The 54003-nt window shown below is 62.8% G+C and carries 61 protein-coding genes and 1 other RNA gene (1 of these 62 only partly in view); 23 read left to right on the top strand and 39 right to left on the bottom strand.

The genetic code is table 11. The annotated features are described in order from the left end of the window. Window positions 1–34: 34 nt before the first annotated feature. The 5 genes from tolB to ybgC all read right to left on the bottom strand — a co-directional run bounded on the left by tolB (window position 35) and on the right by ybgC (window position 4594). Window positions 35–1345, bottom strand: a complete 1311-nt coding sequence (gene tolB / locus A9K65_RS06640; protein ID WP_013529148.1) for a Tol-Pal system beta propeller repeat protein TolB — start codon at window positions 1343–1345, stop codon at window positions 35–37. A 40-nt stretch (window positions 1346–1385) separates the two neighbouring features. Next, window positions 1386–2543, bottom strand: coding sequence for a TonB family protein (locus A9K65_RS06635; RefSeq protein WP_013529147.1), 1158 nt, complete (start codon window positions 2541–2543; stop codon window positions 1386–1388). 7 nt (window positions 2544–2550) lie between these two features. Continuing rightward, window positions 2551–3003 carry a protein TolR gene (tolR, locus tag A9K65_RS06630; protein ID WP_023811855.1) on the bottom strand — a complete coding sequence of 151 codons (453 nt, stop codon included), beginning with the start codon at window positions 3001–3003 and terminating at the stop codon, window positions 2551–2553. Window positions 3004–3013: 10 nt separating this feature from the next. After that, window positions 3014–3724, bottom strand: a complete 711-nt coding sequence (tolQ, locus tag A9K65_RS06625; protein ID WP_013529145.1) for a protein TolQ — start codon at window positions 3722–3724, stop codon at window positions 3014–3016. Between the two features lie 399 nt (window positions 3725–4123). Continuing rightward, window positions 4124–4594 (bottom strand): tol-pal system-associated acyl-CoA thioesterase, encoded by a 471-nt coding sequence (gene ybgC, locus A9K65_RS06620; protein WP_013529144.1) that lies wholly within the window; start codon window positions 4592–4594, stop codon window positions 4124–4126. Window positions 4595–4651: 57 nt separating this feature from the next. Between ybgC and A9K65_RS06615 the strand changes: the two genes are divergently transcribed. Beyond that, entirely contained in the window at window positions 4652–5902 is a 1251-nt protein-coding gene (locus tag A9K65_RS06615) for a cellulase family glycosylhydrolase (RefSeq protein ID WP_064995910.1), read from the top strand. Between the two features lie 12 nt (window positions 5903–5914). Here A9K65_RS06615 and A9K65_RS06610 read toward each other — a convergent pair whose 3' ends face one another. The 8 genes from A9K65_RS06610 to A9K65_RS06575 form a co-directional block, all read right to left on the bottom strand. Then, window positions 5915–6811: a metallophosphoesterase gene (locus A9K65_RS06610; protein ID WP_027162521.1), complete on the bottom strand. Its 897-nt coding sequence runs from the start codon at window positions 6809–6811 to the stop codon at window positions 5915–5917. Window positions 6812–6970: 159 nt separating this feature from the next. Beyond that, window positions 6971–8008: a Holliday junction branch migration DNA helicase RuvB gene (gene ruvB, locus A9K65_RS06605; RefSeq protein ID WP_013529141.1), complete on the bottom strand. Its 1038-nt coding sequence runs from the start codon at window positions 8006–8008 to the stop codon at window positions 6971–6973. A gap of 43 nt (window positions 8009–8051) precedes the next feature. Beyond that, the gene (gene ruvA / locus A9K65_RS06600) at window positions 8052–8672 is read right to left on the bottom strand and encodes a Holliday junction branch migration protein RuvA (protein WP_064995911.1); all 621 of its coding nucleotides are present in this window, start codon (window positions 8670–8672) and stop codon (window positions 8052–8054) included. 15 nt (window positions 8673–8687) lie between these two features. Further along, window positions 8688–9101 (bottom strand): type II toxin-antitoxin system VapC family toxin, encoded by a 414-nt coding sequence (locus A9K65_RS06595; protein ID WP_013529139.1) that lies wholly within the window; start codon window positions 9099–9101, stop codon window positions 8688–8690. Window positions 9102–9103: 2 nt separating this feature from the next. After that, the gene (locus A9K65_RS06590; protein WP_064995912.1) at window positions 9104–9355 is read right to left on the bottom strand and encodes an AbrB/MazE/SpoVT family DNA-binding domain-containing protein; all 252 of its coding nucleotides are present in this window, start codon (window positions 9353–9355) and stop codon (window positions 9104–9106) included. A 61-nt stretch (window positions 9356–9416) separates the two neighbouring features. After that, complete coding sequence (ruvC, locus tag A9K65_RS06585; RefSeq protein ID WP_024502921.1) at window positions 9417–9926, bottom strand: crossover junction endodeoxyribonuclease RuvC; 510 nt, start codon at window positions 9924–9926, stop codon at window positions 9417–9419. A gap of 75 nt (window positions 9927–10001) precedes the next feature. Beyond that, complete coding sequence (locus tag A9K65_RS06580) at window positions 10002–10535, bottom strand: DUF1465 family protein (RefSeq protein WP_013529136.1); 534 nt, start codon at window positions 10533–10535, stop codon at window positions 10002–10004. Between the two features lie 450 nt (window positions 10536–10985). Next, window positions 10986–11366: a hypothetical protein gene (locus tag A9K65_RS06575; RefSeq protein WP_013529135.1), complete on the bottom strand. Its 381-nt coding sequence runs from the start codon at window positions 11364–11366 to the stop codon at window positions 10986–10988. Between the two features lie 332 nt (window positions 11367–11698). Between A9K65_RS06575 and A9K65_RS06570 the strand changes: the two genes are divergently transcribed. Continuing rightward, window positions 11699–12250 (top strand): DUF2269 family protein, encoded by a 552-nt coding sequence (locus A9K65_RS06570; RefSeq protein ID WP_064995913.1) that lies wholly within the window; start codon window positions 11699–11701, stop codon window positions 12248–12250. A 34-nt stretch (window positions 12251–12284) separates the two neighbouring features. On the opposite strand, the gene A9K65_RS06565 is transcribed toward A9K65_RS06570, so the two are convergent. The 3 genes from A9K65_RS06565 to A9K65_RS06555 form a co-directional block, all read right to left on the bottom strand. Beyond that, window positions 12285–13055 (bottom strand): sulfite exporter TauE/SafE family protein, encoded by a 771-nt coding sequence (locus A9K65_RS06565; RefSeq protein ID WP_064995914.1) that lies wholly within the window; start codon window positions 13053–13055, stop codon window positions 12285–12287. Window positions 13056–13173: 118 nt separating this feature from the next. Continuing rightward, complete coding sequence (locus A9K65_RS06560) at window positions 13174–13902, bottom strand: class I SAM-dependent methyltransferase (RefSeq protein ID WP_064995915.1); 729 nt, start codon at window positions 13900–13902, stop codon at window positions 13174–13176. A 65-nt stretch (window positions 13903–13967) separates the two neighbouring features. After that, window positions 13968–14447 (bottom strand): Lrp/AsnC family transcriptional regulator, encoded by a 480-nt coding sequence (locus A9K65_RS06555; protein ID WP_013529131.1) that lies wholly within the window; start codon window positions 14445–14447, stop codon window positions 13968–13970. A 135-nt stretch (window positions 14448–14582) separates the two neighbouring features. Between A9K65_RS06555 and A9K65_RS06550 the strand changes: the two genes are divergently transcribed. The 9 genes from A9K65_RS06550 to A9K65_RS06510 all read left to right on the top strand — a co-directional run bounded on the left by A9K65_RS06550 (window position 14583) and on the right by A9K65_RS06510 (window position 22596). Further along, complete coding sequence (locus A9K65_RS06550) at window positions 14583–15500, top strand: DMT family transporter (RefSeq protein WP_027162529.1); 918 nt, start codon at window positions 14583–14585, stop codon at window positions 15498–15500. 134 nt (window positions 15501–15634) lie between these two features. Continuing rightward, entirely contained in the window at window positions 15635–16282 is a 648-nt protein-coding gene (locus tag A9K65_RS06545) for a thiamine phosphate synthase (RefSeq protein WP_064995916.1), read from the top strand. A 1-nt stretch (window position 16283) separates the two neighbouring features. Then, window positions 16284–17324, top strand: coding sequence for a tetratricopeptide repeat protein (locus tag A9K65_RS06540; protein WP_013529128.1), 1041 nt, complete (start codon window positions 16284–16286; stop codon window positions 17322–17324). A 173-nt stretch (window positions 17325–17497) separates the two neighbouring features. Continuing rightward, window positions 17498–18064 carry an elongation factor P gene (efp, locus tag A9K65_RS06535; protein WP_013529127.1) on the top strand — a complete coding sequence of 189 codons (567 nt, stop codon included), beginning with the start codon at window positions 17498–17500 and terminating at the stop codon, window positions 18062–18064. A gap of 85 nt (window positions 18065–18149) precedes the next feature. Continuing rightward, a complete protein-coding gene (locus tag A9K65_RS06530) occupies window positions 18150–18950 on the top strand; it encodes an inositol monophosphatase family protein (protein WP_013529126.1) in 801 nt (266 codons plus the stop codon). 122 nt (window positions 18951–19072) lie between these two features. Next, on the top strand, window positions 19073–19759 hold the full coding sequence (locus A9K65_RS06525; protein ID WP_027162532.1) for a hemolysin III family protein: 687 nt from the start codon (window positions 19073–19075) through the stop codon (window positions 19757–19759). Window positions 19760–19863: 104 nt separating this feature from the next. Further along, window positions 19864–20889, top strand: coding sequence for a MotA/TolQ/ExbB proton channel family protein (locus A9K65_RS06520; protein WP_013529124.1), 1026 nt, complete (start codon window positions 19864–19866; stop codon window positions 20887–20889). A 1-nt stretch (window position 20890) separates the two neighbouring features. Continuing rightward, a complete protein-coding gene (locus tag A9K65_RS06515; protein ID WP_013529123.1) occupies window positions 20891–21922 on the top strand; it encodes a peptidoglycan -binding protein in 1032 nt (343 codons plus the stop codon). Window positions 21923–22161: 239 nt separating this feature from the next. Next, window positions 22162–22596 carry a hypothetical protein gene (locus A9K65_RS06510; protein ID WP_013529122.1) on the top strand — a complete coding sequence of 145 codons (435 nt, stop codon included), beginning with the start codon at window positions 22162–22164 and terminating at the stop codon, window positions 22594–22596. A 75-nt stretch (window positions 22597–22671) separates the two neighbouring features. On the opposite strand, the gene A9K65_RS06505 is transcribed toward A9K65_RS06510, so the two are convergent. Beyond that, entirely contained in the window at window positions 22672–23025 is a 354-nt protein-coding gene (locus tag A9K65_RS06505; protein ID WP_063169204.1) for a DUF1304 domain-containing protein, read from the bottom strand. A 140-nt stretch (window positions 23026–23165) separates the two neighbouring features. Between A9K65_RS06505 and A9K65_RS06500 the strand changes: the two genes are divergently transcribed. Beyond that, a complete protein-coding gene (locus A9K65_RS06500; RefSeq protein ID WP_064995917.1) occupies window positions 23166–24653 on the top strand; it encodes a carboxypeptidase M32 in 1488 nt (495 codons plus the stop codon). Window positions 24654–24680: 27 nt separating this feature from the next. Here A9K65_RS06500 and A9K65_RS06495 read toward each other — a convergent pair whose 3' ends face one another. Continuing rightward, complete coding sequence (locus tag A9K65_RS06495) at window positions 24681–26480, bottom strand: ABC transporter transmembrane domain-containing protein (protein ID WP_013529119.1); 1800 nt, start codon at window positions 26478–26480, stop codon at window positions 24681–24683. Between the two features lie 206 nt (window positions 26481–26686). Here A9K65_RS06495 and rpmE point away from each other — a divergent pair, with 206 nt between their 5' ends. Further along, window positions 26687–26908: a 50S ribosomal protein L31 gene (gene rpmE, locus A9K65_RS06490; RefSeq protein WP_013529118.1), complete on the top strand. Its 222-nt coding sequence runs from the start codon at window positions 26687–26689 to the stop codon at window positions 26906–26908. 128 nt (window positions 26909–27036) lie between these two features. Here rpmE and A9K65_RS06485 read toward each other — a convergent pair whose 3' ends face one another. Then, a complete protein-coding gene (locus A9K65_RS06485) occupies window positions 27037–27678 on the bottom strand; it encodes a TetR/AcrR family transcriptional regulator (protein WP_024502910.1) in 642 nt (213 codons plus the stop codon). A 126-nt stretch (window positions 27679–27804) separates the two neighbouring features. On the opposite strand from A9K65_RS06485, the gene A9K65_RS06480 reads away from it, so the two are divergent. Both A9K65_RS06480 and A9K65_RS06475 read left to right on the top strand, forming a co-directional pair. Then, the gene (locus A9K65_RS06480; RefSeq protein ID WP_024502909.1) at window positions 27805–28284 is read left to right on the top strand and encodes an anthrone oxygenase family protein; all 480 of its coding nucleotides are present in this window, start codon (window positions 27805–27807) and stop codon (window positions 28282–28284) included. A gap of 21 nt (window positions 28285–28305) precedes the next feature. Then, window positions 28306–28455, top strand: coding sequence for a hypothetical protein (locus A9K65_RS06475; RefSeq protein ID WP_084016367.1), 150 nt, complete (start codon window positions 28306–28308; stop codon window positions 28453–28455). Between the two features lie 18 nt (window positions 28456–28473). Here A9K65_RS06475 and A9K65_RS06470 read toward each other — a convergent pair whose 3' ends face one another. The 3 genes from A9K65_RS06470 to A9K65_RS06460 form a co-directional block, all read right to left on the bottom strand. After that, window positions 28474–28770 carry a SelT/SelW/SelH family protein gene (locus A9K65_RS06470; RefSeq protein WP_127218697.1) on the bottom strand — a complete coding sequence of 99 codons (297 nt, stop codon included), beginning with the start codon at window positions 28768–28770 and terminating at the stop codon, window positions 28474–28476. A gap of 17 nt (window positions 28771–28787) precedes the next feature. After that, complete coding sequence (locus A9K65_RS06465) at window positions 28788–29537, bottom strand: YebC/PmpR family DNA-binding transcriptional regulator (protein ID WP_013529113.1); 750 nt, start codon at window positions 29535–29537, stop codon at window positions 28788–28790. A gap of 213 nt (window positions 29538–29750) precedes the next feature. Beyond that, complete coding sequence (locus tag A9K65_RS06460) at window positions 29751–30074, bottom strand: helix-turn-helix domain-containing protein (RefSeq protein WP_064995918.1); 324 nt, start codon at window positions 30072–30074, stop codon at window positions 29751–29753. A 52-nt stretch (window positions 30075–30126) separates the two neighbouring features. On the opposite strand from A9K65_RS06460, the gene A9K65_RS06455 reads away from it, so the two are divergent. Then, entirely contained in the window at window positions 30127–30609 is a 483-nt protein-coding gene (locus A9K65_RS06455) for an SRPBCC domain-containing protein (protein ID WP_064995919.1), read from the top strand. 16 nt (window positions 30610–30625) lie between these two features. Further along, on the top strand, window positions 30626–31093 hold the full coding sequence (locus A9K65_RS06450) for an SRPBCC family protein (protein ID WP_064995920.1): 468 nt from the start codon (window positions 30626–30628) through the stop codon (window positions 31091–31093). A 166-nt stretch (window positions 31094–31259) separates the two neighbouring features. Here A9K65_RS06450 and A9K65_RS06445 read toward each other — a convergent pair whose 3' ends face one another. The 4 genes from A9K65_RS06445 to ssrS form a co-directional block, all read right to left on the bottom strand. After that, window positions 31260–32021 carry a TerC family protein gene (locus A9K65_RS06445; RefSeq protein ID WP_013529109.1) on the bottom strand — a complete coding sequence of 254 codons (762 nt, stop codon included), beginning with the start codon at window positions 32019–32021 and terminating at the stop codon, window positions 31260–31262. 74 nt (window positions 32022–32095) lie between these two features. Continuing rightward, entirely contained in the window at window positions 32096–32920 is an 825-nt protein-coding gene (locus tag A9K65_RS06440) for a YmdB family metallophosphoesterase (protein WP_024502904.1), read from the bottom strand. Window positions 32921–32990: 70 nt separating this feature from the next. Then, complete coding sequence (locus A9K65_RS06435; protein WP_024502903.1) at window positions 32991–33578, bottom strand: 5-formyltetrahydrofolate cyclo-ligase; 588 nt, start codon at window positions 33576–33578, stop codon at window positions 32991–32993. A 96-nt stretch (window positions 33579–33674) separates the two neighbouring features. Beyond that, window positions 33675–33830: non-coding RNA, 6S RNA (gene ssrS / locus A9K65_RS06430), on the bottom strand. 148 nt (window positions 33831–33978) lie between these two features. Between ssrS and A9K65_RS06425 the strand changes: the two genes are divergently transcribed. Next, window positions 33979–34818, top strand: coding sequence for a MoxR family ATPase (locus tag A9K65_RS06425; protein WP_063173258.1), 840 nt, complete (start codon window positions 33979–33981; stop codon window positions 34816–34818). A gap of 15 nt (window positions 34819–34833) precedes the next feature. Here the strand turns inward: A9K65_RS06425 and A9K65_RS06420 are convergent, their stop codons facing one another. Then, window positions 34834–36402: an MFS transporter gene (locus A9K65_RS06420; protein ID WP_084016369.1), complete on the bottom strand. Its 1569-nt coding sequence runs from the start codon at window positions 36400–36402 to the stop codon at window positions 34834–34836. A 136-nt stretch (window positions 36403–36538) separates the two neighbouring features. Here A9K65_RS06420 and A9K65_RS06415 point away from each other — a divergent pair, with 136 nt between their 5' ends. From A9K65_RS06415 to msrB, 5 genes are all read left to right on the top strand, one after another. Then, entirely contained in the window at window positions 36539–37402 is an 864-nt protein-coding gene (locus A9K65_RS06415) for a LysR family transcriptional regulator (protein WP_084016371.1), read from the top strand. 65 nt (window positions 37403–37467) lie between these two features. Next, window positions 37468–37914, top strand: a complete 447-nt coding sequence (locus A9K65_RS06410; RefSeq protein ID WP_013529104.1) for a GNAT family N-acetyltransferase — start codon at window positions 37468–37470, stop codon at window positions 37912–37914. A 6-nt stretch (window positions 37915–37920) separates the two neighbouring features. Next, a complete protein-coding gene (locus A9K65_RS06405; protein WP_064995923.1) occupies window positions 37921–39111 on the top strand; it encodes a VWA domain-containing protein in 1191 nt (396 codons plus the stop codon). Window positions 39112–39130: 19 nt separating this feature from the next. Beyond that, entirely contained in the window at window positions 39131–39928 is a 798-nt protein-coding gene (locus A9K65_RS06400; protein ID WP_064995924.1) for an MBL fold metallo-hydrolase, read from the top strand. A 197-nt stretch (window positions 39929–40125) separates the two neighbouring features. Continuing rightward, on the top strand, window positions 40126–40530 hold the full coding sequence (msrB, locus tag A9K65_RS06395; protein WP_064995925.1) for a peptide-methionine (R)-S-oxide reductase MsrB: 405 nt from the start codon (window positions 40126–40128) through the stop codon (window positions 40528–40530). A gap of 100 nt (window positions 40531–40630) precedes the next feature. On the opposite strand, the gene A9K65_RS06390 is transcribed toward msrB, so the two are convergent. The 12 genes from A9K65_RS06390 to A9K65_RS06335 form a co-directional block, all read right to left on the bottom strand. Beyond that, complete coding sequence (locus tag A9K65_RS06390) at window positions 40631–40942, bottom strand: hypothetical protein (protein WP_027162547.1); 312 nt, start codon at window positions 40940–40942, stop codon at window positions 40631–40633. A gap of 7 nt (window positions 40943–40949) precedes the next feature. Further along, the gene (locus tag A9K65_RS06385) at window positions 40950–41390 is read right to left on the bottom strand and encodes a hypothetical protein (protein ID WP_064995926.1); all 441 of its coding nucleotides are present in this window, start codon (window positions 41388–41390) and stop codon (window positions 40950–40952) included. 201 nt (window positions 41391–41591) lie between these two features. After that, a complete protein-coding gene (locus A9K65_RS06380) occupies window positions 41592–41852 on the bottom strand; it encodes a DUF2312 domain-containing protein (protein ID WP_013529099.1) in 261 nt (86 codons plus the stop codon). Between the two features lie 160 nt (window positions 41853–42012). Beyond that, on the bottom strand, window positions 42013–45471 hold the full coding sequence (pyc, locus tag A9K65_RS06375) for a pyruvate carboxylase (protein WP_064995927.1): 3459 nt from the start codon (window positions 45469–45471) through the stop codon (window positions 42013–42015). Between the two features lie 291 nt (window positions 45472–45762). Further along, window positions 45763–46881: a branched-chain amino acid ABC transporter substrate-binding protein gene (locus tag A9K65_RS06370; RefSeq protein ID WP_013529097.1), complete on the bottom strand. Its 1119-nt coding sequence runs from the start codon at window positions 46879–46881 to the stop codon at window positions 45763–45765. 137 nt (window positions 46882–47018) lie between these two features. Beyond that, complete coding sequence (locus A9K65_RS06365; RefSeq protein WP_013529096.1) at window positions 47019–47366, bottom strand: DUF6867 family protein; 348 nt, start codon at window positions 47364–47366, stop codon at window positions 47019–47021. Window positions 47367–47476: 110 nt separating this feature from the next. Beyond that, window positions 47477–48205 (bottom strand): ABC transporter ATP-binding protein, encoded by a 729-nt coding sequence (locus tag A9K65_RS06360; protein WP_013529095.1) that lies wholly within the window; start codon window positions 48203–48205, stop codon window positions 47477–47479. Continuing rightward, on the bottom strand, window positions 48205–49761 hold the full coding sequence (locus A9K65_RS06355; RefSeq protein ID WP_064995928.1) for an ATP-binding cassette domain-containing protein: 1557 nt from the start codon (window positions 49759–49761) through the stop codon (window positions 48205–48207). Before A9K65_RS06355 ends, A9K65_RS06360 begins: the two co-directional genes overlap by 1 nt. Then, the gene (gene livM, locus A9K65_RS06350) at window positions 49761–51356 is read right to left on the bottom strand and encodes a high-affinity branched-chain amino acid ABC transporter permease LivM (RefSeq protein ID WP_013529093.1); all 1596 of its coding nucleotides are present in this window, start codon (window positions 51354–51356) and stop codon (window positions 49761–49763) included. Before livM ends, A9K65_RS06355 begins: the two co-directional genes overlap by 1 nt. Before the next feature lie 4 nt (window positions 51357–51360). Next, a complete protein-coding gene (locus tag A9K65_RS06345; RefSeq protein ID WP_013529092.1) occupies window positions 51361–52263 on the bottom strand; it encodes a branched-chain amino acid ABC transporter permease in 903 nt (300 codons plus the stop codon). Window positions 52264–52597: 334 nt separating this feature from the next. Beyond that, window positions 52598–53599, bottom strand: a complete 1002-nt coding sequence (locus A9K65_RS06340) for a 4-hydroxyproline epimerase (protein ID WP_064995929.1) — start codon at window positions 53597–53599, stop codon at window positions 52598–52600. A gap of 32 nt (window positions 53600–53631) precedes the next feature. After that, window positions 53632–54003, bottom strand: the 3' end of a protein-coding gene (locus A9K65_RS06335; RefSeq protein WP_084016357.1) for an FAD-binding oxidoreductase. The gene runs 861 nt beyond the window's last position; the window shows 372 of its 1233 coding nt (coding positions 862–1233); its start codon lies beyond the right edge, outside the window — the gene reads right to left on this strand; it ends in the stop codon at window positions 53632–53634.

The following is a 54003-nucleotide window of genomic DNA, read 5'->3' as shown; positions in this document are numbered from 1 at the left end:
AGTTCTTCAATTCCCCAGTTCCTCAGTTCGTCTCTTACTCCAGCAGCGGCGACCAGGCAGGGTCCGAAGCGAAGTTCGCCGTCGGGATCGATTGCTCGTTGCGTCCGGTCAGATCGACCGAAACCAGTTTGGGGCCACCGGCGGAATCGCGGAAGAACATCAGCACGCGGCCATTCGGCGCCCAGGTCGGTCCCTCCTGCTGGAAGCCGGAGGAGAGGATGCGCTCACCCGATCCATCGGTCTTCATGACCCCGATCTGGAATTCGCCGCCGGTCTGCTTGGTGAAGGCAATCAGGTCGCCGCGCGGCGACCATACCGGTGTCGAATAGACGCCGTCGCCGAAGGAGATACGGGTCTGGCCCGAACCGTCGGCGCCCATCACGTAGATCTGTGCGCGGCCGCCACGGTCGGAGGTGAACACCACCTTGCTGCCGTCGGGCGAATAGGACGGCGAGGTGTCGATGGCGGTCGAGTTGGTCAGCCGCGTCGTCGAGCGGCTGCGCAGGTCCATGGCGAAGATGTTGGAATTGCCGTCGTCGCGCAGCAGGCTCATGATCACCTTCTGGCCGTCGGGCGAAAAGCGCGGCGCAAAGGTCATGCCGGGGAAATTGCCGACCAGTTCGCGCTGGCCGGTCTCGATCTGCAGCAGATAGACCCGCGGCTGGCCGCTTTCATAAGACATGTAGGTGATTTCCTGCCGGTTCGGCGAGAAACGCGGCGTCAGCACGATCGACCTGCCGTCCGAGAGATAGCGCACATTGGCGCCGTCCTGGTCCATGATCGCGAGGCGCTTCTTGCGCGCATTCTTGGCGCCGGATTCGTCGATGAAGACGACGCGGGTGTCGAAATAGCCTTTTTCGCCGGTCAGCCGCTCATAGATGGCGTCGGCGATGATATGGGCGACACGCCGCTGATTGGCATCGTTGGCGAAGAACTGCTCGCCAGCCATCTGCTGGCCGGCAAAGGTATCCCACAACCGGTACTGGGCGCGGATGCGGCCGTCGGCTTCCTTGCTGACGCTGCCCGTGACCAGCGCCTGCGCGTTGATCACCTTCCAGTCGTCGAAGCGCGGTGCTGCATCGGGGTTGGTGATTTTCTCGATAAAGGCGCTCTTGTCGATCGGAGCGAACAGACCCGAACGCTTCAAATCGGCGGTGACGATCTGCGAAATCTGCGCCCCAAGCGCGTCGCCGCCCTGGAAATCCGTGATGGCGATCGGCAGCGGCTCGACGTTGCCCTTGTTGACGTTGAGCTCGACGAGCGCCAGCGCCGGCAACGTGCCTGCCGCGGTCATGCCCATCGCCATTGCTGCGACCATCAGGAGCGGCTTGAGGATTGATTTCATGTCTTCTCGCTTCTCGTACTGATTTTCGGATGACAGGGCCTTAGAGGCCGAGCATCTCCCTTGGATCGAAGGTGACGCGGACGTCGGCCCAGATGTCCTGCTTGCCGGCGGGAACTTGCAGGCCGGTGACATCGCATTTTTGCACCGCACGAACGGCACTTTCGTCGAACTGGCGATTTCCGCTCGACTTTTCGACCGCCGGGCGCCCGTCCAGCTTACCGGATGCATCCAGGTTGAACCGCACCACGACGAGGAAGTTCTCGGAACCTTCAAGGCCGACAGGAAGGGTCCAGCAGCCGCCGAGCTGGCTTTCCAGGGCACCCATTTCGGACCTGGAAAGCTTCTGACCTTGGTCCTTGTCGCCGCCGAGCGACGCCTGCTGGGTCGAGCGCTTGGCGCCGCCGCCGGATGGTTTCTGCTTGTCGAGGAGCGCGGAGATCTCGTCGGCGTTGAATTGCTTGTCATCGGATTTCGGCTTCGACGACGCTTCCTTGACCGGCTTGTCGGCGTCCTTGCGCTCCGGCGCCTTGGCGCTTTCGGCCTGCGCCGGCTGCGGCTTCGGCCGCGCTTCCGGCGCGGGAGCGGAATCCGGCAGCTGCGTCGCCTCGGCGGGCGGCTCCTGCGCTATGGCTTCAGCGACGGCGTCGGGCTTGACCTCGGGCGTCGGATCGATGGCAGCGGTCTTGTCCTGCGGCGGCGGGGTCGGCGCCGGCTTGGCCGGTGTCGGCTTGGGATCGGCCTGCTTGACCGGCTCGGGCTTGACCTCTTCCTTGGGCGTCGGCGCCGGCGCCACTTCCGTTGCCGGGGTGGGCTTGGGCTTCTCCTGCGGCTTCGGCACGTCCTCGGGCTTCGGCTTTTCGATCGGGGTCGGTGCGGGCGGCGGAGCCGAGGTCATGTCGACGGGCTTCGGCTTGGCTTCCGGCGTTATCGGCTTGTCGGTGTCGACGCTGTTCTCGCCGACCTTCTGCGCATCCGGAACGATGTCCGGGCGCTGCGTCGGCACAGGCGCCGGCTTTTCATGCATCACGGCCTTCTTGTCGCCCTGCAACGTCTGCGCAATGGCTTCCATCGGCACGATATCGACCGCGACCGACTCGACGTCGGACGACGGAAGTGCCGCCGGCGCCGTCAGCGTGAACAGGCCGAAGGTCAGCGCCGCCGTATGCAAGATCACCGATGTGGTGAGGCCGGTCTTCATCGCGCGTCTACTGGTCCTGTTCCTGCAGTGAAACCAGGCCGATGTTCTTGTAGCCGGCGGCCGAAATGCGGGCCATCACCTTCATCGCCGTACCATAGTCGGTGGACTTGTCGCCGCGGATGAAGATGCGCTCCTCATAGCCGGTCTTGGAAATTGCCTGCAGCTTGGCTACCAGTTCCTCGATCGGGATTTCGGTTTCCTGCAGGTAAATCTGGCCGGCGGCGTTGATCGAGACGGTGATCGGCTGCGTGTCGGCATTCATCGCCTTAGCCTGCGTATCCGGCAGGTCGATCGGCACGCCGACCGTCAGCATTGGCGCCGCGACCATGAAGATGATCAGCAGCACCAGCATCACGTCGACCATCGGCGTGACGTTGATCTCGGACATCAGTGCATGGTGACGGCCGCGCCGCCTGTGGCCGCGCCCGCCGCGTCCTCCCATGCCCATGGACATACCCATCTGCTACTCCTCAGGCCTTGGGGGCCACTTTTTCATCGATTTGGCGCGAGAGTATGGCGGAGAACTCGTCGGAGAACCCTTCCATGCGCACGGCTATCTTGCTCGCATCGGACGACAGCTTGTTGTAGGCGATGACGGCGGGAATGGCGGCGAGCAGGCCGATGGCCGTCGCCAACAGCGCTTCGGCGATGCCCGGCGCAACCACGGCGAGACTGGTATTCTTGGAGCCGGCGATCGCCTGAAACGACGTCATGATGCCGATGACGGTGCCGAACAGGCCGATGAAGGGTGCCGCCGAGCCCGTGGTGGCAAGGAAGCCGAGGCGCCCTTCCAGCTTTTCCATCTCGCGGGTCAGCGCCAGGTCCATCGCCTTGTCGATGCGGGTTTGCAGGCCGAGCGGCGACTTGGCGCCCTTCTCGAAACTCTTCTTCCACTCGCGCATGGCCGCCACGAAAATGGCGCCCATGCCGGTGGTCTTGCGATCGGCGAGCGTGCGGTAAAGCTCCTCCAGCGACTGCCCCGACCAGAACACCTGCTCGAACCGGTTGAGCGCCAGCCGCATGCGGGCATAGGAAACCAGCTTGTCGACGATGATCGCCCAGGTCCAGACCGAGGCGCAGAGCAGGCCGATCATGACCAACTTGACCACCCAGCTGGCCGAAACGAACAGCGACCAAACCGACAATTGCGCGCCCGGATCGGCGAGTGCGATATTTTCCATCGTTACGTCCTTAAGATTTTCCGGGCGAAGCTGGCGGCTGGCCCCTGGCATCCCTTGTGGTCGGTTCGCACGAAGCTACCGGAACAACCCCAAACTGTGCCGTTGTCGGCCTTTTCAGGGCAAATATTGGTGAAAGGAAGGCGTTCGATAACGCCAATCTTCACCAATCTCTTCATGAACCGTTATGGTTAAGGATGGGTTAGTATATAAGGCGCGGCGCATTGCCACGCCCGCACAGTTGTAACGCCATCATCCAAGCGCGAAGTCAGGATGGGTTGAGATTCAGGTCAGGCCGAGCCGAAAGCGGTGGTTTCCGAGAACCGGAGCGGAGGGTACTTGAAGTACCCGAGCACCGGAAGCGCAGGGAATCACCGTTTGCAGGCCGGCATCACCTGAATATCATCCCATCCGGGGCATGAATGCCGCCACCCATTCCTTGGGAAAGCGCCTTGGGCGGCCATTCTCGCCGATGATCGCCGCCTCGACCTTGGCCTCGACCAGCACCTCGTCGCCGCGCTTGAGCTGTTGCGCCATGAAGATGCGCGCGCCGGAAATCTCCTCGGTGCGGGTGTCGACGGTCAGGATGTCGTCGATGCGGGCCGGGCCGCGAAAGTCGATCTCCATGCGACGCACCACCCAGACTATTCTTTCGCCATGCTTGCCGTCGGCAAGCTCTGTGTGATGCACGCCGGTGAGCCTGAGATAGTCGGAGCGGCCGCGTTCGAAGAATTCGAGATAGCGTGCATGGTAGACGACGCCGGAGAAATCGGTGTCGGCATAGTAGACTCGCGCCATCAGCCGGTGGCCGAACGCCGTCAGCGCACCGGAAAGCCCGGCCAGCAGCGTCGCCGATTCACCATGATCGCCCATTGCGCTTCCTTTTTTAGTCCCAGCGAGGCACCTGTTTCCCGCGTGACACAGCATCGGATGGCACTGTTGACGGCGATGATCAAGACTTTGATGGCGGCGCTGTTCGTGTTGGTGGCTTTGGCGCTGCCTGGCCAGACCGCGACATTCTCGATGAAGCGCGGCCTCAATCTCGACCAGTGGGTCACCTGGCCCGGCGAGGACCAGTGGGGCCACGCCAAGGCCATCCTGCCCTATCCGGAGTGGCGGAAATTCCTTGGGGAGGACGACCTCAAGGCGTTGAAGGATGCCGGCTTCGATTTCCTGCGCATGCCGGTCGATCCATCGCCCTTTCTGTCCGACCAGACCGGGGCCTTGCGTGACGATCTCTATGCCAGCGTGCTGGACTCGGTGCGCATGATCAACCGCGCCGGGCTGAAGGTGGTCGTCGACATGCACCTGATCCCGGCCGGCGGCAGCCGCAAGATCGGAATGGCTGAAGTGATGGGCGACCCGCGGACCTTCGACGCCTATGTCGAGATGGTCCGCAAGATGGCCCGCACGCTGGCCAGCGAAGATCCCGCCCAGGTCGCCTTCGAGCCCATGAACGAACCGATCGTGGACTGCGACAGCGACGGCACGAGCCTGTGGCCGGACCGCCAGCGCAAACTGTTCGCGGCGGCGCGATCCTCGGCTACGAAACTGACCCTGGTGCTGACCGGCGCCTGCTATTCCGCCGCGAGTTCGTTGGAAAAGATCGACCCGAAGACGATTCCGGACGACAACGTCATCTGGACCTTCCATTCCTACGATCCGTTTCTGCTCACCCATCAGGGCGCAACCTGGGCCGGAGACTTCATTCCTTACGTGACCGGCCTGCCCTATCCGCTGAGTGCGGTGCCCAAGGCACAGCTCGACGTGACGCTCGACACCATCCGCGCCAGGATCAAGGCCGAGGCGCCATGGACGCGGCAAAGCGGCCTGCTTGCCTATCTTGACGAACAGGTCGCCAGCATGGACAGCCCCGACAGACTGCTCGGCTTGGTGGATGCGCCGTTCGAAAAGGTCGAGGCGTGGGCGAGGGCCAACGGCGTCAAGCCTGGAAACATCACGCTGGGCGAGTTCGGCATGATCCGTCAGGAATACGGCAATTCCTATGTGATGCCCGCCGGGTATCGGGCCGCCTATGTCAGGGACATGATCGCGCGTGCCGAAGCACATGGCTTCTCATGGTCGGTGTGGAGCTATGGCGGCGCCTTCGGCATCGTCGATGCCTTCAACGGCGACAAGGCCGAGCCGGATGTGATGGACGCGATCAAATCGCTTCACTGAGGCGATCTGGATTTAGCCAAGGTCGATCGACAGGATTTCCGGCCGCATCCCGAAACGCACCGGCAATATGCTGAAACCGAGCCCGCCGGAGACGATCAGATTGCGATCGTTCTCGACGACGTGGCCATAGGCGTAGCGGTTGCCGAAACGCGATGGCACGACCGGCGAATAGCCGAACAGCCGAATTTGTCCGCCGTGGGTGTGGCCGGACAGGGTCAGCGAGACGCGCCACGGCACTTTCGGAAAAATATCCGGCTCGTGCGCAAGCAGGATGATGGGCGAGGTGTCGCTGACCTTGGCCAGCGTGCCGTCGAGATCGTCCAGCCCCGTGAAGCCGGCGCGGTCCCTGGTCGGCAGCAGAGCGAGCTGGTCGGCGAGCCCGGCAATCCAGACACCATGCCCATCCTTTTCCAGGCGCACGACATCGTTCTCCAGCACCGGAATGCCGACTTTCTCCAGGGCCTTGCGCGCTACGGTCGGGCCGGCCCCGGCGCGCTGCGCGAAGCCATCTGCCCACCAGTCATGGTTGCCGAGAATCGAGAGCACGCCGAGCGGTGCCTTGAGGTCCGAGAGGGCGGAGGCCCATTGCGACGGCGTCACCGGGCCGGTCACCAAGGGCATACCGGCGATATAATCGCCGAGCAGGACGATCACGTCCGGCTGCAGGGCATTCGCGTCTTCGACAAGTGAGGCGATCCGCTCCGGCGTCATCCATGGCCGGCAGGCATGGATATCGGCAAGCGCGACGATGCGCAGCTTCAGGCCATCAGGCCAATGCGGCGGCGTTAGCGCATAGCGTTTCACATGCGTCAGCAGCATCGGCTCTATGCCGGCCGCATAGGCGCTGAACGCGGCAACCGACAGAACCGACCCGCCTATGAAGCGCAGGAATCCGCGTCTGGTGATCATTGCGTGGCTCCGGCAAACCATCGGAGCGAGATTGCCCCGGGATGGCACCGCCACCAGAGCCGACGAATGCGCCGGCAAACCGGCGAAGCCGAGGATATTTTGCGCAGGCCGCTCACAGATCCTTTGTCGGCCCGGAACCTGCGCCTGATCGCCCGGCCGCTATTCTTCCTGGAACAGGTTGATCTGCTGCTGCGCCAGATCCTTCGGCGCGTCGAGGCCGAGATGGCGCCAGGCATTGGCCGTCAGCATGCGGCCGCGCGGCGTGCGCTGGATGAAACCCTGCTGGATCAGATAAGGCTCGATAATGTCCTCGATGGCATCGCGCGGCTCTGACAGGCCGGCGGCGATCGTCTCGATGCCGACCGGCCCGCCGCCGAAATTGCGCGCGATCATGCTGAGGTACCGGCGGTCGAGCGCGTCGAGGCCGAGCGCGTCGACTTCCAGCCGGGTCAACGCTTCGTCGGCGATCTTGCGGTCGACATGGCCATCGCCGGCCACCGAGGCGAAATCGCGCACACGGCGCAACAACCGGCCGGCGATGCGTGGCGTGCCCCGCGCGCGCCGCGCGATCTCCAGCGCGCCGTCGTTGCCGAGCGGCATTTGCAGGATACGCGCGCCACGCCGCACGATCTGCTCCAGCTCCTCGACCGTGTAGAAATTGAGCCGTACCGGAATGCCGAAACGGTCGCGCAACGGATTGGTGAGCAGGCCAAGCCGCGTGGTGGCGGCGACGAGGGTGAAGCGGGCGAGGTCGATCTTGACCGAGCGCGCCGCCGGGCCTTCGCCGATGATCAGGTCGAGCTGAAAATCCTCCATCGCCGGATAAAGGATCTCCTCCACCGCCGGGCTCAGCCGATGGATCTCGTCGATGAACAGCACGTCGCCTTCCTCGAGATTGGTCAGCAGCGCGGCAAGATCGCCGGCCTTGGCGATGACCGGACCCGAGGTCGAGCGGAAATTGACGCCGAGCTCGCGCGCCATGATCTGCGCCAGCGTCGTCTTGCCGAGACCAGGCGGCCCGACGAACAGCACATGGTCGAGCGCCTCGCTGCGGCTCTTGGCGGCCTCGATGAACACTTTGAGATTGGCCCGCGCCGCCGCCTGGCCGACGAAATCGTCGAGCGTCTGCGGCCGCAAGGTCTGCTCGGCATCCTCGCCGCGTTTTTCCGGTGCAATCAAGCGGGGCGACAGGCTCATGCCGCCTTCCTTGCACACGGCAAGGGGCTGAACAAGCGGCGGCTCACCGCGCAAGTTCCTTCAGCCCGAAGCGAATCAGCTTCGGCGCATCGGCATCCTCGCCCGCCGTCTTCAGCGCCGCCGCCACCGCATTGGCGGCCGTGTCGCGCGAATAGCCGAGATTGACCAGCGCCGAGACCGCGTCGGTGATCGGCGCGGATGCCACGCCGTCGCCGAGCTCCTGTTTCAGGCCGATGGTGCCCGAAGCGGTTCCGGCATGGGCCGGCGCCTTGTTCTTCAGTTCGGTGACGATGCGCTCGGCCACCTTCTTGCCGACGCCGGGTGCGCGAGAAACCATGGCGATGTCGCGCAGCGCAATCGCATTGGCGAGGTCGGCCGGCGCCAGCGTCGACAGGATGGCCAGCGCCACCTTGGCGCCGACGCCGGGAACATTGTTCATCAGCAGCCGGAACCACTCGCGTTCCAGCACTGACTGGAAGCCGTAGAGCCGCAGCATGTCCTCGCGGACATAGGTCTCGATGAACAGCACCACCGCTTCGCCGGGCGAAGGCAGCGCCGCCAGCGTGCGCGCTGAGCAATAGGCGACGTAGCCGACGCCATGGATATCGACGAGGCAATGATCCTCGTCGATCTCGTCCAGCGTGCCCTTGAGCTTGCCGATCATTGGACGCAATTCCCGTTAGGGATGAGTATCGGGCGTGATGAGCTCGACATCTGGAAAGTACTTTCTGAAACCTGCGGGATCGCGAGTAAGAATGGGATAGCCTCGGATGGCAGCGTGAGCCCCAATCAAGAAGTCGGGCATCACCTTCTCTCGAGGTCCGCCCAACCGCCGATAGACCGAGAACGCTCTCGACGCAGCAAAGGCCGCCTCGAACGGGAGACTTTCGCGCCGGAACTCGTCTTCAGGCAAGGCATCATCGACATCGTCTATCGCCTCATAGCGCATCGAAAACTCGGCGTAGATAATCTGATTGATGACCAGGCTGCCTTGCTCGAGGGCAGACACCATTTTGGACCACGACCACTTTGACCAGACGGGATCGCGAACGGCGATATCGACAAGCACGTTGGTGTCGACAAGCGTCGCCAAGATTAGCGATCCCGGGTCAAAGCCATGACGGCATCGGCATTCATTGTCTGATCGCCGCTGCCCTCAAGCCGATCGAGCGCAGCAAGAAAACGATCGAGTCTTTCGCGGTCGGCCAACCGCCGCTTGTCATGCTTCGGCGTGATCGTGATCTTGCCGCCCTCGATGCCGAAGATGACTTCGCTGTTGGCGCCAATCCCAAATGTCTCCCGCAGATCCCGTGGGATTGTCACTTGACCTTTGCTCGTCACACGCATGAAACACCCCTTTCTTACAAGTAAGGATTATTCCAACCCGACGAACAAGTCAAGAACATCGCTAACCAGCGAGCGCCATCCGGTAAGCCACGCTTTGCCGGTGATGCGCGTGGCAGATGGCGATGGCGAGCGCGTCGGCGGCATGCTCGGTATCGAAAATGGCTTTCGGCAACAGCACCTTCACCATCATGTGGATCTGCTTCTTGTCGCCATGCCCGACGCCGATCACCGCTTTCTTGACTGCGTTGGGGGCATATTCGGCAACGACGAGGCCGGCACGCGCCGGCACCAGCATGGCGATGCCGCGTGCCTGGCCGAGCTTCAGCGTTGCCACCGCGTCCTTGTTGACGAAGGTCTGTTCGACCGCCGCTTCGTGCGGCATGGCGGCATGCAGGACTTCGGCAAGCCCGTCATGCAGCTGGCACAGCCGCGTTGCCAGCGCGGCCTTATCGTCTGATTTCACAGTGCCGGAAGCAATGAAGCGCAGCGAATTGCCGAGGCTTTCGACGATGCCCCAGCCGGTGCGCCGAAGCCCGGGATCGATACCGATGATGCGAATCGCTTCCGCCATTTGCCGAGTTTACCTCCGGCGGACAGCGATGCCAGCGAAATGTGAACAAACCGGAAACAGACGGCGGACCGCGGTCTAACCCCGAGCGAAAGCCGTGTTGAGCAGGCTGATCTGGTCGGAAACCGGGTTGGGGCGGCGAGCCATCGGTTGCATGTCGACCATGGCGCCGGAGCCATAGATCTCGTCGTCCATGCGGCGCACCAACGCTTGCAGGCGCAGCGAGCGGGTGACGAGGTCGAGGAAATCCTCGGGCAGTTCGGCCCAACCGGCGGCTTCGTCATGGGCGGAAGCGGTGTCGAGGCGCACCTTGGACTTTTCCGATGCCACCTGGTCACGGGTCATCTCGCCGGAATTGGCGGCGCGCTGCAAAAGCAGCCAGGAGGCAACCTGCATCAGCCTGGTGGTCAGCCGCATCGATTCGGCCGCGTAGAGCGTGGCGGCCAGCCGCGACAGCTTCTTCGCCTCGGCCCGGCCCTTGCCGTCGAGATATTCGGCGGCCTGTTCGACCAGACCCATGCCTTCCTGGTAAAGCGGCTTGAAGGATTGCGAGAAAACCCGGCGTTCCGCCAGCTTGACGGTTTTCGCACTGCCCTTCGAAGGCTCGTTCATTGATACGCCCCTGCACTTGCAACCGGCCGATTCGGCTCCCTGCCGATACACCCGGAACCCTATCTGACTGAAGCTTGAAAATGCGCTTCGTCACCGGTGAAGGCAAGCACATGTTTAACAGAAGGTTAACGGCACCCCTGTCGGGCGGCCCCGCTGGGGTGCGGACAAAAAAAGAGAAATCGAGACAAAAAAAGAGCCGCGGATAAGGCGGCTCTCAGGAGTTTAACAGGGAGGCGTCAAACAAAGTGGCTCCAACCACTCGGTAAGAATCCAGATCACTGGATGAACATAGTAAACACCTGTAAAGCTTAATGAAGCCTTAACGGTGCAGATGTTTTTTGACCGAACGCCGCCATACTGTGCCGTAACAGCACAGCATCTCCCGCGTCAGGCTCGGCTCAAGCGGTCTTCCAGACCGCCGGCACAACCTCACCTTCCCTTAGGCTCGGCTCAAGCGGTCTTCCAGACCGCCGGCAAGGCGATGAAGGCGAACAGCAGCATGGCTGCGTAGAAGCCCATCGAGGAGGCCGCCACCAGCGGTTCGATTGCGGCATTGCCGGCAAGCAGGAAATAGAGGCCGATCAGCAGGCCGATGCCGCTGACCGCCGTCAGCCAGAAATGAACTGTGGCGAGCGTCTTCTGCCCGATTGCCGGAAACAAATGGTAGAAGAAGGCGAAGACCGCCGACATCAGCCATCCGGCCACCATCGTGTGGGCGTGGGTCGGCATCTGGCCGTGATCCTGGCTGATCGCCATGTACAGGCCGAGCGCCATGCCGCACAGCGAATAGATGATGGCCAGCGTGAAGAAATTCCGTGCTATCCCTTGCATAATGGTCCCCCGAATTGCCTTTTCCCGCTTGCGGGAATGGGTTGATCGTCAGGCGATTGTTGTCGCCATCGGGCTCCCGGCATTGGCGCACTAATATCGGCAGCGTATCCAGACGATGTCGCGCCAACCCCCTCCCGACGATTCGTACATTAGCAGAAAATCAGATAATGCGTTCACAATCTGCGACCTCGCGCGTTGGCCGTAAGCTGAAACAGAGCCGGATTTTTCGCGACATCGTTCCGAAACAGGCGCCACGCTAAACGCCCGCTCCTCTGACGGCCGGCGCAAATCGGCGCCGCCGCAAACCTGACCGGACACTGCAGGAGCAACCCATGGACTGGTACTCGATCGTCAAATTCCTCCACGTCACTACCGCCATTCTGTGGGTCGGCGGCGGCTTCGTACTGTTCCTGCTGGGCATGCTTGCCGAGCGCGCGGGCAACATCGAGGAAAAGCTGCAGGCAATGCGCGCCAGCGGTCAGCTGGGCGGCAGGTTCTTTGCGCCGATGTCGATGCTGACGCTGATCTTCGGCCTCATCATGTGCTGGTTCTGGGTCGGCTTCTCCGATTTGTGGGTACTCATCGGCCTGGCGGGATACGCCACGACCTTTTCGATCGGCATGTTCATCTTCAAGCCGACCGGGGAGCGCATGGGCGCAATGATCGCCAAGGAGGGCGTCACGCCAGAGGTTCTTGCCATCGGCCAGCGCATGATGAGCGCGGCACGTTTCGACTATGCGGTGATGCTGGTGATCATTGCGGACATGGTGCTCAAACCGACCGTGCATGACATCGGCATCCTTGCCGGCATGGTGCTGGTCGTTATGTTCGGCGCGACACTGGCTTTTGGCGGCAACCGTCGTCTGGTGCCAAGCGCCGCCTGACCCCTAATGACGGGGCGGCTGCGCGGCGGCCTTTCTACATCAGGCCGACAATGCCATCCCACAGCAGCTTCAGCGCCACGACCGCGACGGTTGCGTAGGTAAAGGGATAGAAGGTTTCCGGCCGCATGCGGCGCACCAGCCACGCTCCGGCGATGGTCGACAGCGGCGCCAGCGGCATCAGCACCGCCGATGCCGTCAGATTGGCGGTGTCGAACTGGCCGAGCGCGAAATAGGGCACCAGCTTCAGCGCGTTGGTGGCGGCAAAGAAGATCGCTGCGGTGCCCGACAGAACTTTCGGATCGAGACGGATCGGCAAGGCATAGACCTGGAAGGGCGGACCGCCGACATGGGCAACGAAGCTGGTGAAGCCGGCGACCGTGCCCCAGATGGCGGCGGCCACGCGGTTGGGCGCGGCCGCGTGATCGGCGCCGTGGCGGAACTGCAGATAGAGCCAGCGCAGGACGAAGATGATGGCGACGGCGCCAACGATCAGCCGCACCGCCTCTTCGGTCACCAGTGCCGCCGTCAGCCAGCCAAGGCCGATGCCGATGACGGCGCCCGGCATCATGTCGACCAGCATCTTGCGGTCGTAAACGCCCCACCACGTCCACACCGAGACGATGTCCATCAGGCACAGGATCGGCAGCAGGATGGCCGCCGCCTGCACCGGCGGCATGGTCAGCGCCATCAGCGGCACGCCGACGAAACCGACGGCACCGCCAAAGCCGCCCTTCGACAGGCCGACCAGAATGACCGCCGGAATGGCGGCCGCATAGAACCACGGATCGAGAAGCAGGCCTGACATGGGAGGGGACTGGTCCGGAGGGAAAGCGTGTCGACGCTTGAATAGCCCAGAATGTCGGGCGGAGCGACAGCAAATATGAGCGTGGCGGCCGCACATGCGGGCCGACGCAGGCCTGTGCCTACCGACGCGCCGAGACCAGCAGGAACATCGGCCGCTCGAGCTCTTCCGCCAGTTCGGGTTTGGCCGCAATCTGCTCTGATGTCGGACTGAACTCCTCGACATGCGCGATGGTGAAGCCGGCCTGCAGGAGAGCGTTGAGCGTGGTGCCGATCGTGCGGTGATGTTTCACCACGCCCTTGGCCAGCCAGTCCGTGCTGCGCGGTCCTTCCACCAGATACTGGTCGACAGGCCACGTCTTTCGGCCTTCGCTATCGATCACCCAGCCGGGTTTGGTCGGCGCCATGAAGATCGGATGTTCCGTCGAAAAGACGAAATGCCCGCCAGGCGCCAGGGCCCGATGCACGGTCCCGAACAGACGCGACACATCCTCGACATAGTGCAAGGCGAGCGAACTGTAGACGAGATCGAAGCTGGCTTCCGGCAGGCTGAGCCGATCGAGATCGGCCGTCTCATAGCTTATCCCTGCATCCGGGCCGGCGGCCCTTGCTCGGGCAAGCATCTTCTCCGACAGGTCCAGGCCAAGCACCTGCGCCGCCCCATGCTCGCGTGCCCATCGGCAGAACCAGCCGAAGCCGCAGCCGAGATCGACGACCCTCAAGCCGCCGACATCGGGCAGCATCGCGCGCATCGCCGGCCACTCGGCGGCACCCTCCAGCCCTTCGACCGAACGGCCGAGTTGGCTGTAGCCTGCGAAGAAATCCTCACGGTCGTATATGTTCTGCGCCATGACAGTCTCGGTCTCATTTGGTCGGCACACTAACCAAGCGGCCACCGGCTTTCCACCCGGCTCGATCAGGAGGCATGCAAGACCTTTGCCCTATCCCGAGAAGCAGCCGCGTCGAGCGGTGGCGGCCGCCGCCGGATCGGCTGCGCCTTGATGATGGCGGTGCTTGTCTCCGCCTTGTCGGCGATACGGTCGAGAATCCCGTCGAGATCGCCGATCGAGCGTACGAACAGCCGGGCGACGAAGCAGTCATCGCCCGTTACCTTGTCGCATTCGCCGAATTCGGGGATGTCCTCGATCAGCTTCTGAACGATGTGCAGCTTGCCCGGCAGAGGCCGGATGCGCACGATCGCCTGCAGGGTATAGCCGAGCGCCAGCGGATCGATCTCGACGGTGAACGCCCGGATGACGCCGCGCTCCTCGAGTCGTCGCAGCCGCTCCGAAACGCTTGGCGACGACAGCCCGACCTGGGCGGCCAGCTCCTTCAGCGAGGTCCGTGCATCCTTGACCAGGATTTCAAGGAGATTTCGGTCGAGATCGTCCAGCATCTTTTTCCTTTTCCCGACAGCTTGGAGCTTTCTCCTAATATAATTAGGCCAATAGGCCATACACCCTTTCCAATCTGATGGAAAGCTTCGCGACCGCATGAGATTATGGCGGCTCAACCGATACGGAGGTTTGTTGTGAACGAGACAGTACGCGGCACGGTCGAAATGTCCGCCGCAATGGCCATCCTGGGAACGATCGGATGGTTCGTCGTCCTGTCCGGCCAGCCGATCATGGATGTGGTGTTTTGGCGTTGCGCTTTCGGCGCGCTGACGCTGCTCATCATCTGCGCCGGGCTGGGGTTGCTGCGCAACAGGCTGTCGCTGCGCATCATCGGCATCGCCGCGCTCGGCGGCGTCGCCATCGTCGTCAACTGGCTTTTGCTGTTCAGCGCTTTCTCGCGCGCGTCGATCTCGATCGCCACCGCCGTCTACAACACGCAGCCCTTCATGCTGGTCGGCTTCGGCGCGCTCTTCTTCGCCGAGCGGCTGAGCCTGACCAAGCTGACCTGGCTGACCATCGCCTTCGCCGGCATGGTGCTGATCGTGCAGTCGGCTCCCGATGCCGGCCCCAATGCCGGCATGGCCGGCACGGATTATTTCACCGGCATCGTCATGGCATTGGGCGCGGCCTTCTTCTGGGCCGTCGCCGCCATCGTCACCAAGAAGCTCAAGGGCACGCCACCGCATCTGATTGCGCTGATCCAGGTCTGCGTCGGCGTCGTCATGCTGGCGCCGTTCGCCAATCTATCCCGGCTTCCAGCCGATGCCTGGAGCTGGACCATGCTGGCGACGCTCGGCATCGTCCACACCGGCCTGATGTACATACTGATGTACGGCGCCATCCAGAAGCTGCCGACGCATCTGCAGGGATCGCTGTCGTTCATCTATCCCGTCGTCGCCATCCTGGTCGACGTCGTCGCCTTCGGCCATCGGCTGCATCTGAGCCAGGTCGTCGGCGCTACCGCCATCCTGATCGCCGCCGCCGGCATGAATCTCGGCTGGACGCTGTGGAAGGGCAAACCGCCCGTCGCGAGCCCGCACCCGATCAAGTGAAGCGGCCCGCCGGCTGCCCGGCGGATCAAACATCGCGATCCCGGCTGCCCGCCTGTTCAAGGCGGGCACTTTGCTCTATGCCGCAATCCAACCATCTTCGCCCGGCATAGGCGAAACGCGGGACCCGAAGAACCATGAATGAAGCAACGCCCCCCAATCGCTGTCGCATCGTGCTGATCGCGCCGCCCGGCGTGCCGGCGGCCCGTATTGTCACGGCATTCGATGGTGGCGATGTCGCTTCGCTGATCCTGCCCGAGAACGGCATGGATGAAGCCTCCTTCCAGGCTTTCGCCGAACGGATCGTGCCGGCAGCGCAAGCCGCCGGCGTTGCTGTCATCATCGCCGGCGACACCCGCATAGCCGGCCGCGTCCAGGCCGACGGCATCCATGTCGAAGTCTCCAAGGCCGAACTCGCCGAGACGATCGAGCATTTCCAGGCAAAGATGATGGTCGGCACCGGTGGCGCCAAGACGCGTGGCGACGCGCTCGAGCTTGGCGAGACGCGGCCAGACTACATTTTCTTCGGCCGCTTCGGCTACGACAACAAGCCCGAACCGCACCCGCGCAACCTGTCGCTCGGCGCATGGTGGGCGGACATGATCCAGATCCCTTGCATCGTCATGGCCGGATCCGACATCGCCTCGGTCGAAGCCGTGGGCGCCACCGGCGCTGAATTCGTGGCGCTGTCGAGCGCCGTGTTCGCCGACGGCACCGACCCCAGGACAGCGGTCGCCACCGCCAACGCGCTGCTCGACGAGACTGCGCCGCGTTTCGAGGACTGAAATGTCATCGGCGACGCTTCCCCTCCAGGCTCTGCTTGCGGTGCTGATGGTCCAGGCGGCGGCCGCGGAGACCATCCCCTTGCCGCAGCCCAAGCCGGAAATCGGCGTCCACACCGATAAGCCGATCGACAAGCCGTTGCCGCAGCCCGCCACCACGGCCGAGCCTGCGCCGCTGCCGTCGGCCGACGCCGTCAATCCCGACCGCTTCGGCGCAAAACCCGCCGACGCGGCCTATGGCGCCTTCCAGCGCGGCCTCTACAAGACAGCTTACAATCTGGCATTGGTCCGGGCGCAAAACGGCGACCCGGCGGCGCAGACCCTGGTGGCCGAGATCCTGTCGCGAGGTCTCGGTGTACCGGTCAATTCGGCGCAGGCGGCGAAATGGTACGCCTTGGCCGCCGAACAGGGTGTGCCGGAATCGCAGTTCCAGTATGCGCTGATGCTGCTCGACGGCCGCTATGTCAAAAAGGATGGAAAAGAGGCCTACGCCCTGATGCAGGCCGCAGCCGAAGCCGGCAACCGGCTGGCGCAATTCAATTTCGCGCAGATGCTGGTCCAGCAGGACCCCGGCGACGCCGGTATGGCCAAGGCGGTCTCCTACTATGAACGCGCCGCTGCGACCGGCCTCGCGGACGCGCAATATGCAATGTCGCAGATCTACGCCAACGGTGTCGGCGGCAAGCCACGCGACGATGCCCAGGCAAGGCGCCTGCTGGCGCAGGCCGCAAGGCAGAACTACGACACCGCGCAAATCGATCTCGCCGCCTGGATGATCGAAGGCCGCGGCGGCGCGCGCGACCTGAAATCCGCCTTCGGCTGGATGAAGCAGGCGGCGGAGGGCGGCAATGTTGCCGCCCAGAACCGCCTGGCCAAGCTCTATATGCAAGGCATCGGCACCGATCCGGACCTGGTCCTTGCCGGTGCCTGGTACATCATTGCCCGCCGCGCCGGCCTCATCGATCCGCAGATGGACGACTTCCTGCAGGGGCTGGACGACGACCAAACCAAGCAGGCGCTGCAGAAGGCCAACCGACTGCCTTGACGGCGGTTCTCACGGTCATTGCAAGTGCAACCCCGGCTCCCTTGCCTGGTCGCAACCTGCCCGCTCCCTTGCCTCTTCTGGCGATTTGTGGTCTTGGGAGCCCGAAATCGCTTTCCCAGCGAATATCCCTTACCGACGGCGTGGCCGTAGGCATCATTCCGGATCATCTAATCATGGCCAAGATCAATGGCAACGAAATCCGTCCCGGCTATGTCATCGAGCATGATGGCGGCCTTTGGGTGGCGGTCAGGACCAACACCGTCAAGCCTGGCAAGGGCGGCGCCTACAATCAGGTCGAACTGAAGAACCTCATCAACGGCACCAAGCTCAACGAGCGCTTCCGCTCGGCCGAGACGGTCGAACAGATCCGGCTCGACCTGAAGGATTTTTCCTTCCTCTACGCGCAGGAAGACGCCCTGGTGTTCATGGACACCCAGAGCTACGAGCAGCTCGAATTGAACAAGGACTTCGTCGGCGATCGCGCCGCCTTCCTGCAGGACGGCATGATGGTAACGGTCCAGCTCTACGAAGAGCGGCCGATCGGCATTTCGCTGCCCGACTATGTGACGCTGACCATCACCGAGGCCGACCCGGTGGTGAAGGGCCAGACGGCGGCATCGTCCTACAAGCCGGCGATCCTGGAGAACGGCATCCGCGTCCTGGTGCCGCCCTTCATCGGCGCCGGCGAACGCATCATCGTCGACACCAACGAAATCACTTACGTGCGCCGCGCCGACTGACGCATGTCGCCCAACAGTGGCCCGGTTCCGGGTCACCGACATGCATCGAGGCAGAATTTAAAGCGCAGCACCGGGAAAAAGCACTATGGCACGCTCAGCCCTTCTCAACGTCATGGTCCAGGCCGCAATGAAGGCCGGCCGCTCGCTGTCGCGCGACTTCGGCGAAGTGCAGAACCTGCAGGTCTCGATGAAGGGCCCCGGCGACTATGTCAGCCAGGCCGACCGCAAGGCCGAGGACATCGTCTTCGCCGAACTGTCCAAGGCACGGCCCGGCTATTCCTTCCTGATGGAGGAGCGCGGCGTGGTCGAAGGCGACGACGGCCAGCATCGCTGGATCGTCGACCCGCTCGACGGCACCACCAATTTCCTGCACGGCATTCCGCTCTTTGCCGTTTCGATCGCGCTGGAGCGCCAGGGCCAGATCGTCGCCGGCGTCATCTACAATCCGGCGATGGACGAACTCTACACCTGCGAACGCGGCGGCGGCGCCTTCATGAACGACCGCCGCTTGCGCGTCGCCGGCCGCATCAAGCTGGTCGACACGGTCATCGGCTGCGGCATGCCGCATCTCGGCCGCGGCCACCACGGCAATTTCCTCGTCGAGCTGCGCAACGTCATGGCCGAGGTTTCCGGCGTCCGCCGCCTCGGCTCCGCATCGCTCGATCTCGCCTATGTCGCTGCCGGCCGCATGGATGGCTTCTGGGAAACCGGCCTGTCTGCCTGGGATATCGCCGCCGGGCTGCTTTTGATCCGCGAGGCAGGCGGCTTCGTCTCCGACATGGATGGCGGCCAGGACATGCTCGACAACGGTTCGGTCGTCGCCGGCAACGAGATCATCCAGCGCGCTTTGCTCAAGGTCGTGAAGAAGCCGCTCTCCTCTCGTTGACAGGCAAGCCGCGCCGACAAACCGCCGCGCTGATGCGCCGCAGTCGCAAAACCGCAACGGAAGCTTGAAATACTGCCCGGCGAGCGCCCAGATTGGAGGGCGCGGCGCAGGAACCCGGCTTAGTGAGAGACAACGAACCCTACCCCGATATCCCGTTCATCGGACGCTGGCACTATTCGCGTGCCGAGATGATCGCCGACGGTATCGTCCACGCGGTCGGCATCGTGCTGGCGATATCGGCCGGTTCCGCGCTGCTGGCGCTGGCGGCGTTTCGTGTCGGACCCGGCGAATACATCGCCGCCGCCTTCTACGTGGTTTCGCTGCTCACCGTGCTCTCGGTGTCGATGACCTACAATCTGTGGCCGGTCTCGTCGCCGGCAAAATGGGTGTTGCGGCGTTTCGACCACGCCGCGATCTATCTGCTGATCGCCGCGACCTATACGCCTTTCCTGGCGCAGCTCGAAGGCTCGCCGTTGGCGCGCTGGATGATCGTGCTGGTCTGGACCGCGGCAGCGCTGGGCATTGCCATCAAGGTGTTCTTTCCCGGCCGTTTCGACCGGCTGGCGATCGGCTTCTATCTCGCCATTGGCTGGAGCGGCATCATCCTGGTCAAGCCGCTTGTCCAGACGCTGCCGACGACATCGATAGCGCTGATCGTTGCCGGCGGCATCGTCTACTCCTGCGGCGTCATCTTCTTCGCCTGGAAGGGGCTGCGCTTCCACAATGCGCTGTGGCACGGTTTCGTCGTCACCGGCGCCAGCCTGCATCTGGCCGCCATGGTCGACTGTCTGGTCATCAATCGCCTCTGACACTATCGACGCGGCAATATTGCCAAGCGCCATTCAATTTGGTCACAATTCCGTTTAGAGTCGCGGTTTACGTGATCGGCGGCGGCATCGGAAACGGGGCACGGATGGCTTTTCTCAGATCCTTCGGCATGGGCAGACGTTCTGATGTCCTGATCTACGACCCACATAAATTATCGAGCCCGCAGGTCTTTCTGCTGACCATGGTGATCTTCCTGGTCATCGTCGCCTTCATCGCCGCCATCCTCACCCGACAGATCTCAACCGCCTTTGGCAGCAATCCCGGCCTCAATGGCCTGATCGTCGGCGTGCTGGTGGTCGGCATCCTTTTGGCCTTCGCCCAGGTCGGGCGACTGTTTCGCGAAGTGCGCTGGGTCAACTCCTTCCGTGCCGGCTCGGAGACGACCGAACCGGTGCTGCTGGCGCCAATGAAGGCGATGATCGGCCGTTCCTCGGCGATGGCCTTCTCGACCAGTTCGATGCGCACCATGCTCGATTCCATCGCCACGCGCCTCGACGAAAGCCGCGACACCTCGCGCTATCTCGTCGGCCTGCTGGTGTTCCTCGGCCTGCTCGGCACCTTCTGGGGACTGTTGAACACCATCGGCTCGATCCGCGAAACCATCGAATCGCTCGATCCCGGCACCGGTGACGCCGCCGCGGTGCTCGATTCCCTGAAGCAGGGGCTTTCGGCGCCGCTGGCCGGCATGGGCACCGCCTTCTCGTCCTCGCTGTTCGGCCTCTCCGGCTCGCTGGTGCTCGGCTTCCTCGACCTGCAGGCCGGCCGCGCCCAGACGCGCTTCTACACCGAACTGGAAAACTGGCTTTCCTCGGTCACCGACCTGTCGTCGGACATCGTCGTCGCCGACCCGGCCAAAACCGAATCCTCCGACGAGATCCGGGTGCTGTCGGAACGGCTGCGCTCGATGCAGGAGAATGGCGGCGGCTCCAACCCGCGCGTCGCCACCGCCATGGCCAATCTCGCCGACGGCATTTCCGGCCTGGTCAAGAATATGCGCTCGGAACAGCAGATCATGCGCGACTGGGTCGAGGCCCAGTCCGACGAGCAGAAGGCGATGCGCAACACGCTGGAAAAGATCGCCGATGCCCTGAAGAAGCCCGGAGTGCACTGAAGTGGCGCTCGCCAGGGGCCGGCGCACCGATCGCCGCATCGACTATTGGCCGGGCTTCGTCGACGCGCTGTCGACGCTGCTTTTGGCGATCATGTTCCTGCTCACGGTCTTCGTGCTGGCGCAGTTCCTGCTGGGACGCGAAATATCCGGCAAGGATACGGCGCTCTCGCGCCTCAACTCGCAGATCAACGAACTGACCCAATTGCTGGCGCTGGAGCGCTCGACGGCGCAGGACAAGGATGATTCCCTGGCCAATCTGCAGGCGTCGCTGTCGGCCGCGCAAGCGGAAAAGAGCCGGCTCGAACGATTGCTGGCGCAAGGTGCCGGTGCCGGCGACGCCGCCAACCAGCGTGCAGCGGCGCTCGGCGGCGAACTCGACAGCCAGCGCCAGATCAGCCAGCAGGCGCTGAGCCAGGTCGAGATCCTCAACCAGCAGATCGCGGCGCTGCGCAAGCAGATCGGCGCGCTCGAGGATGCGCTCAACGTCTCCGAAATCCGCGACCGCGATTCCAACACCAAGATCGCCGATCTCGGCCGCCGCCTCAACGTCGCGCTGGCGCAGCGCGTGCAGGAGTTGAACCGCTACCGCTCCGACTTCTTCGGCCGTTTGCGCGAAATCCTCGCCGACCGCGAGAACATCCGCATCGTCGGCGACCGCTTCGTCTTCCAGTCGGAAGTGCTGTTCCCGACCGGCTCTGAGGTGATCAACGATGCCGGCAAGGTCGAGATGAAGAAACTCGCCGACGCCATCATCGAGTTGCAGAAGGAAATCCCGCCCGAGATCAACTGGGTGCTGCGCGTCGACGGCCATACCGACAACAAGCCGCTCTCCGGCACCGGCCGCTACCGCGACAATTGGGAACTGTCGACGGCGCGTTCGACCTCGGTGGTGAAATTTCTGATCGAGAACGGCGTGCCGGCCAACCGCCTGGTCGCGGCAGGCTTCGGTGAGTTCCAGCCCCTCGATCCCGCCGACACCGAAGAGGCGCGCAACAAGAACCGCCGTATTGAACTGAAGCTCACCGAACGTTGATCCAAAATCACGCGAACTTGTTCGTCGGCTCAACCTTAGGGCGCAGACGGAGGCCGGCAAGGCCTGAAAACATTATCTTTTTTTAATTACACATTGTCGCAGGGCGGTCCTAGCCTGCCGCCCGGGCCGAGAACCGCCGGCGATGAATCCCCCCTCATCGCGACGCGACGGAACCGGACGGCCCAAGGCTGGAAGGCAGGCGGACAACCGCCGCCTCCCTCTACAAGAGGAGACGCGTGATGCGCTCTTTCACTCCCAAGACCTCGCTTAGAACTGCAACACTCACGGCGCTCCTCATCGCCGTCCCGCTTGCCGGCGCCTATGCCGCGGGCCATCACAAGGGCGCTCTCGACGCGACCGATCCAACCGATATGACTGGCCCGCGTGTCGAGGCGCTTATCCAACAGGTGCAGGGCGTCCGGCAGGGCATCGTGGACGCAAGACAGGCCAACAACATCACCCCGGCTGTGGCGGAACGCCTGGAAATGCGCACGGCCCACATCAGTCAGGCGGCAGAGAAAGTCGCCGCCTCCGATCACGGCAGGATACCGGCCGCGCAATACCATGAGCTGCTGCGCCGTCTCGACAATGTCGACCAGCGGCTGATGATCGACACCGGCAGCGGCTTCATGATCGGCGACGGCGCCGACGGCGGCAATTACCCGAACGGCTGAGGCCGTAGCGCCCGAAACGGTCCAAGAGGAAGGAACCGCCTGGCGCCTTCGAGATCGATCCCGCGGGCGTCCTTTTTACCAGCCGAGCAATACCGCGATCAGGGCGATCACCGCCGGCACGGTCTGGATGAACAGGATCTTGCGCCCGACCGTTGCCGCGCCATAGAGGCCGGCAATGGCCACGCAAGCCAGAAAGAAGACCTTGACCTGGAAACCGGCCGCACCAAGGTATAGCCCCCAGATCAACCCGGCGGCGAGGAACCCGTTATAAAGTCCCTGATTGGCCGCGAGCACTTTCGAGGCACTGGCGAATTCCGGGGTCAGGTTGAAAGCCTTGTGCCCGCGCGGCGTGTCCCACAGCACCATCTCCAGATAGACGATGTAGGCATGGATCAAGGCCACCAGCCCGACCAGGATGTTGCCGATCATTTTTCCCCCCTTGATGTGTTGCCGGCAGCATTTCATGCGCGGCCTCGCCTGCGCAAGGTGCATTTGCCGGACGGCATCCGAGGGTTGCCAACGCTTTTGCGTTGGTGTCTTTTCGCGCCGTCCCAATCACGGAAGTCGCCATGTCCTTTCAGAAACTCGACGACCTCGGTCACAAGCTCGAAGCGCTCGAGCATGCGCTGGCCATCCTCGGTGCCGATGAGGCCACGCACATGGCCGTCGGCGGCGGCGAGAAGCGTGCCGAGGCGATGTCGGCACTGGCCGGCATGTATCACACCAGGGCAACGGCGCCCGAGATAGCAGACTGGATCGCCGCGGCCGAACAGGAAGCGATGGGGGAGGAGCAGCGCGCCGCCGTCTCGGAACTGCGGCGGCAATACACCAACCTGACCTGCCTGCCGGTCGAATTCGTCGAACGCCAGACGACCGCGCGCATGCGTTGCGAGCAGCTGTGGCGCGGCCTGCGCGCCAAGAACGACTGGGCAGGCTTCCAGCCGGCGCTGGAGGGCGTCGTGGCGCTGGTGCGCGAGGAGGCGACGCTGCGTGCCGATGTGCTCGGCCTGGCCCCCTATGACGCGCTGATGGAGCAGTACGACCCCGGCAACCGCACCGCCGACATCACGCCTGTGTTCACCGACCTGAAGGCTTTTCTGAAAAGTTTCGTGCCGGAGGCGCTGGCGATCCAGGATGCACGGCAGCGCAAGCGCCCGCTGAAGCCGCTTTCGGGCACCTATGCGATCGATCGGCAGCGCGAGCTCGGCCTTGCCATGATGACGGCAGTCGGCTTCGACCTGACGCATGGGTCGCTGTCGGTGTCGCACCACCCTTTCTGCGGCGGCGTGCCGAGCGACGTGCGTATCACCACCCGCTACAAGACGTCCGACTTCCTGTCGGCGCTGATGGGCGTGCTGCACGAGACCGGCCATGCGCTCTACGAACAGAACCTGCCCAAGGCATGGTCGCACTGGCCGCTCGGCAAAGCGCGCGGCATGGCCGTGCATGAAAGCCAGAGCCTGTTCGTCGAGAAGCAGCTAGGCCGCAACCCGGCCTTCTGGCGCTGGGCGCTGCCAGTGGCTGAAAAGCATCTCGGCGAAGCCTGGTCGCTCGACGACATCCTGCCGCACGTGCATCGCGTCGGACGCGGCCTGATCCGGGTCGATGCCGACGAGGTGACCTATCCCCTGCATGTCATCCTGCGCTACGAACTGGAACAGGAACTCGTCTCGGGCCGGCTGGAGGTGGCCGATCTGCCCGAAGCCTGGGACGCCAAGATGCGCGACTACCTCGGCCTTTCCACCATCGACAACCCAGCCGACGGGCCAATGCAGGACGTGCATTGGCCAGGGGCAGCTTTCGGCTACTTCCCCTCCTACACGCTTGGCGCGATGATGGCGGCACAGCAATGGGCGGCGCTGACGCGGGAGCATCCTGCCGCCGACGAGGATCTCGCCAAAGGCAATTTCGAGGCGATCAACGACTGGCGCCGCCAAAAAATCTGGTCACAGGGGTCACGCTGGTCGACGCCGGACCTGCTCGAACGCGCCACCGGCGAAAAGCTCAATGCCACCTATTTCGTGAACCATCTGAAACAGCGCTATGGAGCCGCATAGCGGCTCTCGCCACAGCGGCAGATCTGCCTATTCCGCCGCGCCCCTGAAAGCACTGGCGCCGGTTTCAAACTGCAGCTTGGCCAGCCGCGCATAGATGCCGCCCTTGGCGACAAGGCTCTGATGCGTGCCTTCCTCGACGATCGAGCCGCCATCCATGACCAGGATCCTGTCGGCCTTCAGCACCGTTGCCAGGCGGTGGGCGATGACGATCGTGGTGCGGCCATGCATCAGCCGTTCCAATGCCGTCTGCACGAGCGTTTCGCTTTCGGCGTCGAGTGCCGAGGTGGCCTCGTCGAGCAACAGGATCGGCGCGTCGCGCAAGATGGCACGGGCGATCGCAACCCGCTGGCGCTGACCGCCTGACAGCGTCACGCCGCGCTCGCCGACTTGGCTGTCATAGCCCTTTTCCAGCTTGAGGATGAATTCATCGGCAAGTGCATCCTTCGCCGCCGTCTCGATTTCGGTCTTGCTGGCTCCCGGCCGGCCGAAACCGATATTGTCACGCGCGCTTGCCGCGAAAATGGTGACGTCCTGCGGCACGATGGCGATGCGCTGGCGGACCGAAACGGGATCGGCCTCGCGCACATCGACGCCGTCGATCAGGATCTTGCCTGTTTCGGGATCGTAAAAACGCAGGATCAGCGAAAACACCGTGCTCTTGCCGGCCCCTGACGGCCCGACGATCGCCACCGTCTCGCCCGGCATGACCTGAAAGCTTAAGCCGTGCACGGCGGCGCGGTCGGGCCTTGCCGGGTAGGAGAAGGAGATATTGTCGAAGACGATCGCGCCCTTGGCGACGGCCGGCAGCGGCTTCGGATCGGCGGGAGCCTGGATCGCCGGCTTCTCGGCCAGGATCTCGGTCAGCCGTTCGGCAGCACCCGCCGCTTGCGCAAGTTCGCCCCACACTTCCGACAGCGCGCCCAGCGCGCCGGCGGCGAACACCGAATAGAGCAGGAACTGGCCGAGCGTGCCTGGCGATATCGAGCCTTCGAGCACGTCGCGCGAGCCGAACCACAGCACCGCCACGACGGACGAGAAGATGGTGAAAATGGCGAAGAAGGTTAAGAAGGAGCGCGCGAAGATCGAGGAGCGTGCCGCCTCGAAAGCAGCTTCCACCGCAGCCGAGAAATGCCCGGTGACCAGCTTCTCATTGGTGAAGGCCTGCAGCGTGCGCACCGCGCCGATCTGCTCGCTGGCATAGGCGGTGGCATCGGCCAGCGTATCCTGCGCCTGGCGTGATTTGCGCCGCACCGAACGGCCGAAGGCGACCAGCGGCAGCACGATCACGGGTATTGCCGCGATGACCAGGCCGGACAGTTTCGGGCTGGTGATGACCATCATCCCCACCGCGCCAAGGCCGAGGATGACATTGCGCAGCGCCACCGAGGCCGTCGCTCCGACCGCCGACTTGACCTGCGTCGTGTCGGCGGCAAGCCGCGACACGATCTCGCCCGACTGGGCGGTGTCGAAGAAGGCAGGCGACAGCGTCGTCACATGGGCAAACACATCGCGCCTGATATCGGCGACGACGCGCTCGCCCAGCGTGATGACGAAATAGTAGCGGCCGGCCGATGCTGCCGCCAGCAGGGCGGCCATAGCCACCAGCGCTGCGAAATATTCGGCAATGAAGGTCGTGCTGGACGACGAGAAGCCATGATCGATCATGCGACGCACCGCCAGCGGCAGCGCCAGCGTGGTTGCCGCCGCGATAACCAGCGAGATAATGGCGCCGACGACCAGCGTGCGGTAGTGCGTGATGTAGGGGAACAGGCGCTTGAGCGGCTTGAGCGAACGCCGGCGCTCGTCTGCGCTGGTGATTTGCGCCATCCCGATGTTTCCTCCAGCCGTCCTTGGGGTCTGCGCCTCAATATGCGCTTGCCGCGGCCTTGTGATTCAATTCCGGCTGATGTATAGGCTCGCCGACCGTTTTAGAAGCCGTGGCTCCTCAATAGCTGCGGCTTCGAGTTTTAAAAAGGGGCGCATCGACGCAGGCTTATGCCCGTCGGCAGCGCCGGCAAGCCAGGAACCGAACCATGAAGACCGACATCCATCCCGATTACCACACCATCAAGGTCGTCATGACCGACGGCACCGAATACACGACCCGTTCGACCTGGGGCAAGGAAGGCGATACGATGAACCTCGATATCGACCCGACCACCCATCCGGCTTGGACCGGCGGCCAGCAGACCCTGCTCGACCGCGGCGGCCGCCTGTCGAAGTTCAAGAAGCGTTTCGAAGGTTTCGGCATCTAATTGCATGTCGCCCAAAAGTGCGAAGCGGTTTTGGGATAACGACTTGCATCAAGTAAGAACTTAAGCCAAACGAGCTTTCACAGATCGAAAACCCGCCCTTGTGGCGGGTTTTTTGTTGCGGCGCGGTCCTACTCGGCCAGCAATTCCCTTAACGCCATGCGCTTGTAGGCGGCGACCAGCCTGTCGCCCTCCTGCCGCTCAACCGAGATCGCCAGCCGCATGGCGGCCTCGCCCATCTGCCAGACCAGAAACGCCGTGGTTTCCAGTGTCGCCGGATCGGCTGCCGGCCGCAGCCGTTTCAGCACCGCGCTGAGGAATTCGGCGTTGGCACGGCTGTCGGCGAGTTCGAGCTGGCGCAGCGCCTTGTCAGCCTGCGTGCCCGACCAGATGTCGCGGATCACCGGCTCGGCCAGGAACAGCCGGTAATAGATGTCGACCAACTCTGAAAACGCGGACTGCAGGCCTTCGGCGTCGCTGATGCCAGCCAGTGCTGCCGAAATGCAGGACTGGCTTTCGGCGGTGTAGCGCTCGGCCAGCGCCCAGATGATCGCCCGCTTGTCCGGAAAGAACTGATAGAGCGACCCGATCGACACCCCAGCGCGCTCCGCCACCTCACCCATGCGCATGGCATCGCTGCCTTGCTCGGCGATCAGCGCCGAGGCAGCCGCCAGCATGCGCTCGACCCGCTCGCGGCTGCGCTGCTGGCTCGGCGCCCGACGCGGTGAAGCAGCCTGCTTCTGTGCGGAAACGGGGGTTGCCGCGTCTTCCATACCTGACTCCAAATGCCGCCAAAATCACTTGACTCGAAAAATACGAGGGTTTATCACGTTTTGCAAATGTGAGGATTAATCACGTTTATGCGGAGGAAAGCACAATGGGCATCTGGAGCAACTGACATGATCGCGAAACTTCTTCCCACTCTCATCTTCATTGCCGCACTTGGCTCAGGCGTCGTCGGCGGCGTCTTCTTTGCTTTCTCCAGCTTCGTCATGCCGGGCCTCGCCCGCATGCCAGCCGCAAGCGGCATTGCCGCGATGAATTCCATCAACGTCACAGCGGTGACGCCGCTGTTCATGACAGCACTGTTCGGCACGGCTCTCGTCTGCATCGTTGTCGCCATCGGTGCGGTGATCGGCTGGAACCAGCCAGGCTCGCTCTGGCTGGTTGCCGGCAGCCTGCTCTATCTCATCGGCATCGTGGTGGTGACGATGATCTTCAACGTCCCGCTCAACGATGCGCTCGCCGCCCTCGATCCGGCCAGCAGCAATGGCGCAAGCCTGTGGTCGCGCTACCTCAACGAGTGGGTGATGTGGAACCATGTCCGCACCATCAGCGGCATAGCCGCGCTGGCATTCTTCTGGTTCGCCGCGCGTTGAAAAGGATGGATGGAGCCACCGATGAAGGGTCAATATTCGAATATGGCCTTCGGCATGGCAATCGGAGTTGGTGTCGGTGCCGCGGTCGGCACCGCTCTGGATGACCTTCCGATGGGCGTCGCCATGGGTGTTGCGATTGGCGCCGCCTTCGGAGCGTGGCGACGCAAGTGACGGCAGCGCCGGCGGCCTCTACGCCTTTGTCTTCCGATCGGAATGACCGAGGTCGCGGTCCGGATCAATGACATCGCGGACCAGTTGCTTCAGCTTGGCCGCGTCCGGAAAACCGCCGTCGCGCTTGCGATCCCAGACAAGCACGTCATTGCAGGAAATGGTGAAGATGCCGCCGGTGCCCGGCACCAGCGTCACCTCGCCAAGGTCCGTGCCGAAGGTCGACAGCAGCTCCTGCGCCATCCAGCCGGCGCGCAGCAGCCACTGGCACTGCGTGCAATAGGTGATGCGGATGGCGGGGAGGATCTGCTCGCTCATGCCGGGCTGAGCTCCGCTCATGCCGCGCTGAGCTTGGCCATGGTCTCGTCGTCGACTTCGAAGTTGGCGTAGACGCTCTGCACGTCGTCGTCGTCCTCGAGCGTGGCGACCAGTTTCATCAGCGACTGTGCCCGCTCCTCGTCGACCGGAACGTTGTTCTGCGGCCGCCAGATCAGCTTCACCGATTCTGCCTCGCCGAGCGAGGTTTCCAGAGCCTTCGACACCTCACCGAGATTCTCGAAGGCGCAATAGATGGTGTGGCCTTCCTCGTCGGTTTCCACGTCGTCGGCGCCGGCTTCGATTGCCGCTTCCATGACCTTGTCGGCGCTGCCGGCCGATGCCGGATAATAGATCTCGCCGACGCGGTCCCACATGAAGGAAACCGAGCCCGTTTCGCCCATCGCGCCGCCGGCCTTGGTGAAGGCAGCACGCACATTGGACGCCGAGCGGTTGCGGTTGTCGGTCAGCGCCTCGACAATGACAGCGACGCCGCCCGGGCCATAGCCCTCATAGCGCACGGCTTCGTAATTCTCGGCATCGCCCATCGAGGCCTTGTTGACGGCGCGCTGGATGTTGTCCTTCGGCATCGACACTGCCTTGGCGTTCTGGATCGCCAGGCGCAAGCGCGGGTTCATCGATGGATCGGGCGTCCCGCTCTTGGCGGCGACGGTGATTTCGCGCGCCAGCTTGGAAAACATTTTAGACCGCACCGCATCCTGGCGGCCCTTGCGGTGCATGATGTTCTTGAACTGTGAATGGCCAGCCATGGCACCCCTGTCGTCTTCTCGGCTAGAGCATCGCGAAGCGAAGTGATCTGACCTCGTCTGCCGCAATGCCCGAATTCAAAATTTCAGAGCGTCCCAGGTGCACCTCTTGGAAGCACGGCGTTCTCTGTCGGAATGGCCGGCTTATAGATAAATCGGCTCAATTCGTCCAGCCGCACCGCGCACGGGACGCGCGCCATGGGCTGCAGCAAGCATTCACGCCTCCAGATCGGATTTCAGCCGGTCGATGATGCTGAGCGCATGGCCGGCATACTGGCTGATCCAGCGGTCGTGGATCTGCTTGATCGGCAGCGCGTTGAGATGGTTCCAGCGCTCGCGGCCGTCGCGCCGCGCAACGATCAGGTCGGCCTCCTCCAGCACCTTCAGATGCAGCATGACCGTGCAGCGATCGATATCGGGAAAGGCCTCGCACAGCGTGCCGGTCGTCTTCGGCGCGTCCTTCAGCTGATCCAGCATTTCACGCCGGCGCGGATGCGCCAGCGCCTTGAAAACATTGTCGTCTTGCGATCGGCTTGACATGTTATGTTTATATAACATATTGTTGAACCGATCAAGGGAAGGAGCTGTGGATATGTCACTTGGATTCAGTGTTTCCGGACGCATCGGCAAGCCGGTCGCCGACGTCTTCGACGCAGTCGCCAATCCGAGGAAACTGAGCGGCTATTTCACCACGATCGGCGGCGCCAGCGCCCCGCTGGAAGCCGGCGCCGGCGTCGTCTGGTGGGGCAAGGTGCCGGTCGAGGTCGACGAAGTGGTCAAGGACCGCCGCATCGTGCTGCGCTGGGATGCCACCGATGAGGACGGCAAGCCGGCCTACAAAACCCGCATCGAGATGAACTTCGAACCGCTGGACGATGGCGGCACCTTCGTCACCATCGCCGAGAGCGGCTGGCAGGAAGGCGCGGTCGGCCTGAAGAAGTCCTACCTCAATTGCGAGGGCTGGTCGCAGATGCTGGCCTGCATGAAGGCCTATCTCGAGTACGGCATCAATTTGCGCGACGGCTACTACCGCAGCGAGATGAAAGGCGAACCCGCCAACGAGACCAATATCTGACCATTAGGAGCATTCCATGGACATCCACGAAAAACCGACCGCCGAAGCCGGCATGCTGATCCGGCGGCCTGTCGCCGAAGTGTTCGAGGCCTTCGTCGACCCGGCCATCACCACAAAATTCTGGTTTACCCATGGCAGCGGCCGGCTGGACAGCGGCGAGCAGATCCACTGGGAATGGCGCATGTACGGCGTCTCGACGACGGTCGACGTCAGCGAGATCGTTCCGAACGAAAAGATCGTCATGCAGTGGAGCGATCCACCAACCACCGTGGTCTGGACTTTCACCGAAATGCCTGGCGAGACAACTTTTCTCGAGGTTCGCAATTTTGGCTTCGCCGGCGATGGCGACGGGCAGGTCAAAGAGGCCGTCGGCTCAACCGGCGGCTTCACGCTGGTGCTGGCCGGTGCCAAGGCGTGGCTGGAACAAGGCCTGACGCTCGGCCTGATCGGCGACCGTCACCCGAAGGGCGTGCCGGCTAACTGAACCGGCGGGCTTGGGATCGCCGCTTTTCCTGCTCGCGACGAGCTTGAATCCAATTCTCGGCCGGAGCTTCCGGAATGTCCAAGATATCGATCTCGCTGTCAGGCAATTCAGCCAGCTTGGCCAACTGATCGCGCTGATCCTGGCTAAGGTCCCTGCTGCTCTTGCCTCAATGCCCGCCGCCCGGCTTCTTGCGCCGCCGCGCCAGCATGTTGAGCCCCTCGACCAATGCCGAAAAGCCCATCGCCGCATAGATGTAGCCCTTGGGCACATGGTAGCCCATGCCGTCGGCGATCAGTGTCATGCCGATCATCAAAAGGAAGCCCAGCGCCAGCATGACAATGCTCGGGTTCTTGGCGATGAAGTTGGCCAGCGGCCCGGCCGCCAGCATCATCACGCTGACCGCCACGATCACGGCGATGTACATGATGGCGATCTCGTCGGTCATGCCGACGGCGGTGATGATCGAATCGATTGAGAAGACCAGGTCGAGCAGCAGGATCTGGAAGATCGCGCCGGCGAGGCTGATCTGCAGCGTCTCGCCCATCATCGTATCCTTGTGGTCGTCGGGATCGACCGTGTGATGGATCTCCTTGGTCGCCTTCCAGACCAGGAACAGGCCGCCGGCGATCAGGATCAGGTCGCGCCAGGAAAAACCATGGCCGAAGGCCGTGAACACCGGCGTGGTCAGCTGGACGATGATCGAAATGGTGGCCAGCAGCACCAGCCGCATGATCAGCGCCGCCGAGATGCCGAGCCGGCGGGCACGGGCCCGTTGTGCTTCCGGCAGCTTGTTGGTCAAGATCGAGATGAAGATCAGATTGTCGATGCCGAGCACGACCTCGAGCACAATCAGCGTCAGCAGCGCGACCCAGGCGGTTGGATCGGACACAAATTGAAAATGCGGCGCCAGGAATTCGATGAGCTGCATGGAGGTCGTCCCCTCTTTTAACGATCTAGAGCAGTGTCGCCGGCAGTTAGGTACTAAGCGTGCCTATATCAATGTCATGACCAGAAGGACGGTGCGGTTTCCTCCAGCCGCGGGCCGCGACGAAACGGCGCGATCCGCTCGGTCAGCCCGGTGCGGTCGGAAATATCGACGCCGACGCCGCACAAGGTCGCCGGTCCGGTCGCCGCTTCGAAGCGGCCTTTCGGCACTTTCGACAGGAACCGGTTGAGCGGCTCCTCCTTGTCCATGCCGAGCGAGGAATCATAGTCGCCGCACATGCCGGCGTCGGACATATAACCGGTGCCGCCATTGAGGATCTGGTGATCGCCGGTCGGCTGGTGGGTGTGGGTGCCGACGACGAGGCTGGCGCGGCCGTCGACGAAATGCGCGAAGCACATCTTTTCCGAGGTCGCCTCGGCGTGGAAGTCGATGATCACGGCATCCGCCTGCTCGCCGAGCGGACAGGCGGCAAGCTCGCGTTCGCCGGCCTGGAAGGGATCGTCGAGTTCGGGATGCATGAACACCCGGCCCATGATGTTGGCGACCAGCACGCGCGCGCCGCTCCTGGCGATGTAGACGCCGGAGCCGCGCCCGGGCGTGCCCTTGGGAAAGTTCGAGGGGCGCAGGAAGCGCTCTTCGCGCGGCGCGAAGGCGAGTGCGTCGCGCTGGTCCCAGACATGGTTGCCGGTTGTGACGACATCCGCACCGGCCGCGATCGTCTCGCGAAAGATATCTTCGGTGATGCCGAAGCCGCCGGCGGCGTTCTCACCGTTGACGATGACGAAATCGAGTTTGAAGTCGGAGATCAAGCCGGGCAGCTGTTCCCACACCGCCGTCCGTCCTGTCTTTCCAACCATGTCACCGAGGAAGAGAAGTCTCATATGATCCCGCACCGAAGGTCAGCGAAGCAAAAGCTGCATGACGTCTGTGAAAGATCATGCGTCCTTTTATCTACAATTTTGACGCGAAGCGGCGCAACCCGCTCTCGGTCAGTATTTCCGGAATGACGACGTCATGTTCCTCATCCGGCACCATTGCCACCTCCTGGCAGTCGAAGGCGATGCCGACCAGCCGCGGCGGCTGTCCCTTGTCGATCAGCTTGGCGATGGCGCGGTCGTAATAGCCGGCACCATAGCCGATGCGATGGCCGCGCGCATCGAAGGCGGCGAGCGGCACCAGCATCACCGAGGGGTCGAGCACTTCTGCTTCTTCATGCGGGCCGACCGTGCCGAAACCCATCTCGACCATCGGCGCGCCGCGCACCAGTTCGCGAAAGACGATCGTGGTTTTGTCGAGAATGGCCGGCAGGCAAAGCCGCGCGCCCCTTTCGCGCAAGGCAAACATCAGCGGCCTGACGTCGACTTCCGAGCGCATCGGCCAGAAGCCGGAAACGATCTGGCCCGGCTCAATGTGGAGGTGATCGCGTGCCGTCTCTGCCATTTCAAGCGCGACCTCCACCCGCCAGAATTCGTCGAGCGCATCGCGGCGTCCGAGGGCCTCGCGGCGAAGCTGCTTTTTGAGGTCTTTGAGAGAGGTCATGCAGTCAGGGTAGAAAAGGTCAGATCTGGATGGAGTGTTGGGAGCGACGTTTTCCACCGCAATCATCCACCGAAATGCGGGACGCGTGGCAATAAGTGACGATCCACACAACCGGTGGAGAGAGCGATCCCGGGAACCTACAAAGTAGGTGGGCGCCGTGTGAGAAAACCCACGGGTCTTCCCAGGGACAGCTCCCTAAGGATCGTTAAGGCCCCGGGGAAAATGTTCTCCTGCCGGGAAGCACAGACCGTCCCGCCCAATATAGGCTGCCGGCCGGCTAAGCGCCAGTGAGACGGGAACTCTTTCCGTGTTGGGTTCAGGCCCTCGCGCCGCCAACACCTCACCCTTGCACAGGCACGGGCTCGTCCTTACGGTCGCGATGACCAACCGAGGAGCAAGAATGCGTTTCGAAGGCACGGCGGCCTATGTCGCCGACAAGGATCTGATGGTGGCCGTCAATGCGGCGATCGCGCTGGAGCGGCCCTTGCTGGTCAAGGGCGAGCCCGGCACCGGCAAGACGGAACTGGCCCGCCAGGTGGCGACTGCACTCGGCCTCGACCTCATCGAATGGCACGTCAAGTCGACGACGCGGGCGCAGCAGGGCCTGTACGAATATGATGCCGTCTCGCGGCTGCGCGACAGCCAGTTGGGCGACGAGCGCTTTAACGACATCAGGAACTACATCAAGCGCGGCAAACTCTGGGAGGCTTTCGCCGCCGGCAGGAAGGTCGTGCTCTTGATCGACGAGATCGACAAGGCCGACATCGAATTCCCAAACGATCTCCTGCAGGAACTCGATCGGATGGAGTTCTTCGTCTACGAGACCGGCGAAACCATCCGCGCCGCCGTCAGGCCGATCGTCATCATCACCTCCAACAACGAGAAGGAGTTGCCGGACGCGTTCCTGCGCCGCTGCTTCTTCCATTACATCCGCTTTCCCGACGTCGACACGCTGCACAGAATCGTCGACGTCCACTATCCCGGCATCAAGCAGAACCTGGTTCGGGCAGCCCTCACCCAGTTCTACGAGATCCGCGATGTGCCGGGGCTGAAGAAAAAACCGTCGACCTCCGAGGCGCTCGACTGGATAAGGCTGCTGGTCGCCGACGACATCGCGCCCGAGGATCTGCGCGCCGACCCGAAGAACGCGTTGCCCAAGCTGCATGGCGCATTGCTGAAGAACGAACAGGATGTCCATCTGTTCGAGCGGCTTGCCTTCATGGCGCGCAGGCAAGGGTGAGGCGCCGGGCACTGGCTACGATCGAGCTTCGCTTGCGCCCTGAGCACGATGACGGTCCCTTGCCTCTTGCGGCGCGACGTTTCTGGGGCCGAAGACGACGAAGCTGATGACGGCAAGGGCAAGAACGCCGATCCCGCTATAGAGCATGACCCAGCCAAAACCGTTGACCAAGGCAGCATGCGCAAGCGCGCCGGACGGGTCGAGGGTCGCCAGCCTGGGCGAATATTGCGAGAGGCCATCGAGATTTCCGGTGGCGATCTTTTCCGCCAACGCGCGCAATTCGTCCGGGTCAAGGGCCGTGCCCAATGCGGTTTTGAGATAGGAAGCAATTCCCTGCGTCAACAGCAGGCCCAGCACCGCGATGTTGATGGCGAGCGTGATCAGCCGCGCACTGATATCGATGCCCGAAGCCATGCCGGCGCGATCCGGCGACACCGAACCCGTCGTGGTGTTGGTGGTCGGTGAGTTGGTGAGGCCGATACCGATACCGGCGATCAGCGTACCGGGCAGCATGGTCAGCCAGCTGGTTCCCTCAAGGCTCGAACCTATCCTCATGGCGATAAAGCCGACCCCCAATGTCAGCAACCCGAGCGGGATCGCCACCCGCGCCTGATAGCGGGCGCGCAGGCGCTCGGCGGTCGAGGACATCAGCATCAAGGGAAGCGTGTAGACGAGCAGCAGCAGGCCGGTCGTGGTGCTGTCGTAGCCGAGCACACCCGAAAAATAGATCGGCAGATAGATGATGAACGGCCAATAGCTGAAATTCATGCCGATGCCGCCCATGATCGCTCCCGAAAATTGACGGATCCGAAACACCGAGAAATCGAACATCGGGTAGGGGCTGATCTTCTCGGCAACGAGGAACGCGGCGAAGGCCAGCACGGCAGCACTTGCTACGCCGATGCGGGCGCCAGAGCCGAGATCAGCCCCTTGCGTGATCAGATAGGAGAAGCCGAACACCGCGAACGAGAGCGTCAGGATACCGGCACGGTCAAGCTTCTGGGCATTGTGGTCGCGTGATTCGGTGACACCGGCACCGATGAAGACCAGCGCAAGGATGGCAAGCGGCACATGGATGAGGAACACCCACTGCCAGCTCGAGAACGCGACGATCAATCCACCGATGGCGGGACCAAAGCCAAGCCCGATCCCCGAGACGACGCTCCAGGCCACAAAAGCCTTGCCGCGTTCGCTGCCGTCCTGAAACTGGTGGGACAAGACGGCCACGCTGCAAGTGAACATCGCCCCTCCCGCCAGGCCTTGCAGGAAGCGTGCAATGATGAGGAGCGAAGCGCTCGGCGCGAGGCCGCACAGCAGTGAGGCCAGGCCGAAGGCGATGGTGGCGATCACCATCACCCGTTTGCGGCCGAAGCGGTCGGCCAGCGTTCCTGTCGCCATCAGCACCGTGGTGCAGGCAATGGTGTAGGCGTTCATGATCCATTGCAGATCCTTGAAGTCGGCGGCGAGCACGCTTTCCAGTTTCGGAAGGATCACCGGGACGCTGGAGATTTCGAGGCCGAACAGCAGCGAGGCAAGGCAGGCCCCGGCAAGCGCAACGGTGTTTCGGTCGATTTGAAACGTCATGTCGATCACTTTCTGTCGAAGCATTCTGGAACCGGGCTGGCTCTTCAAACTGCGGTCGAGATGACATAGACGAGGCTTGACCATGAAAAAAGACTATGCATTTCTATTTCAGAGATAACAAAATGGAATGCCGGAGATGGCCAGTCTCGATGTCGATGCCGTGCGCACTTTCGTCATGGTGGCCGACCTGCAGAGCTTCACCCGGGCGGCTGCAGCACTTGGCAGCACCCAGGCGACGATCAGCGTCAAGTTGCGGCGGCTCGAGGAAAAGCTCGGCGCACGTTTGATCGAACGAACCCCGCGCCGCGTGGCACTGTCGGAAAGGGGGGCTGTCTTCCTGCCCGTGGCCCGCGAATTCCTTGCCGCCCATGAACGCGCCGTCGCGGAATTTTCCGCGGCGCCATGTCGGCTTGCGCTCGGCTTCGTCGATCATGTCGCGGGGCCTGAGCTTTCCACGCTGATCGCCCAGCTTCATGCCCACGATCCGTCGCTCGCGCTCAACATACGGATCGATACCAGCTCCATGCTGGAAGACGCTTTCGATCGCGGCGAACTCGATGCGGTGATTGTGCACCAGGAAGATGACAGTCGACGCGGTGAAGCTTTGTCGCGCACCCACTATGGCTGGTTCGCGGCACCTGGCTTCGAATGGCGACCAGGCACGCCCCTGCGCCTGGCTCTTTTAAGCACCAGATGCAATTGCCCGGACCGTATGAGAGCGGTCGAGGCGCTGGACCGGGCAGGCATCGCCTGGAATGAGGCTTTCGTCGGCGGCGGCGGCGCTGCCGTCAACATCGCGGTATCGGCGGGCTTTGCCCTTTCCGCCCTCGCTTACCGGGTTGTGCCCCCGGGCTTGATCGAGGTGGGCCGCAAACTCGGCCTGCCACCAATTCCCCCGTCCGAGATCGTTTTGCAGTCGCACGCTCTGCCGCCGCGGGCGCGGGAGGCGCTGCACATGCTCGCGACCGCTTTTCGCGAATATAGTTCGCCTGCCGAATAGGCAAGGGTGTTCCTGATCCCGATTCTATTGGTATGGATCGGGTTCCAGACTTCAGAGGGAACGAAATGTCCGAGATAATCGTCCGCCCGCTCGCGCAGTCCGACCACGCCGATTGGCGGCGCCTGTGGACCGACTATCTCACCTTCTATGAGACGAAGCTGCCGGAAGAGGTCTACGCCGTCACCTGGAAGCGGCTGTTCACTCCGGGCGAATTCGAGCCAAAAGGCTTCATCGCCACACTGGACGGCAAGGCGGTCGGTCTCACGCACTACCTGTACCACCGCTCCGGCTGGTCGGAGAAAAACAACTGCTATCTGCAGGATTTGTTCGCCGACCCGGATGTGCGCGGCAAGGGGATCGGCGCCGCCCTTATCAACGCAGTGAAGGAAGAGGCGGCAAAGATCGGCGTCAAGAATGTCTACTGGATGACGCACGAGACCAACGCCACCGCGCGCAAGCTTTACGACCACGTCGCCCGCCGCACGGGCTTCATCGAGTATGATTTGCTGTAACCGGCCATGTTCATCCCCTTCTTCCTTGAACTGAAGGCTGCACGCGTTCCCGTCTCGCTCAGGGAATATCTGTCGCTGCTGGAAGGGCTGGAAGCCGGGCTGGTCGACTACGACGTCGAAGGTTTTTACTACCTCGCCCGTGCGGCGCTGGTGAAGGACGAGCGCCATATCGACCGCTTCGACCAGGTGTTCGCGCATGTCTTCAAGGGCATCGAAGCACTGGGCGGGCCGGATGCAGTCGATATCGCCAACATCCCCGAGGAATGGTTGCGCCGCCTCGCCGAAAAGCACCTGACCGACGAGGAGAAAAAACTGGTCGAAGCGCTCGGCGGTTTCGAGAAACTGATGCAGACATTGAAACAGCGGCTGCGGGAGCAAAAAGGCCGTCACCAGGGCGGCTCGAAATGGATCGGCACCGGCGGCACCTCGCCTTTCGGCGCCTATGGCTACAATCCCGAAGGCGTGCGCATCGGCCAGCATGAAAGCCGCAGCCGGCGCGCGGTGAAGGTCTGGGACAAACGCGAGTTCAGGAATTTCGACGATGCCGTCGAACTCGGCACCCGCAACATCAAGATCGCGCTGAAACGCCTGCGTCGCTGGGTGCGTGAGGGCGCCGAGGAGGAGTTCGACCTGCCCGGAACCATCCATGCCACGGCCGAACACGGCTATCTCGACGTGCAGACGCGGCCAGAGCGGCGCAACGCGGTGAAGCTGTTGATGTTCTTCGATGTCGGCGGTTCGATGGACGACCACATCAAAAGCGTCGAGGAGCTGTTCTCGGCCGCCCGCGCCGAATTCCGCCAGCTCGAATATTTCTATTTCCACAACTGCCTCTATGAGGGCGTGTGGAAGGACAATCGCCGCAGGCATGCCGAGGTGATTCCGACCTTCGACCTGCTCCACAAATATGGGCCGGACTACAAGGTGATCGTCGTCGGCGACGCCTCGATGAGCCCTTACGAGATCGCTCACCCCGGCGGTTCGGTCGAGCACTGGAATCCGGAGGCGGGCAGCGTCTGGCTCGGCCGTCTGCTGCAGCAATGGCCGAACGCGGTATGGCTGAACCCCGAAGACCCCAAGAACTGGGGCTACACCCATTCGATTGCGATGATCCGCGACATCTTCGGCGGCCGCATGTTCCCGCTGACGCTGGCCGGGCTTGAGGGCGCGACCAAGCAGCTTTCAAGAAAGCACTGAAAGACCGACAGGAGATCCGATGACCTGCTTCCTCTGCCTGCAATGCGGCGTCCAGTTCGCGGCGACAGAGACGCCGCCAGAACATTGCCCGATCTGCGAGGACGAGCGCCAATATGTGCGCTGGGAGGGCCAAGCGTGGATCACGCCGGAGGAACTTGCCGAAGGACACCGGCTTGTGATGAAGGACGATGCCGGCGTTCTCGCCTTCGGCATCGAGCCGCGCTTCGCCATCGGCCAACGGGCGCTGCTGGCGCAGACGCCACACGGCAACGTGCTGTGGGACTGCGTTTCGATGGTCAGCGACGAGGCGGTGGCCGAGATCAACCGCCGCGGTGGCCTGGCGGCGATCGCCATCTCGCACTGCCACTATTATTCGGTGATGGCCAGTTGGAGCGAGGCGTTTGGCGGCGTGCCGATTTATCTCCATGCCGACGACCGCCAATGGATCATGCGACCGCACAAGGCGATCGTCAGTTGGGAAGGCGAGACGCTGGCCATAAACCCTTCGCTGACGCTCATCCGCTGCGGCGGCCACTTTGCCGGCGGTCAGGTGCTGCACTGGAAACGCGATGTCGGCGACGTCTTGCTGGCCGGCGATATCTTGCAGGTGACGCCGACGCGCCGCCATGTCAGCTTCATGTACAGCTATCCGAACTACATTCCGCTCAATGCAGCGGCCGTGCGCCGCATCGCGGCGGCACTGGAGCCATTCGCGTTCGACCATATCTATGGTGCATGGTGGAACCAGAATGTCATCGGGGGCGCAAAAGCGGCGTTCGCTGCTTCGGTCGATCGCTATCTCAGGGCGATCGCATAAAGATCACGATCGAAAATGCGGGCAAATCGCGTAACAAATGCCTATCTTGGTGCGAATATGAGGTTGCAATCCGCGCATGGTCCCGAACCTCCGGTTCGGAAAGGATCATGCGCAAAACCAAAGTACTACAGCGTCCTTTGCGCGTCCGATGGGCGCGCGGCGCTGTAGTGGCGAGCCGGCAAGGCTGAGGAGATCGAATGGACACCCACACCTACCCTGTAACCCGCACCGACGCCGAATGGCGCGCCCGGCTGACGCCGGAGCAGTATGCCGTCATGCGCGGCCACGGCACCGAGCGGCCGGGAAGTTGCGCTTTGCTCTACGAGAAGCGCGCCGGCACCTTTTCCTGCGTCGGCTGCGACCAGCCTTTGTTTGAATCCAAGCTGAAGTTCGAGAGCGGCACCGGCTGGCCGAGCTTCAACGACCCGGTGCAGGGTTCGGTCGAAAACACCGTCGACCGCAGCTACGGCATGGTTCGCACCGAATGCCACTGCGCCCGCTGCGGCAGCCATCTCGGCCATGTTTTCGAGGACGGCCCGCCGCCGACTGGCCTGCGCTATTGCATCAACGGCGTGGCGCTGAAATTCGAGCCGACGGCCTGAACCGAAATTCGATTGAATGAATGAAAAGGGCGGCTGCGGCCGCCCTTTTCATTGCCCCCCGGCCGAACCCGGCGAACGCGCTGGGCGCCCGTGTCCGCTCTCAGACCACGACCGTCAGGATTAGCCATAATGTGGCGCCGAGCGTCATCAGCGAGGCCTTGGCGCCACTGGCCTTTTCCGTGGTTCGCCATACGGAAAAGGTCAGAAAGAGGTTGTAGGGCACCGGTGCGAAATGCACCGCCAGAACCAGCGCGAGCGGCAGCTTCAGTCCGAGCAGGACGATCGCGGCCACCAGAGATGCGACGTTGAGCGCCGTACCGACAAGAACAAGGTCACGCCAGAACAGCCGGTCGAGCGGCACCTGGCCTTGCCAGCGTGAGCGGAAAAAGGAGCCGATACCCTCTGGCAACACCGGATGTCTATCCCTGCCTCAGGACTTCGGTTACCGCGCGCTCGAAGCGCGAACATTCGGTCACCAGCCAGTCGGCCATGGCTGGCCAGTTGTCCTCGGCATAGCAGTTCACCCGCCACATCGAATTGATGCCGAGATCCTCGCAACTCTGTTCCGGCTTGAGCTTCAGCCTGGCTTCGATATCAGGCTGGAACGGTTTCAACCGCGACCACGCCTGCGTGGCGCCGAACTTCTCGTTGCGGCCGAAGAAGACGCCGACCTGGCTCTGCGCCGGCGCGACATACATGGAAAGGACCAAGGCGAAATCGGGCAGCCCGCGCTGCCAGAACCAGGGTCCGCGCCTCGCCATCAGAGCCCTTTCTTCCGGATGCCGCTCGGCGAACAGCGTCCAGAAGCCGCGCTGGCGGAATTCAGAGGCGCGGCGGGCGCCGAAGTCGAATTCGCTCATGGCTCGATGCTCGCTCCGGCATCATGCTCGGCCGGAGACTGTTTCGAAATTCGCTCCGGCGAGTCATATGGTGGTGGTTTCGAGAACCGGAGCGGAGCGTACTTAAAGTACGTGAGCTCAGTTCTACTGCATTGCAGTAGAACTAGGGAAGCGCAGAAAACGCCACCAGATGGCCGCCGGATTAGAATTTCCAGACGGTCTCTACACCATGCCGAGTGCGGCCTTATACAGATCGAGGATGGTTTCCTCTTCCTGACGCTCGGCCTGGTCCTTCTTGCGCAGCCGGATGATCGTGCGCATCGCCTTGGTGTCGAAGCCTGTGCCCTTGGCCTCGGCGAACACTTCCTTGATGTCGTCGGAAATGGTCTTCTTCTCTTCCTCGAGCCGCTCTATGCGCTCGATGAAGGCACGCAGCTGGCCGGCGGCAACAGTCTGGCTGGTATCGGTGATATCGTCGGCCATATTTTTCTCCACATCGTTTCTGCGCCGCGACTCGGGATGCATGCAGCGGCGAATTGAGCGGGCTCGATGCCCGACCGGCGGCGGCGGGTCAAGCTGTTATCGATGATCGAACTGATGCTGCCGCCACGATGCGGACAGCGATCCCCCAGGAAGGTATCAATTAGCTGAAAGCGATCAGCAGATCCTTGGCATCGATCTGGTCGCCTGCCTTGACCAGCACCTCGGCGACCGTGCCGTCGCGCTCGGCATGCAGCGCCGTCTCCATCTTCATCGCTTCGATGGAAAGCAGCACGTCACCGGCCTTCACAGCCTGCCCGGCAGCCACCGAAAGCGCAGAAACGACGCCCGGCATCGGTGCGCCGACATGCGCCTCGTTGCCGGGTTCGGCCTTGCGGCGGGCCTTGGCGGCGGACGCGCCATGCGCCCGGTCGGGCACCTTGACACGGCGCGGCTGGCCGTTGAGCTCGAAGAACACGGTGACCATGCCCTTCTCGTCGACATCGCCGATGGCAAGGCACCGCACCACCAGCGTCTTGCCCTTCTCGATGTCGACGAAGATCTCGTCTTCCGGCTTCATGCCGTAGAAATAGGTCGGCGTCGGCAGCACGCTGACCGGCCCATAGGTTTCCTGCGCGCCGGCGAAATCCGTAAACACCTTCGGATACATCAGCCACGAGGCGAATTCGAACTCCGACAGCTTGCGCTCGAGCTTCTCCTCGATTTCCTTGCGGTTGGCCTTGAGGTCGGCTGGCTTGAGCAGCGAGCCGGGCCGCACCGTGATCGGCTTGTCGCCCTTGAGCGCCTTCCTCTGCAGCGCCGCCGGCCACCCGCCTGGCGACTGGCCGAGATCGCCGCGCAGCATCGAGACGACCGAGTCCGGGAAGGCGATATCCCTGTCGGGATTTTCGACATCGGCAACGGTCAGGTCCTGGCTGACCATCATCAATGCCATGTCGCCGACGACCTTGGACGACGGCGTCACCTTGACGATGTCGCCGAACATCAGATTGACGTCGTGATAGGTCTGCGCCACCTCGTGCCAGCGCGTCTCCAATCCGAGCGAGCGAGCCTGTTCCTTCAGATTGGTGAACTGCCCGCCCGGCATCTCGTGCAGATAGACTTCCGAGGCCGGCCCCTTGAGGTCGCTTTCGAAGGCGGCGTACTGGTTGCGCACCGCTTCCCAGTAGAACGAGATCTTCCTGATCCATTGCGGGTCGAGACCGGGGTCGCGTTCGGTGCCCTTCAGCGCCTCGACGAGTGAGCCAAGGCATGGCTGCGAGGTGTTGCCGGAGAAGGCATCCATCGCCGCGTCTATGGCGTCGACGCCGCTTTCCACCGCCGCCAGCACCGTCGCCGCCGACAGGCCCGACGTGTCGTGGGTGTGGAAATGGATCGGCAGGTCGGTCGCCTCGCGCAGCGCCTTGAACAGCACGCGTGCTGCGGAAGGCTTCAGCAGGCCGGCCATGTCCTTGACGGCGATGATGTGGGCGCCGGCCGCCTGCAATTCCCTGGCTAGGCCGACATAGTATTTGAGGTCGTATTTCGCCCGCACCGGATCGAGGATATCGCCGGTGTAGCAGATCGCCGCTTCGATCAGCTTGCCCTCGGCGCCGACCGCATCCATGGCGACGCGCATGTTGTCGACCCAGTTCAGGCAATCGAAGACCCGGAACAGGTCGATGCCACCGCTTGCTGCCTGCTTGACGAAATGCTGCACGACATTGTCGGGATAGTTGGTGTAGCCGACGCCATTGGCACCGCGCAGCAGCATCTGCAACAGCAGATTGGGCGCCGCCTCGCGCACCAGCGACAGCCGCTCCCACGGATCCTCGGTGAGGAAGCGCATGGCGACGTCGAAGGTGGCGCCACCCCAGCATTCCAGCGATAGAAGCTGCGGCAAGGCACGCGCATAGGTACCGGCGATGCCGGCAATGTCATGCGTGCGCATGCGCGTCGCCAGCAGCGATTGATGGCCATCACGCATCGTCGTGTCGGTGACCAGAACCTCCTTCTGATCGCGCATCCAGGCGGCGAACTTCTGCGGGCCCAGCACATCCAGCTTCTGCTTGCTGCCGCCGGGCACATTGCCGTTGAGGTAAGGCACCACGGGTGCCGCGGCGTCGGCCTTCGGCTGCGGCCGGCCGCGCGTCTCCGGATGGCCGTTGACGCTGACGTCGGCGAGATAGTTGATGAGCTTGGTGGCGCGGTCCTGGCGCTTGACCTGCTGGAACAGTTCCGGCGTCGTGTCGATGAACTTGGTCGTGTAGGAATTGTCGGCGAAGCTCGGATGGTTGATGATCGCTTCGAGAAAGGTCAAATTGGTGGCGACGCCGCGGATGCGGAACTCGCGCAGCGCCCGATTCATGCGGGCGATCGTCTCGGCCGGCGTCGGCGCCCACGCCGTCACCTTCTCCAGCAGCGGATCGTAGAAGCGGGTGATGACCGCGCCCGAATAAGCGGTGCCGCCGTCGAGGCGGATGCCGAAGCCCGTCGCGCCGCGATAGGCGGTGATGCGGCCGTAATCCGGGATGAAATTGTGCTCGGGATCTTCCGTGGTGATGCGGCACTGCAGCGCGTGGCCGTTCAGCCTTATGTCCTTCTGCGCCGGCACGCCTGATTCCGGTGTGCCGATGGCAAAGCCGTCGAGGATATGGATCTGCGCCTTGACGATGTCGATGCCCGTCACCTGCTCGGTGACGGTGTGCTCGACCTGGATGCGCGGGTTGACCTCGATGAAATAGAATTTGCCGGTGTCGGCATCCTGCAGGAACTCGACCGTGCCGGCGCCGATATAGCTGGTCTCGCGGGCGATCTTGAGCGCATGGCCGCAAAGCTCCTCGCGCTGCGACATTTCGAGATAGGGCGCCGGCGCCCGCTCGACGACCTTCTGGTTGCGGCGCTGGATCGAACAGTCGCGCTCGAACAGGTGCACGGCATTGCCATGGGTATCGCCCAGCACCTGCACCTCGACATGGCGGGCGCGTTCGATCAGCTTTTCGAGATAGACCTCGTCCTTGCCGAAGGCGGCTTTCGCCTCGCGCTTGCCTTCGGTGACTTCGCGGGCAAGGTCGGCTTCGGCGCGGATGGCCCGCATGCCGCGGCCGCCGCCGCCCCATGATGCCTTCAGCATCACCGGATAGCCGATTTCCTTGGCCAGTGTCTTGACCGTCTCCATGTCATCCGGCAACGGATCGGTGGCGGGGATCACCGGCACGCCGACCTCGATGGCGAGATTGCGCGCCGCGACCTTGTTGCCGAGCCGCCGCATTGTGTCCGGCCTCGGCCCGATGAAGGTAATGCCGGCTTCGGCACAGGCGTCGGCGAATTCGGGGCTTTCCGACAACAATCCGTAGCCGGGATGGATAGCATCGGCACCCGACAGCCTGGCGACGCGGATCACCTCCTCGATCGACAGATAGCTTTCGATCGGCCCCATGTCCCTGGTCAGATGCGGCCCGCGTCCGACCTGGTAGCTCTCGTCGGCCTTGAAGCGATGCAGGGAGTATTTGTCTTCCTCCGCCCAGATCGCCACGGTTTTGAGTCCGAGTTCGTTGGCCGCGCGGAAGACGCGAATGGCGATTTCGGACCGGTTGGCGACGAGGATCTTCGTGATGGCCAAGGACTGGGCTCCAGCGACGGAAGGAAGAGAAATCGGCGCAATGATTAGCGTGAAAATGCTGCAGTGCAAACGAAATTGACGCGCATTTAAACCGATTGAAATGGAATCATTGCGCCAAGGACCCTCCCCATTCCTCCGAACAGCCAAAAAAGAGCCGGCTTTCCGGTTAATGCACGATCATTGCCCGGCTAAGCATCGGCTCCACCGGCCGCCCCTGAACATGACGATGGCAAAAGAAAATGCCCGGCGCGAGGCGCCGGGCATCCGTAAATGGTCTGGAGACTGACGAGCTTACATCTTCTGGACGTAGGTGTACTTGCCGTCGTCGCCCTTCTTCCATTCGTACATGACGTAGCCGGGCAGCGTCGGGTCGCCCTTGGCGTCATAGGACAGGTCGCCGAGAACGGTCTTGAAGGGGCCGTTTTCATGCAGCGCCTTGGCAACTGCCTGCGGGTCGTTCGACTTGGCAGCGGTCGCTGCTTCCGCGATCGCCTGCACGGCGGCGTAGGAGTAGAGCGTGTAGGCTTCCGGCTCGAAACCCTGCGCGCGGAACTTCTCGACGAGTTCCTTGTTGGCGGGGATCAGGCGCGGATCCGGGCCGAACGTGTTGAGCGTGCCCGCAACTGCGTCGCCTGCGATCGAAGCCAGTTCGTTCGACACGATGCCATCGCCGGAAACCAGCGTTGCCTTGAGGCCCTGGTCGGCCGCCTGACGGATGATCAGGCCGGCTTCGGTGTGCAGGCCGCCCCAATAGATGATGGAAACGCCGGCTTCCTTCATCTTGGCGATCAGCGCCGAGAAGTCCTTGTCGCCGACATTGATGCCTTCATACATGACTTCCGTCACGCCCTTGGCGTTCATCGCCTTCTTGGTTTCGTCGGCAAGGCCCTGACCGTAGGTGGTCTTGTCGTGAACGACAGCGATCTTGGCATCCTTGAAGTTGGCGGCGAGATACGCGCCGGCAATGCTGCCCTGCTGGTCGTCGCGTCCGCAGGTGCGGAACACGTTCCACAGACCGCGCTCGGTGAATTGCGGGTTGGTCGCGGCCGGCGTCACTTCGACGATGCCGTTTTCCGCATAGACTTCAGATGCCGGGATAGAGACGCCGGAGTTGAAGTGGCCGACCACGAACTTGACGCCGTCGCCGACGAACTTGTTGGCGACCGAGATACCCTGCTTCGGATCGGAGACGTCGTCGCCGACTTCGAGCTTGATCTGCTCGCCGTTGATGCCGCCCTTGGCATTGATGTCGGCGACAGCAGCTTCCGCCCCCTTCTGCAGCTGCGCGCCGAAGGCGGCGTTCGGACCGGTGATCGGGCCCGCGACGCCCATCATTACGTCAGCCCACGCGCTGCCGCCGAACGCGACAAGCGCGGTCAGGGCGACGGCGGACAAAAGTGACTTTTTCATTTAAACGCTCCCATTAACGGAGTGGGCGTGGATGAAGCTTTCATGCGATGCCCACCCTTATCGCAGAAAGCATAGTTTGCCGATTTTCAGGCACTTGTCACGCCGATTCAATTTCGAGGCGGCGTTAATGATGAACGTCAACCTTTCGGTTTCCAGCTCAAGAGTGAAGCTCTTTCGTAGAGCCAATTATACTGTGTCACCATCTGGTTGGTGCGCGTGTATTGATAGCCGACGAAGCCGAGGATCATCAGCACGATGGTGTCGACGACATAATAATGCAGCGAGAACATGGTGCCGCCGAACAGCGCGTGATGGATGAAGCGGATCGCGATGCCGAGGCCCAGCACATAGGCGAACAGCTGGATGAAGCTGCGCCACGTCTGGGCACTGGCCTTGCCCGTCATCCACGCCGCCCAGCCGCCGAGCAGACAGGTGACGAAGAAGAACTGCCAGATCGAGGGTTCCTCGTAAAGAATGCCCTGCATGGTGAAGTCTCCTTAGCATGATCCCGAAAGTTGCGGACTTTCCGGACAAAGATCATGCGACAAACAAACAATCTGGAGCGGAATAGCGGTGCACGCATTCCGCTTCGAACTCAGTGGTGTCCGCCCTCGAGATAGGCGGCGCGCACTTCCGGATTGGCGAGCAGTTCCTTGCCGGTGCCGCTCATCGTCACATTGCCGTTGACCATGACGTAGCCGCGCGTGGCGAGCTTGAGCGCGCCGAAGGCGTTCTGCTCGACCAGGAACACGGTCAACCCCTGGGTGCGGTTCAGTTCGCGGATGGCGTCGAAGATCTGCTTGACGATCAGCGGCGCGAGACCCAGCGACGGCTCGTCGAGCAAAAGCAGCTTCGGCCGTGCCATCAGCGCGCGTCCGATCGACAGCATCTGCTGCTCACCGCCCGACAGCGTGCCACCGCGCTGGGTGATGCGCTCCTTCAAACGCGGGAACAGCGTGAACACCTTCTCGACGTCCTCGTCATAGTGCTTGAGGTTGTCGAGGCTGGCGCCCATCTGCAGGTTTTCCATCACCGTCATGCGCGGAAAGATCCGCCGGCCCTCGGGCGATTGGGCAATGCGCATGCGCGCGATCTCGTGCGTCGGCATCTGGGTTATGTCGGTGCCGGCAAAGGTGATAGTCCCGGCGCGAGCCCGCGGCGCACCGAAAATAGTCATCATCAGCGTCGACTTGCCGGCGCCATTGGCACCGATCAGCGCCACGATCTCACCCTGCTTGACGGTGACATCGACGCCGTTCAGCGCCCGGATGTTGCCGTAATAGGTCTGCACGCCCTTGATATCGAGCAGCGTTGTCGCGGCCATCACTTGCCCCCTCCACGCTTGCCCGCCACGGGCTTGGCAGCGGTCTTGCTCGCGGTCTTTCCGGAGGCTGCCTTTGCAGTCTTTGCGGAAGCATGGCTCGTCGCCACCTTGCCCGCGTCGACGCGGCGCGAAAATTCCGTGTCCCTGCCCTGGCCGAGCAGCCTGGCCTGTTTGACCCATTCCTCGCGCGCGATCCGTCCGTCAAAAGCAAGATAGGCTTCGGCGGCCTCGACGTCGGCCTTTTTCCAGGCGCCGATCTGGTCGAAGTGGAAGATGCCGTGATCGTTGAGCTTCTTCTCGTTGACCGTACCGATGCCCTTTATGCGGGTCAAATTGTCGGCCTTGCCGCCGCGAGGCGCAGCCAGCCGGTTGGAGATCTCTCCAGTCTTCGCCGCAGGCTTGGCGGATGCGGTCGACTTCGCCGCCGTGCCGGTTGCCGCCTTCGACGCCGCTTTCGGAGCAGGCTTTGCCTTCGCCGGCGGCACGGCTGCCAGCGAGGCTGCCTTGTTTGCCGCGGCGAGCGACCTTGCGTCGACCTGACCGGCCTTTGACGCTCCCTTGGCCACCGTAACCCGCTCGCCCGAACTATGGCCTACCGTGTCGGTCACCGGCCCGGCGAGATAGGACGACGATGTTCCCGGACCGTGCGCGGCATCCGGCCCCGTATCGAGCTGTTCGATGACATCTTCGTCGCCGACTTCGGTAAGGACCGCTTCGACTTCCTCGTCGTCGACGCCGAGATAGGCGGCGATGACGCGCGGATCGGTGCGCACCGACTGCGGACTGCCGTCGGAGATCTTGCGGCCATACTCCAGCACCACGACATGGTCGGAGATCTGCATGACCACCGACATGTCGTGCTCGATCAACAGGATCGAGGCGCCGGATGTGCTCTTGATGTCGATCAGCAGCTCGTTGAGCGCCGCCGATTCCTTCGGATTGAGGCCGGCCGCCGGCTCGTCGAGGCACAGAAGCTCGGGTCCCGTGCACATGGCGCGAGCGATCTCGAGACGGCGCTGCGCGCCATAGGGCAGGTCGCCGGCCGGGTCGTCGGCACGGTCGACAAGATCGGCCTTTTCCAGCCAATGCTTGGCGAGCTCCACCGATTCGGCCGAGGCCTTGCGATAGCCGCTGAAGCCGAACAGGCCAAGCACCGTGTAGCCCGATGCCTTCATCAGTTTGTTGTGCTGGGCGACCAGCAGGTTCTCCAGCAGGGTCATGCCGGAGAACAGGCGGATGTTCTGGAAGGTGCGCGCCACCTTGGCGCGCGCCGGGATTTCATGGTTGGGCAGCCGCTCGAGCAGGAAGGTCGAACCGTCGTTCCGGTTGAGCGTGATCATGCCTTCGGAGGGCTTGTAGAAGCCGGTGATGCAATTGAACACCGTGGTCTTGCCGGCGCCGTTGGGGCCGATCAGCGCGGTGATCTCGCCGCGCTTGGCGGCGAAAGACAGATCCCCGATGGCCACCAGGCCACCGAACTTCATCGACAGATGATCGACCTGAAGGATAGCGTCGTTCATGCCCGAAGCGGCTTTCTGAACAGGGTTCGCATTCATCAGCCGTGTCCTTCCTTGGTGAAGGAGCTTGAGACGGCCTTTCGCTCCTTCAGGAAGGCGGTTGGTTCACGACTGCCGACGAAGCCGCGCGGCTTCCACAGCATGACGATGACCATGGCCATGCCGAACAGCAGCATGCGGTAGAGTTCCGGTGTGAAGTCCGGTCCGAAGACCTGCTTGAGGAAGTCGAGTTCGCGCAACGCCTCGGTGCCGCCGATCATCACCATTGCGGCGACCGCTATGCCGACCAGCGAGCCCATGCCACCGAGAACCACGATGGCCAGGATAATGGCCGATTCCAGGAAGACGAAGGATTCCGGGCTGACGAAGCCCTGCCGTGCGGCGAAGAATGCGCCGGCGAAGCCGCCGAACATCGCACCCGTGGCAAAGGCCGTAAGCTTCGTGGTGGTGGTGTTGATGCCGAGCGAACGGCAGGCGATCTCGTCCTCGCGCAACGCTTCCCAGGCACGGCCGACCGGCATGCGCCGCAGCCGGATGGTGACGAAGGCTGTCAGCAGCGCCAGCGCCAGGATCAGGTAATAGAGGAAGATCTTGTAGTAGGCGCTCGATGTCGCCAGATGCAGCACCTTGGCGACGTAATTGGGGTCCGACACGTTGAAGGTCATCAGGCCGAAGAAGGTGACCTTCGGGATGCCGGAAATACCGGCTGAACCGTTGGTGACCTCCCGCCAGTTGATCAGCACCAGGCGGATGATCTCACCGAAAGCCAAGGTGACGATCGCCAGGTAATCGCCGCGCAGGCGCAGCACCGGGAAACCGAGCAGCACGCCCCAGAAGGCGGCCATGGCGCCGGCGGCCGGCAAAAGGATCCAGAACGACAGGCCGTACTGCGTGCCGAGCAGCGCATAGGCATAGGCGCCGACCGCGTAGAAGGCCACATAACCGAGGTCGAGCAGGCCGGCGAGGCCAACGACAATGTTCAGGCCCCAGGCCAGCATCACATAGATCAGGATCTGGATGCCGAAATTGTCGACCCATTTCAGCGAGCCTTGCAGTCCGCCGACGAACGACCAGGACATCAGCGACAGGATCGCCACCACCAGGATCGGATAGAGGATCAGCGCGGCAATGCCGAGTTTGGTGAAGTTGGCATGAATGAAGCCGCGGAAATAATAGATCACGCAGGCCAGCACATAGATGACCGACAAGGCGCGCAGGAACTGCAGATAGCCCGCCGGCTCCGCTCCCACCCATCCGACGAGAGAGCTGTTGACCGCAAACAACACCACCGCCGCGACCAAGGCCACGATGAAGGCCGGCAACTGGAAGAAGCGTGACGCCACGCTGGCCGGCAGCAGGCCGGTGGCGACGTCGGTGATCTTCTGGTTGGCCAGGAAGGGCTGTCCATAGGCGACATAGAGGAAGCGCCCGACAGCCGTGGCGATAACCACGGCGGCAAGCAGGCCCCAGCGTGTCGTCAGGACCAGTTCATTGGAAATGTTCTGGCCGGTCTTCAGGCCGATGAACAGCACGAACAGGCCAAACGATATGGCAGCGGCATAGAGCGCCTCGCGCAACGCGCGCTGCATGGGGGTGGCGACGGTGTCGCGCTCCGGAGATACGGTGACGGCCATAGTCTCAGACCTTTTCGACTTCTGGCCGGCCCAATATGCCGGAAGGCAGGAAGATCAGCACGATGGCCAGGATCGAGAACGCCGCGACATCCTTGTAGTCGATCGAGAAATAGGCCGACCACATGCTCTCGATGAAGCCGATCATCAACCCGCCGACCACCGCGCCCGGCAGCGAACCGATGCCGCCCAGCACCGCCGCCGTGAAGGCTTTCACGCCCGGCGTGAAACCATCCGAGAAGGCAATGACGCCGTAATACATCAGGAACAAAGTGCCGGCGACCGCGGCAAGGGCCGCACCCATGATGAAGGTGATCGAGATGGTACGGTCGACATCGATGCCGAGCAGCGCCGCCATCTTGCGGTCCTGCTCACAGGCCCGTTGCGCTCGTCCAAGCGAGGTCTTGTTGACCAGATACCAGAACAGCGCCAGCAGCAGCGCCGTGACGACGACGATGATGATCTGCTTCAGCGACACGCTGATGCCGTTGATGTTGTAAACCTGGCTGACCATCGGCGGGATCGGCTTGTTGCGGGGACCCTGCGTCACCTGGACGAAGTTCGACAGCGCGATCGACATGCCGATGGCAGTGATCAGCGGGGCCAGTCGGAACGAACCGCGCAGCGGCCGGTAGGCCACCTTTTCGATCGTCCAGTTGTAGAGGCTGGTGAGCAGCATCGCCACGATCATCATGATCAGCAGCGCCAGCACAACCGGCACGGAATAGAACAGCGCGCCAAGGGCGAGGAAGACGATCAGTGCCGTGAAGGCACCCACCATGAAGATGTCGCCATGGGCGAAATTGATCATACCGATGATGCCGTAGACCATCGTGTAGCCGATCGCGATCAGCCCATAGATCGATCCCAGCGTCAGCCCGTTGATAAGCTGCTGGACAAAGTACTGCATGTGTACATGGCTCCCCTGGAATGTCGCCCATGCAGACGCATTCCTTTTCGTATTTCCCCTAGTCGTAAAGTTTCGAGCCCGGATTGCAACGTCATTTTTCAATCGTCATGCGTGTTTTCGAAGCACGCCGCCCGATTGCCCGTTTTCCATCATCCGACCCCTGGACTATCGCGGACCCTACCATTGGCATAACGCAATGTCTTTGACGATTCGACCGCATCATGCGCTCCGTTTCGAAGAAATCGCCGTCAAAATTAGGTGATGAAAGGAATCCTTGCGTTTTTGGCACGATCCATTTTTCAGGTCGTTGCTTTCCGCAAGGTCAGGATTCCCATCACTTGACAACAAACCCGTGCGCGAACGGGTCGCGGTTGTCGATGAAGATGGTGTTCAGTCCGGTCATGCGCGCCCAGCCGCCGATCGAGGGAATGATGGCCGGCTTGCCGGCCACGCTGACATCCTTTTCGACCTTCCCCTTGAACAGCGAACCGATGATCGATTCATGCACGAAGCTGTCTCCGGCCTTGAGTTTGCCCTTGGCATGAAGCTGCGCCATGCGCGCCGAGGTGCCGGTGCCGCAGGGCGAGCGGTCGATCGCCTTGTCGCCGTAGAACACGGCATTGCGGGCATCCGCCCCATCCACCGTCGGCGCACCGGTCCACAGCATGTGCGACACCCGGTTGATGCCAGGATTTTCCGGATGCACGAAGGAATATTTCTCGTTGAGCCGCTGCCGCACCACCGGGCTCCAGGCGATGAAGTCGCCCGCCGAATGATCGGCCATGTCGCGATAGTTCTCCTGCGGTTCGACGATGGCGTAGAAGTTGCCGCCATAGGCGACGTCGACGGTGATTTCACCGAGCCCAGGGCATTCGACCGTCAGCCCCTCGGCATGGAGGAAGGATGGCACATTGGTGATGCGCACCTCCTCGACATAGTCGCCGACCTGCTTGTATTCGGCGACGACCAGCCCGGCCGGCGTGTCGAGCCTGAGCACGCCCGGCGTCTTTGGTTTGATCAGTCCGTGCTCGATGGCCATCGTCACCGTACCGATCGTGCCATGGCCGCACATCGGCAGGCAGCCGGAGGTTTCGATGAACAGGATGGCGATGTCGCAATCCTCGCGCGTCGGCGGATAGAGGATCGAACCGGACATCACGTCGTGGCCGCGCGGCTCGAACATCAGCCCGGTGCGGATCCAGTCATACTCGGCCAGAAAATGCGCACGCCGCTCCATCATCGTCGCGCCCTGCAACAGCGGGCCGCCGCCGGCGACCAGCCGCACAGGATTGCCGCAGGTGTGGCCGTCTATGCAGAAGAAGGATTTCTTGGCCATGACGCTCCTCGAAAATCAAAAACCCGAAAAAATCAAAATCGTTGCGGACTGAAGGGGGCCAGATCGATCGGCGGAGTCTGCCCCAGGACAAGATCCCTGATCAACCGTCCGGTGGCCGCCGCCTGGGTCAGGCCGAGATGGCCATGGCCGAAGGCATAGACCACCGACCGCTTTCCCGGCGCGCCGCCGATGACGGGCACTGAATCCGGCAGCGAGGGGCGGAACCCCATCCATTCGCGCCCGCCCGAGAGATCGAGCCCCGGCAGGAATTTCTGTGCCTTCTGCAGCAGCGCCTTCGACCTGGCATAATTGGGCGGCCGCTCGATGCCGCCGAGTTCGACGGCGCCGCCGACGCGCAGGCCCGTTTCGAGCGGCGTGACGACGAAACCATGGCCGGAGAAGAT

Origin of the sequence: Mesorhizobium sp. WSM1497, assembly GCF_001672455.2 — a bacterium.
Lineage (GTDB): Bacteria > Pseudomonadota > Alphaproteobacteria > Rhizobiales > Rhizobiaceae > Mesorhizobium > Mesorhizobium ciceri.
Note: the sequence above shows the minus strand (reverse complement) of the source record. Positions and strands in the feature narration are given on the sequence as shown.

What these genes read in the sequence shown, in the direction of transcription:
- tolB (WP_013529148.1), bottom strand. Translation starts at nt 1,345, where the DNA reads ATGAAATCAATCCTCAAGCCGCTCCTGATGGTCGCAGCAATGGCGATG.
- A9K65_RS06635 (WP_013529147.1), bottom strand. Translation starts at nt 2,543, where the DNA reads ATGAAGACCGGCCTCACCACATCGGTGATCTTGCATACGGCGGCGCTG.
- tolR (WP_023811855.1), bottom strand. Translation starts at nt 3,003, where the DNA reads ATGGGTATGTCCATGGGCATGGGAGGACGCGGCGGGCGCGGCCACAGG.
- tolQ (WP_013529145.1), bottom strand. Translation starts at nt 3,724, where the DNA reads ATGGAAAATATCGCACTCGCCGATCCGGGCGCGCAATTGTCGGTTTGG.
- ybgC (WP_013529144.1), bottom strand. Translation starts at nt 4,594, where the DNA reads ATGGGCGATCATGGTGAATCGGCGACGCTGCTGGCCGGGCTTTCCGGT.
- A9K65_RS06615 (WP_064995910.1), top strand. Translation starts at nt 4,652, where the DNA reads ATGGCACTGTTGACGGCGATGATCAAGACTTTGATGGCGGCGCTGTTC.
- A9K65_RS06610 (WP_027162521.1), bottom strand. Translation starts at nt 6,811, where the DNA reads ATGATCACCAGACGCGGATTCCTGCGCTTCATAGGCGGGTCGGTTCTG.
- ruvB (WP_013529141.1), bottom strand. Translation starts at nt 8,008, where the DNA reads ATGAGCCTGTCGCCCCGCTTGATTGCACCGGAAAAACGCGGCGAGGAT.
- ruvA (WP_064995911.1), bottom strand. Translation starts at nt 8,672, where the DNA reads ATGATCGGCAAGCTCAAGGGCACGCTGGACGAGATCGACGAGGATCAT.
- A9K65_RS06590 (WP_064995912.1), bottom strand. Translation starts at nt 9,355, where the DNA reads ATGCGTGTGACGAGCAAAGGTCAAGTGACAATCCCACGGGATCTGCGG.
- ruvC (WP_024502921.1), bottom strand. Translation starts at nt 9,926, where the DNA reads ATGGCGGAAGCGATTCGCATCATCGGTATCGATCCCGGGCTTCGGCGC.
- A9K65_RS06580 (WP_013529136.1), bottom strand. Translation starts at nt 10,535, where the DNA reads ATGAACGAGCCTTCGAAGGGCAGTGCGAAAACCGTCAAGCTGGCGGAA.
- A9K65_RS06575 (WP_013529135.1), bottom strand. Translation starts at nt 11,366, where the DNA reads ATGCAAGGGATAGCACGGAATTTCTTCACGCTGGCCATCATCTATTCG.
- A9K65_RS06570 (WP_064995913.1), top strand. Translation starts at nt 11,699, where the DNA reads ATGGACTGGTACTCGATCGTCAAATTCCTCCACGTCACTACCGCCATT.
- A9K65_RS06565 (WP_064995914.1), bottom strand. Translation starts at nt 13,055, where the DNA reads ATGTCAGGCCTGCTTCTCGATCCGTGGTTCTATGCGGCCGCCATTCCG.
- A9K65_RS06560 (WP_064995915.1), bottom strand. Translation starts at nt 13,902, where the DNA reads ATGGCGCAGAACATATACGACCGTGAGGATTTCTTCGCAGGCTACAGC.
- A9K65_RS06555 (WP_013529131.1), bottom strand. Translation starts at nt 14,447, where the DNA reads ATGCTGGACGATCTCGACCGAAATCTCCTTGAAATCCTGGTCAAGGAT.
- A9K65_RS06545 (WP_064995916.1), top strand. Translation starts at nt 15,635, where the DNA reads ATGAATGAAGCAACGCCCCCCAATCGCTGTCGCATCGTGCTGATCGCG.
- A9K65_RS06540 (WP_013529128.1), top strand. Translation starts at nt 16,284, where the DNA reads ATGTCATCGGCGACGCTTCCCCTCCAGGCTCTGCTTGCGGTGCTGATG.
- efp (WP_013529127.1), top strand. Translation starts at nt 17,498, where the DNA reads ATGGCCAAGATCAATGGCAACGAAATCCGTCCCGGCTATGTCATCGAG.
- A9K65_RS06530 (WP_013529126.1), top strand. Translation starts at nt 18,150, where the DNA reads ATGGCACGCTCAGCCCTTCTCAACGTCATGGTCCAGGCCGCAATGAAG.
- A9K65_RS06520 (WP_013529124.1), top strand. Translation starts at nt 19,864, where the DNA reads ATGGCTTTTCTCAGATCCTTCGGCATGGGCAGACGTTCTGATGTCCTG.
- A9K65_RS06510 (WP_013529122.1), top strand. Translation starts at nt 22,162, where the DNA reads ATGCGCTCTTTCACTCCCAAGACCTCGCTTAGAACTGCAACACTCACG.
- A9K65_RS06505 (WP_063169204.1), bottom strand. Translation starts at nt 23,025, where the DNA reads ATGATCGGCAACATCCTGGTCGGGCTGGTGGCCTTGATCCATGCCTAC.
- A9K65_RS06500 (WP_064995917.1), top strand. Translation starts at nt 23,166, where the DNA reads ATGTCCTTTCAGAAACTCGACGACCTCGGTCACAAGCTCGAAGCGCTC.
- A9K65_RS06495 (WP_013529119.1), bottom strand. Translation starts at nt 26,480, where the DNA reads ATGGCGCAAATCACCAGCGCAGACGAGCGCCGGCGTTCGCTCAAGCCG.
- rpmE (WP_013529118.1), top strand. Translation starts at nt 26,687, where the DNA reads ATGAAGACCGACATCCATCCCGATTACCACACCATCAAGGTCGTCATG.
- A9K65_RS06485 (WP_024502910.1), bottom strand. Translation starts at nt 27,678, where the DNA reads ATGGAAGACGCGGCAACCCCCGTTTCCGCACAGAAGCAGGCTGCTTCA.
- A9K65_RS06480 (WP_024502909.1), top strand. Translation starts at nt 27,805, where the DNA reads ATGATCGCGAAACTTCTTCCCACTCTCATCTTCATTGCCGCACTTGGC.
- A9K65_RS06475 (WP_084016367.1), top strand. Translation starts at nt 28,306, where the DNA reads ATGAAGGGTCAATATTCGAATATGGCCTTCGGCATGGCAATCGGAGTT.
- A9K65_RS06470 (WP_127218697.1), bottom strand. Translation starts at nt 28,770, where the DNA reads ATGAGCGAGCAGATCCTCCCCGCCATCCGCATCACCTATTGCACGCAG.
- A9K65_RS06465 (WP_013529113.1), bottom strand. Translation starts at nt 29,537, where the DNA reads ATGGCTGGCCATTCACAGTTCAAGAACATCATGCACCGCAAGGGCCGC.
- A9K65_RS06460 (WP_064995918.1), bottom strand. Translation starts at nt 30,074, where the DNA reads ATGTCAAGCCGATCGCAAGACGACAATGTTTTCAAGGCGCTGGCGCAT.
- A9K65_RS06455 (WP_064995919.1), top strand. Translation starts at nt 30,127, where the DNA reads ATGTCACTTGGATTCAGTGTTTCCGGACGCATCGGCAAGCCGGTCGCC.
- A9K65_RS06450 (WP_064995920.1), top strand. Translation starts at nt 30,626, where the DNA reads ATGGACATCCACGAAAAACCGACCGCCGAAGCCGGCATGCTGATCCGG.
- A9K65_RS06445 (WP_013529109.1), bottom strand. Translation starts at nt 32,021, where the DNA reads ATGCAGCTCATCGAATTCCTGGCGCCGCATTTTCAATTTGTGTCCGAT.
- A9K65_RS06440 (WP_024502904.1), bottom strand. Translation starts at nt 32,920, where the DNA reads ATGAGACTTCTCTTCCTCGGTGACATGGTTGGAAAGACAGGACGGACG.
- A9K65_RS06435 (WP_024502903.1), bottom strand. Translation starts at nt 33,578, where the DNA reads ATGACCTCTCTCAAAGACCTCAAAAAGCAGCTTCGCCGCGAGGCCCTC.
- A9K65_RS06425 (WP_063173258.1), top strand. Translation starts at nt 33,979, where the DNA reads ATGCGTTTCGAAGGCACGGCGGCCTATGTCGCCGACAAGGATCTGATG.
- A9K65_RS06420 (WP_084016369.1), bottom strand. Translation starts at nt 36,402, where the DNA reads ATGACGTTTCAAATCGACCGAAACACCGTTGCGCTTGCCGGGGCCTGC.
- A9K65_RS06415 (WP_084016371.1), top strand. Translation starts at nt 36,539, where the DNA reads ATGGCCAGTCTCGATGTCGATGCCGTGCGCACTTTCGTCATGGTGGCC.
- A9K65_RS06410 (WP_013529104.1), top strand. Translation starts at nt 37,468, where the DNA reads ATGTCCGAGATAATCGTCCGCCCGCTCGCGCAGTCCGACCACGCCGAT.
- A9K65_RS06405 (WP_064995923.1), top strand. Translation starts at nt 37,921, where the DNA reads ATGTTCATCCCCTTCTTCCTTGAACTGAAGGCTGCACGCGTTCCCGTC.
- A9K65_RS06400 (WP_064995924.1), top strand. Translation starts at nt 39,131, where the DNA reads ATGACCTGCTTCCTCTGCCTGCAATGCGGCGTCCAGTTCGCGGCGACA.
- msrB (WP_064995925.1), top strand. Translation starts at nt 40,126, where the DNA reads ATGGACACCCACACCTACCCTGTAACCCGCACCGACGCCGAATGGCGC.
- A9K65_RS06385 (WP_064995926.1), bottom strand. Translation starts at nt 41,390, where the DNA reads ATGAGCGAATTCGACTTCGGCGCCCGCCGCGCCTCTGAATTCCGCCAG.
- A9K65_RS06380 (WP_013529099.1), bottom strand. Translation starts at nt 41,852, where the DNA reads ATGGCCGACGATATCACCGATACCAGCCAGACTGTTGCCGCCGGCCAG.
- A9K65_RS06370 (WP_013529097.1), bottom strand. Translation starts at nt 46,881, where the DNA reads ATGAAAAAGTCACTTTTGTCCGCCGTCGCCCTGACCGCGCTTGTCGCG.
- A9K65_RS06365 (WP_013529096.1), bottom strand. Translation starts at nt 47,366, where the DNA reads ATGCAGGGCATTCTTTACGAGGAACCCTCGATCTGGCAGTTCTTCTTC.
- A9K65_RS06360 (WP_013529095.1), bottom strand. Translation starts at nt 48,205, where the DNA reads ATGGCCGCGACAACGCTGCTCGATATCAAGGGCGTGCAGACCTATTAC.
- A9K65_RS06355 (WP_064995928.1), bottom strand. Translation starts at nt 49,761, where the DNA reads ATGAATGCGAACCCTGTTCAGAAAGCCGCTTCGGGCATGAACGACGCT.
- livM (WP_013529093.1), bottom strand. Translation starts at nt 51,356, where the DNA reads ATGGCCGTCACCGTATCTCCGGAGCGCGACACCGTCGCCACCCCCATG.
- A9K65_RS06345 (WP_013529092.1), bottom strand. Translation starts at nt 52,263, where the DNA reads ATGCAGTACTTTGTCCAGCAGCTTATCAACGGGCTGACGCTGGGATCG.
- A9K65_RS06340 (WP_064995929.1), bottom strand. Translation starts at nt 53,599, where the DNA reads ATGGCCAAGAAATCCTTCTTCTGCATAGACGGCCACACCTGCGGCAAT.